Origin of the sequence: Aerococcus sp. UMB7834 (assembly GCF_030215145.1) — a bacterium.
GTDB lineage: Bacteria > Bacillota > Bacilli > Lactobacillales > Aerococcaceae > Aerococcus.
On record NZ_JASOLI010000003.1, the window covers coordinates 1 to 57,671 of the forward strand.

Sequence of the window (57,671 nt, forward strand, 5' to 3'; positions counted from 1 at the left end):
ATCGGCTAAAGCCACTCTTATCCCTTTTGCCTCCAGTCATTCCTTTCTGAACGCCTCTGCTCACACCCTGCCTAGTCAGGTTCGCAGAGGCAGAAAGGAAGTGACTTCAGCAAATGGGAACGATCGGCTAAAGCCACTCTTATCCCTTTTGCCTCCAGTCATTCCTTTCTGAACGCCTCTGCTCACACCCTGCCTAGTCGGGTTCGCAAGAGCAGACTTGAAGTGATTTCAGCTCATCAAAACGTCTGACTGGTGTCAGCCTTTTTGATGAGCCTCCAATCATTCAAGTCTACCCGCTCTTGTTCACACCCTGTAGTCGGGTTCGGTCGCGCAGAAGTGGCTCCTCTTCACAAAGCGCCGCCGAAGACTTGCCGTCTTCTCTGGCTCTTTGCTCCAGAGATCCACTTCTACCCGCGCTCCCTCACAGCCTGATTAAAGTTAAGAATATAATGAGAATAATGGCTTCGGGTTTACCTTCATCTGGAAATAGCGTAAAATAGGTCTATTGAATATTTGGAGGTTATTATGTATAAAGGTGTAATTGTTGAGGCCCTGGTGCTGGTCGTTTTTGCCGTGGTTGGGCACTTTATTGGTGAGCGCCTGCCGGAGCGAGTGCGGAAGGCTTGCATGCAGATGATCGGTGTTGTCGTGCTCTATCTGGGGATTTCCGGGGCCAGTGATTCTAAGAATTTAATTGTCTTATTAATGAGTCTCTTATTAGGGACCATTATCGGTGAGTTTATTAATATTGAAGGAGCCCTAGACCGGGGGAGTAAAGCAATCCAAAACAAGGTGGCTAGTGGGGAAGAAGCATCGCTCTTTGCGGAGGGCTTCGTGACGGCTAGCCTGGTCATCTGTGTGGGGGCGATGACCGTGCTTGGAGCCCTCCAATCTGGTCTGAACGGCGACCACAGCCTGCTCTATACCAAGTCGGTAATTGTTGCGGTGAGTTCGCTTATCTTCGGCTCAACTTACGGGATTGGGGCTGCTTTTGCGGCGCTCTCTGTCTTGGTCTACGAAGGTGGCCTGGTGACCCTAGCTGCCTGGATTGCGCCTTACCTGACGCCAGCTGTGGTGGCAGAGATGTCCGGGGCTGGTTCCATTATCCTGGTTGGCCTGGGTTTGAATATGCTGGAAATTACCGACATCCGGGTAACCAATCAGATCCCAGCAATTTTTATGCCCATCCTCCTGCTGCCTCTTTACAATCTCTTCTAAATTTAGCTGAAAAATCTCAAAATAATCCTTGCTTTTTTAATTTAGGCATGCTATTATGCAATAGTTGAAAATAATTCAATACTTACCGAAGACAGTTAGTGGCCTAAGCCTTAATTTCTAACCGAGGGAGATCGAGATTCACCGCATCAGGTGTTAGATAGTTCTCTATGTCTTCAGTGACATGGAGTTTTTTTATTGCCTGGCAATAGAAACTCTGATTAATCTTATGGAGGTGAAATAATTGAGCGAACAAGCAATTGCTAAGAAACAAGAAGAAGTTAATGTATTGGTTGACCGTATTAAAAATGCAAAATCAATCATCGTTGTTGACTACTTAGGTTTAACTGTTCAAGAAGCAACTGAATTGCGTAGCCAATTACGTGCAGAAAATGTATCATTCAAAGTTATCAAAAATACGATGATGCGTCGTGCCTTAGACACTTTAGGTGTTGAATACCACGAAGAAGTCTTCCAAGGCCCTACTGCCGTAGCATTTGGTGAAGAAGACGCAGTTGCACCTGCACGTATCTTGAAGAACTTCTCTAAAGAAGCAGAAGCTTTAGAATTAAAAGGCGGCGTCATCGAAGGCAAGACCTTAACTAAAGAAGAAATCAGCAAGATTGCTTCCCTACCAGGTCGCGAAGGTTTACTTTCAATGCTCTTATCTGTATTGCAAGCACCTGTCCGCAACGTGGCATATGCAGTCAAAGCTGTACAAGACCAAAAAGCAGAAGAAGAAGGCGCAGCTTAATTATTTGGCTGCCTAGATCCAAACAAATCATTTAAAAAACGGAGGAATAAAAAATGGCTTTAAACATTGAACAAATCATTGCTGATTTAAAAGAATCATCAATCTTAGAATTAGCAGACTTAGTATCTGCTATTGAAGAAGAATTCGGCGTTTCTGCTGCTGCTCCTGTAGCTGCTGCAGGTGCTGGTGCTGACGCAGGCGCTGCTGAAGAAAAAACTGACTTCGACGTTGAATTAACAGACGCAGGCGCTGCTAAGATCAAAGTTATCAAAGCAGTTCGTGAAGCAACTGGTCTTGGCTTGAAAGAAGCTAAAGAATTAGTTGACGGCGCTCCAGCTGTTGTTAAAGAAGCTCTTCCTAAAGAAGAAGCAGAAGCCCTTAAAGCAGCTATCGAAGAAGCTGGCGGTTCAGCAGAACTTAAATAATCTACTTCGGATCAATGAAGGAGGCTGGGACAAAAGTTCCAGCCTCTTTTTTTTAATTACGAAGATTTTTCAAAAATAGCTTCCAGTGGTTCAGGCCTGATCGACTTTTGTCACACTCTCAAAGATGTCCTACACACAAATAGAGACTCTGAGTGTGTGTTGGTAAAGGGCAGCCCACAATTGAGCCCGCCAAGTGTGTGTTGGCAAAGGGGAGCCCACAATTGAGCCCGCCAAGTGTGTGTTAGCAAAGGGGAGCCCACACTTGAGCCCGCCGAGTGTGTGTTGGCAAAAGTTAGCCCACAATTGAAGCCTCCAAGTGTGTATAGCTAGCACTTCATAAATCTTGTACGACAAGTCAAAAACAAAAAACACTGCTCCTGCTGCTTAGGAACCTTCTAGAGGGTCAGCGGCAGGAGCAGTGTTTTTGTGTTATTTTGATTTAGGCTTGAATGGCTTGGACGATTTCTTTGGCGTAGGCTTCGACGACTGGGGCACTCTCTGTGCCGTGCTTGGCGATGAGTTTGACAATGGCAGAGCCGATGATGGCGCCGTCTGATGCCTGGGACATGTCGCGGGCCTGGTCAGGCGTTGCAATCCCAAAACCGACTGCCACAGGAATATCTGTCGTTTGGCGAATGCTCTTGACGATGCTTGGGATATCAGTTTGGATGTTTTGGCGGACACCAGTTACTCCTAGGCTAGAGACGAGGTAGAGGAAGCCTTCTGCTTCGCCAGCGATGGTTTGGATCCGTTCCTTACTGGAAGGGGCAACCATGGAGATCAGGGTGATGCCGTGCTGATCACAGGCAGCCTGGAAAAGCCCTTTTTCTTCATAGGGAGCGTCAGGGATAATGATGCCGTCGATGCCTGCGTCAGCTGCTTTCTCCATGAAGCGGTCGGTGCCGTAAGCGTAGATAGGATTAGCATAGGTCATGAAGACGAGTGGGGTGTCGTGCTTTTGGCGGATGCGGCGCACGAGGTCGAAGATTTGGTCGAGTTTGACTTCCTTAGATAGGGCGCGTTCGTCGGCGGCTTGGATGGTTTCTCCTTCAGCGACAGGATCAGAGAAGGGGATTCCTAATTCAACGAGACTAGCGCCAGCAGCGATGAGGCTATCAACTACAGCTTCGCTAGTAGCCAGATCAGGGTCGCCGCAGGTAATGAAGGGGATAAAGGCCCTGGTTTCAAAGGCGGCTTGGATGCGTTGGGTACTTGGCTTAGTCGTCATAAATTTCTACTCCTTTATAGCGGGCGATGGCGGCCACATCTTTGTCACCGCGACCGGATAGGGTGATCATTACACTCTGGTTCTTATCTAGTGTGGGGATAACTTTGAGGGCGTAGGCGATGGCATGGGCGCTCTCGATGGCAGGGATAATCCCTTCAAGCCGGGAGAGGTATTCGAAGGCAGCAACTGCTTCGTCATCGGTAGCAGGGACATAGTTCACCCGGCCGGTATCGTGGAAGTGGGCATGTTCAGGGCCAATGCCTGGGTAGTCGAGGCCGGCAGAGATGGAATAGACGGGGGCAATTTGCCCGTCTTCATCCTGGCAGAAGTAGGACTTCATGCCATGGAAGATACCTTCCTTGCCGGTGGCGATCGTCGCTGCAGTTCGTTCGGTGTGGATGCCCTTACCAGCTGCTTCAACACCGTAGAGTTGGACCTCTTCGTCATTAAGAAATTCGTAGAAGGAACCGATGGCATTGGACCCACCGCCGACACAGGCGAAGACCATGTCGGGTAACTTACCAGTTTGGTCGAGGAATTGTTGGCGGGCTTCCCGGCTGATCACGCGTTGGAACTCGCGGACGATGGTTGGGAAGGGGTGGGGGCCCATGGTTGAACCGATACAGTAGTGGGAATTTTCGAAGTTGGCGCTCCAGTCCTTGAGCGCCTCGTTAACGGCATCCTTCAGGGTCTGGGTCCCGCTTTCAACGGCAATGACCTTACTGCCCAGAAGTTCCATCCGGTAGACGTTGAGGGCCTGGCGCTCGGTATCTTCTTTACCCATATAGACCACGCATTCCATGTCAAGCAGGGCAGCGGCTGTTGCGGTGGCCACCCCGTGCTGGCCGGCTCCTGTTTCAGCAATCAAGCGGGTCTTCCCCATGGCTTTAGCGAGCAGGGCTTGGCCGAGGGCGTTGTTGATCTTGTGGGCGCCGGTGTGGTTGAGGTCTTCGCGTTTCAAGTAAACCTTGGCCCCGCCTAGGTCTTTAGTCAAGCGGTCGGCATAGTAGAGGAGGGAAGGGCGGCCGGCATATTCTTTGAGCAGGCGCTGGTAGTTGTCGAGGAAGTCCTGGTCGTGGATGAAGTGGTCGAAGGCTTCTTCAAGCTCTAGGCAGGCGTTCATGAGGGTTTCTGGGACAAAATAGCCCCCGTGTTTACCAAAATAACTCTCTTTTGTCATCGTATAATTCCTTTCATTCATGGCTGAGTCTTATGAGATAGAGCGGACAATCTGACAAATCGCTTTGGCCTTGTCGTAGTCCTTGTGATCGTCTGCACCTTCAATGCCTGAGGAGATATCGACGACCTCAGGCTGGGTCGTTCGGATGGCTTCTGCTAGATTGCTAGCATTGAGCCCACCCGCGAGGAAGAAGGCTTTGGCCCGGTGCTTGTCTGGGCGGGCACTGATCAGGTCCCAGTTGAAGGCCTGGCCGCTGCCGCCACGGACATGCTTGTTATAGGCATCATAGAGGTAGGCATCGCAAGCTAGGTCGACTTGGAAGGAATCCTTATTCTTAATGGCCAGAGCTTTGATAATGGGCGCCTGGCATAGCTGGCGCAGCTTGTCAATATAGGCCCGGTCTTCGTCGCCGTGGAGCTGGACAACTTGGATAATGCCGGCGTCGACATAAGCTTGGATGGTCTCTGGTTCTTCATTGACGAAGACGCCGACACAGGGAATATTTGGGTCCAGGGCTTGGCGGAGCTCTTGGGCGGTCGCTTGGTCAATCCGGCGCTTGCTTTCGGCTAGGATGAAGCCAACATAGTCCGGCTTGAGCTCATTGCAGATGGCGACATCGTCTAAAGTTTTGAGGCCGCAGAATTTGAGTTTAGTCATGGAAATCACCTCGCAGTTGGGAGAGGACCTGGCCCTTATTTTCAGCCCGCATCAAAGTTTCGCCAATAAGTAGGGCATTCACCTTGCCGGCTTCTAAGCGGGCAACTTGGTCACGCTGGGAAACGCCGCTCTCAGCAACAAAAACAATCTCTTCAGGGACGTGCTGGCGGAGGCGCTGGGTATTGTCTAGGTCCACGGTGAAGGTTTTTAAGTCGCGGTTATTGACCCCGATGATCCGTGCCCCGATGGCCTTGGCCCGCTCGATTTCTTCTAGGTCGTGGCATTCGACCAGGGCGTCTAGGTTTAAGTCATGGGCCAGTTTTTGGAAGTGGGCCAGGTCCTCGTCATTCAGGATGGAGACGATCAGAAGGACGGCATTGGCGCCCAAGAGCTTGGCCTCATAGATTTGATAGGCAGAGAAGATAAAGTCCTTGCGCAGGAGGGGTAGGCTAGTGGCTTGGCGGACAGCTTGGAAATCTTGGTCGGATCCTTGGAAGAAGTCGGGTTCGGTTAAGATGGAGATGGCTGAGGCCCCAGCCGCTTGGTAGGTCTGGGCAATGTCAGCAGGCTGGTAGTCTGCCTGGATCAGGCCTTTTGAAGGGCTAGCCTTCTTGCATTCACAGATAAAGTGAAAGCGGTCCTTTTGGCTGAGGCTATTATAGAAGGGAAAGGGCGCTTCTTGGTTGAGGTCGATAGCCTGGCAGGCGGCTTCTAATTCAGCTAGGGGCTTTTGGGCCATTCGCTCCTGGTAGCGGATTTTGCGCTTTTGGACAATGTCGTCGAGTATCATAGGAACCTCCTTAAACGGTTTGGCTGGCTTGGATAACTTCTTCTAATTTCTTAGCAGCAGCTCCAGATTGGATGAGCAGGCGGGCTTCTTCAATACCGTCCCCTAGGCTATAGCCGTCTTTAACGAGGGCGATGGCCAGTCCGGCATTGAGAAGCACGGTATCGGACTTGGCATCTTGGCGCGTGCCTTGGAGGATTTCGCGGGTAATTTGCGCATTCTCGGCGGGTTCGCCACCGACCAAGTCTTCTAGCTGGCAGTAGTCAAAGCCGTAGTCCTTGGGGTCGAAGACGAAGTAGTTGATCTCGCCATCGCGCAGGGTGGCGACGTGACTGGTGGTGAGGGTGATTTCATCCAAGCCGTCGTCACCGGAGAAGACCATGGCCCGTTTAAGGCCGAGTTTCTTCAGGACTTGGATCAAGGGTTCGATCAGAGCGGAGTCGTAGACGCCCAGCATTTGATAGTTGCAGTTGGCCGGATTAGCCAGTGGGCCGAGGATGTTGAAGACGGTGCGGATCCCCATTTGCCGGCGAGGGCCTGCCACATAGCGCATGGCGGGGTGGTATTTCTGGCTAAAGAGGAAGGTCATGCCTGTCTTTTCTAGGACCTCCTCAGCTTCGTCAGCGGAAAGGTCCAGCTGGATGCCTAATTGTTCCATACAGTCGGCGCTCCCTGACTTACTGGAGGCGCTGCGATTGCCGTGCTTGGTCACGGGGATGCCTGCTGCGGCAATGACGAAGGATGAGGTGGTTGAGATATTGAAGGTATTGGCGCCGTCCCCCCCAGTGCCCACAATGTCTAGGGAATCTGTTGGGTGTTCGACTTGGGTTGCGAAAGCCCGCATGACATCAGCGAAGGCAGAAATTTCATCGATCGATTCGCCCTTGAGCCGGAGCGCGGTCAGTAAGGTTGCGATTTCCACGTCACTTACCTCACCACCCATGATGGCTTTCATGATATCTTCGGATAATTGATAATCGAGGTTATTGCCGGCAACAACTTCTTTAATGGCTGTTTTCACTTTTGTTGCTGTTGTCATGGTTGTTTCCTCCTATTTTTAAAAAGTATAAATAAATTAAATTAGGCTAAATAAAAAGACTCCTGTCCCTTACAAGGGACAAGAGTCTGAAGAATCAGTTTCCTGCGGTACCACCCAAATTGGTATTTGCCTACGCAAAAATACCCACTTTGCTCACGTACTAACATACGTGCTTGGAGCTAACGGTTCAAGCTTCCGTAACTTACTAATAGCCGAGGCGTTGTAAGTTCCTTTAATGAGTCCATTCCTTCTTTTAATGCCGCGTTCTCAATCAATAACGACTCCCTGTCCGTTAAAAAGAAGTACTACTCTCATAGAATTTTAATCTTTATTAGGATTTGTTAATATAATAACGGGTCATTTGACCAAAGTCAAGGGGGAAAGTGAAAAAATCACCCTTGATCGGAAAAGGAGATGGCCCGGACTAGCGGTAGACCAGGACAGGGATAGGGGCGTGCTTGACCAAATAAGTCGCATGGCTGCCAAAGTAATCGCTGAGTTGGGCATCGCCATGGCTGCCGATGATGAACAGGTCGGCTTGGCTGGTTGGGAGGAGGTCTTTGATAATAACCTTAGCGGGGTCGCCGCCCTCAGCAACTAAGCACTGGATCTCTGGGAGGCCTGCTGCTTCTGCCTGGGCCCGGTAGCCAGCCACCTGGTCCAAAAAGGCTTGACGTTTGCCCTGGACTTCCTTGGGGTCGAGGGCTTCATATACATTGAGTTGGCCGGCTTCGAAGACTGAAGCAATACTGAGTGGACAGCCTTTGTCCCGGGCCAGGTTGATGGCATAGTGGAAGGCTTTTTGGGCTTCCTTGGACCCGTCCACTGCGACGAGGATACGGTCAAAGGTCATCTTATTCATGATTGGTCATCCTTTCATGACTAGCAGGCAATAAACTTTGGTGTTTGGCTTGGAGGCGTTTTTCTCCTTGGTAGATGCCGATAATGGTCCAGGTAAGCAAGGAGAGGACAAGGACAATGACGAGGTAAGCGACTTGGTGGGACCAGGAGATGGCTGTGGCGCTGGCTTGGTCACCTAGGAAGGCTTCGAATTGTTGGGGCAGGCCGATTAAGTTGAGATAGGTCAAGCTCACAACGGACAGCCAGCCTAGCCCGCTGATAATTAGGGAATTTTTAAAGCGTCCCTTCATCTCCAGCTTATTGTTAGTCATCATGAGCAAGGGGACGATGGAGAAGGGGAGGGCGAAGGCTAAAAAGACTTGGGAATTATTCATGAGATTATTCAAGGCAGTGTGCTCTTCAACCGTGGACTGGCCCTGGGTCACCCAGACACAGATAATCACCGGAATCACAGAGAGCAAGCGGGTGATTAAACGACGGGCCCAGATTGGCATCCGCATATGGATAAAGCCTTCCATGATAACTTGGCCAGTGAGAGTCCCAGTGATGGTTGAATTCTGTCCAGAGGCTAAGAGGGCCAGGGCAAAGAGGGTCGAGAGGAGGCCCGTCCGCGCAACAGCCGCCAGGGGTCCCGTTGCCATAGCGTCCGGTTGGGAGAGGGCCTGGTAAAGGCCGAAGAAGGAGGGGTCAGTGACCGTGCCAGTCTTAAAGACTGCAACCCCCATGATGAGGAGTAAGGCATTGACAAAGAAAGCCAGGGTTAATTGGATATTGGAGTCCCAAGTGGTGAAACGGATCGCCGATTGGATGGCTTGGGGTTTTTGGTGGTCAATCTGCCGGGTTTGGGAGACAGCAGAGTGGAGGTAGAGGTTATGGGGCATCACGGTAGCCCCGATGATTCCAAGGGCGCCGGTTAAGGGCGTCTGGCCGCCAATTTCAGGTTCTCTGGCGAAACTTTTACCAGTTGGGATGAAGCCTTCCAAGAGCGCCGCCCAGTCAGGTTTAGAGAGGGCGACTTGGTAGACGAAGATAAATAAGATCACAAAGATTAAGCAGACGACCAAGGCTTCGATCTTACGGAAGCCGACCTTGCTGAGGAGTAAGAGCAGGAGGACGTCGAAGACCGTGATCAGGACAGCTAGGAACATGGGGATATGAAAGAGGAGGTAGAGGGCGATGGCTGCCCCGATGACTTCTGCCACATCGGTTGCCATAATCGCAAGTTCCGTGATGATCCAGAGAATGAAGCCTAAAGGGCGGGAGGTTCGGGCGCGGATGGCTTGGGCCAAGTCCATCTGGGTGACGATGCCGAGCTTGGCTGCCATGTACTGGAGGAGCATGGCGATCAGACTGGACATGAGGATAACCGACATGAGCAAGTAGCTGAAGTTTTGCCCGCCGGTAATGGAAGTCGACCAGTTGCCTGGGTCCATATAACCCACAGCGACTAAGGCACCGGGGCCGGAATAGGCGAGTAGGGTGCGCCAGAAGCCCTTGCCTTGGGGAACGCTGATACTGCCGTTGATCTCTTCTAGGGAAGGGCCATTGGCATGCTCGAATAAATGATGGTTGGGACTTTCTTTTGACAAAGCGAACACCACTTTCTATACTAAATGATTTTGCATTCATATATATCATACGCTTATCTTTAAGCGATGCAAGAAGTTATTTTTAGGGATACCGAATTAAATGCGAAAAAATTAGGGACTATGCAAATGTGGTCATCGGAATAAAGTTTCATTCATCAATTGAACAGAAAATGTTCACTCATTCACAAGATTTGCTTATAATTGGCTTAAGCAATTAAAGGAGGAAGAAAGTATGAAAGCAATTGTTGCAACCGAAGACCATAAAGCTAAAGTTGTTGATAAAGAGCTCAGACCTCTAGAATATGGGGAAGCCCTGCTCGATATGGAGTGTTGCGGGGTTTGCCATACCGACTTACATGTGAAGAATGCTGATTTCGGCGATGTTTCGGGTGTCGTCCTAGGCCATGAAGGAATTGGCGTCGTGAAGGAAGTTGGCCCAGGAGTCACTTCCTTAAAGGTAGGCGACCGGGCGAGTGTGGCTTGGTTCTTCGAAGGCTGCGGGCACTGTGAATACTGCATCTCCGGTCGAGAAACCCTTTGCCGCCAGGTGAAGAATGCTGGCTATACGGCTGATGGGGGCATGGCCCAAGAATGTATCGTCACAGCTGACTATGCGGTTAAAGTACCAGAAGGCTTAGGTTCAGCGGAGGCCTCTTCGATTACCTGTGCTGGGGTGACAACCTATAAGGCCCTCAAAGAATCTCAAGTTCGTGCGGGGCAATGGCTGGTCCTCTTTGGTTTGGGCGGTCTCGGCAACCTAGCCCTCCAATACGCCAAGAATGTCTTCAATATGAAGGTCGCGGCGGTTGACATTAACCCAGGCCAATTAGATTTTGCCAAGCAATTTGGAGCTGATATCTGCTTGAACCCAGAGACAGATGACGTGGCTAAGATCGTCCAAGAAAAAACCGGTGGCGCTCACGGCGCAGTGGTGACAGCCGTTAACAAAGCAGCCTTCGACTCAGCTGTTAATGCGGTCCGGGCTGGGGGAACGGTTGTGGCAGTTGGTTTACCTGTCGACACCATGGACCTCTCCATTCCTCGTTTGGTCTTGGATGGTATCCGGGTCGTTGGTTCCCTAGTCGGTACTCGAGAAGACCTGGCTGAAGCCTTCCAATTCGGCGCAGAAGGCAAGGTTGTTCCCCAAGTTCACATGCGCCCTATGGAAGACATCAACGACATCTTTGACGAAATGGAAAAAGGCCAAATTCGCGGCCGGATGGTCATTGACCTGAAAGATTAAAAGGGGCGACCCTTTAAGAAAATTCCTTTGACTTCTTTAAGAGTGGCTGGAGCTTTGTTTCTAGCCACTTTTTGTGTAAAGAAACTTTCCGAACAATTATTGAAAGCGCTCCTAAAATCTTTTTTCATAAAATATGACTTTATACTCGATTTTTGATCGTTTTTCCTATATACTAATTGTAGTGAAAAAATTCACAAAAATTGAAAAGGTGGTATAGATATGAGAAAGGCAGAAGTATTTAAGTTTCATTTCCGTAACGGTGGCGAGTGGGAAGTTTCAGCTGAACACATCGGAGACTTATGGATCAAACGTGTTTCGAATAGTTTAGGCCGGATCAACGGTGGCGAAATCCTTGAAATTAATCCAGCAGAAAGTCTTAAAGTGGAAATTTTACCAGATGCTGATACTTTCCAATCCGATTCCATTGACCAAGGTGGCCTTGAAACTGGGATGTTTGAAACCATTACTCGTAACCGAGGGATTGAATGGGTAACCTTATCTTGGTCAGACGGTCAAGAGAGCGAAATTTATTTCCCCTTTGAACCTGTTGATGAAGACGGTTTGGAAAATAAATATATGTCTTCTAAAGTTGGAGAAAATGGCCACCTTTACATTGTGATTGACCAAGAGAGAAAAGTTTCAGACATCTATTAATAGAAAATAAAAGCTTGCGATCTGTTAGTCGTCTAAGCTTTTACAAAAGTTTTTACCATAAAGAGCCCGGCTTACTGGGCTCTTTTCTTATGGACAAGTTTTGCTGACGGAGAAGTCAGCCAGAACAGTTTTTTCTTGCTATTTAAACTTATAATTAGTAAGATAAAATTGAAAAAAGTGAAGGAGTTGGCTTATGGCACACCAATATTTTGACGACAATCGTGACTTGGCTCATGATCTCAAGACCTATGAGACGGAGCTTTTTGGGGAGAGCTTTCGTTTTACCACGGATAGTGGAGTCTTTTCGCGAGACCGCTTAGATTTTGGTTCACGCTTGCTATTAGAGACTACCGCTCATTTAGACTTTCCAGAGGGTCCCTTCCTCGACCTAGGTTGTGGCTATGGCCCAGTAGGAACGGTGCTCGGGCGTCTATACCCTGAACGCACCATTCGTATGGTGGATGTGAGTGAACGGGCCCTGGACTTAGCTCAGGAGAATACGGCCCTGAATGGGGTCTCCAATGTTGCCATCAGCCGGTCGTCAGCTTATGACCAGATTACAGACGAGCGCTTTGCGGCGATCTTCACGAATCCCCCTATCCGAGCCGGCAAGCAAGTGGTCCATCAGTTCCTAGAAGGGGCCTATGACCAGCTCTTGCCTGGCGGGCTCTTGCTGGTAGTGATCCAGAAGAAGCAAGGAGCTCCTAGCGCCCGGAAGAAGATGGAAGAAGTCTTTGGTCAAGTGGAAGAAATTGAACGCAAGAAAGGATATTGGATTCTTTCGAGTCAGAAGTAAGGAGTGACGGTAATGTGTGCAGCAAATGAATGGCTAGATAAGCAGTTGGACCACCGGACGATTCGCGAGTTCAAGGATCAAGCGGTGCCTGAAGAGATTGTTGACCAATTGGCGGAAGTGGCTATGCGGACAGCAACGAGTGAGGGGATGCAGATGGCTTCAATTATTCGGGTGAAGGATCCGGACAAGCGCCATGCCATCGCTGAAGTGGGCAAGCAAGAATATATTGCCCGGGCTCCTGAACTCTGGATCTTTCTCGTAGACACCTACCGCAACCAACAGATTGCGGAGCAGGAAGGCCGTGAGAACCTAGCTGCCCATCAGTTGGAACGTTTCCTCCAAGGCTATAGTGATGCGGTATTGATGGCCCAAAATGTGAATAATGCGGTGGAATCCTTGGGCATGGGAGCTGTTTTCCTCGGTAGCATCCAGAATAATATGGGACAAATGATTGATATTTTAGATCTGCCACCGCTAACCGCTCCAGTCCTAGGCCTGGCCTTCGGGGAACCTAACCAGAGCCCTCAATTGAAGCCTAGGATGCCTAAGACTCTGCGCTTCTTTGAGGATACTTACCACTTGCCTGAGGACGCGGAAAGCCTCTTGGAAGATTACGACCAAGAGATGACGACTTATTATGACCTGCGCGATGCCAATCGACGGGTCGACAGTTTCTTTAAACAAGTGGGCGACAAGATGGAAAACCGCCGGCCCCGGCGTGAAGCCTTGATCGATGACCTGCGCAAGCAAGGTTTTAACCTGACCCGCGACCGGGAAGAATAAGCTTCCGGTATCATGCGAATAAAAAACGTCCAGCTTATCTCATGGAGGCCGTGCAAGAAGGGGCCTCCGTGAGGGCTGGACGTTTTTTATTGGGGACGTGACTTAGGGAAGAAGTCCTGGGCGATGGTTCGGGCACATTGGTCGGTATCGCGATTGCAATAGTGCTTGGACATATTCTTGGCCTTGTAACGGTAACGGGGATCGTAGTAGGACTGACAGAGGGCTTCGATTAGCTGGTCGATCTTCCCTTGCTTGAAGGCCGCGATATAGGCGTCGACTCGTTGGTCAGACAAGCGTCCGCGTAGACGGTTGAGCCGGTCTAGGATCGCTTGAGGGGGGACTTGATCTTTGAGATAGTCAGCTTTTAAGATCTCAACCCGACGTGTCATGGGGGCTTCGATGAGGATTTTTTTGCCTGCTTTCATTCCTTCTTGGAGCTTTTTGGGCAGGACACAGTGTCCAATATGGGCCGATTCCCCCTCGATAAAGACGGGAAAATCACCGGGCGCTTCTTGGCAAGCTTGGGCGGCTTGTAGTTGTAGGAGAAGCTGGCTTTCGAAGGCCTTTTGACTGTGCGACCGGTTCTTTAGGTCGCCAAAGAGAGAGCCCTTGTGCTGGGCGCAAGCTTCCAGGTCGACTACAGGATAGCCCATCTGATGGAGGATGTTAAGAAGGGCTGTTTTCCCGGTTCCGGTGTAGCCGTAGAGGGTAATGGGCTGGACGAGATTGAGAATTTGATCGAGTTGGTCAATCACTGCATGGCGGTAAGATTTATAGCCACCGTCTAATTTATAAATATGAAGGCCAAGACTATAGCACAAGGCCGCTAAGGAAGAGCTCCGGAAGCCGCCGCGTGAACAATAGAGAATAGTTTTGGCGAAATCCTGGTGGCAGGACTGCAAAAAGGCAAAGTATTGGGGCAATTTTTGGCTCATGGCCTCAATACCGACTTGCTTGGCTTGGGCGATTTCGCCTGATTTATATAGGGTGCCAACCTGGGCCCGGGTTTCATTGTCGAGAACAGGCAAGGAGATAGCGCCAGGAATGTGATCCTTGTCATACTCAGCTTCTGAGCGAACGTCGATAAAGACTCGATCAGGGGTATTAAGGCTTTCTTGATAAGTAATGCTTTCGTACATGACCATCCCGCTTTCTATATATTGGGCTAGTGTAGGCCTGATTCGCAAACTTGTCAATCTTTTTTGGAAAAAGATTTGACCTGGGACGATAAATCTGCTATCATACATATGATATAGTTATTGGAATCTGCAGGAGTCGAAATATTGTCCGATTTCCCGCATATTTGGTCTAAAACAAAAGATAAGGCAAAAAAAGTGTCGATTCTTTTGTTATTTTTTTGTCTAAAAAACGGGTAAACCGGGCCAATTTTTATGATTCTTAATAAAATCTTAAAACTTTTACTGGCTTATTTTATAGAGAGGTGGCAATACATGTCGGGACATGATGTCAAGTTTGGGAAGCACAGCGTTCGCCGGAGTTATTCGCGCATCAACGAAGTGCTCGAACTACCAGATTTAATTGAAATTCAAACAGATTCTTATAAATGGTTCTTAGAAGATGGGATTGTATCCATGTTCAAGGATATCTCACCGATAGAAGACCATGCAGGGAAGCTGGCCCTAGAATTCGTGGACTACAAATTCCAAGAGCCTAAGTATGATGTCTCAGAATCACGCGCTCAAGATGCCAACTATGCGGCGCCAATGTATGCAAAACTACGTCTGATCAACAAGGAATCAGGTGAAATCAAGGACCAAGAAGTCTTCTTTGGGGACTTCCCATTGATGACCGAAGCCGGAACCTTCATTGTTAACGGGTCTGAGCGGGTGATTGTTTCGCAGTTGGTTCGTTCACCAGGGGTTTACTTCAATGAAAAGGTAGATAAGAACGGCCGCCACTCTTTCGGGACAACGGTTATTCCTAACCGTGGGGCCTGGTTAGAAACGGAAACAGACGCTAAAGGCATTTCTTACGTACGGATTGACCGGACGCGGAAGATTCAACTATCTGTCCTCGTTCGCGCGTTAGGTTTCTCCCAAGATGATCAGATCCGTGAAATCTTCGGCTCTAGCAAGACCCTCGAAGATACCATTGAAAAAGACCTCCACAAGAATGAATCCGATACCCGGACAGAAGAGGCCTTAAAGGATATTTACGAACGCCTGCGTCCAGGTGAACCAAAGACGGCAGAATCCTCAAGAAACTTGCTGGTTTCACGCTTCTTTGACCCACACCGCTATGACTTGGCACCAGTTGGTCGCTACAAGATCAATAAGAAGCTGGACTTGAAACACCGCTTAGCTGGCCAAGTGCTTGCTGAAAATATCGTGGACCCTGAAACCGGGGAAATTCTACTCGCTAAGGATACAGAACTCAGCCGCGACCTGATGGAAGACCTAGGCAAGGCCCTAGACCAAGGGGCGAATACGGTTGAGATCTATCCGAATGACCAAGCTGTTGTGCCAGAGCCTGTCCGCCTACAAGTGGTGAAGGTTTATGCGCCAAATGATCCAGACCGCGTGATCAATGTGATTGGCAATGCTAATCCAGCTGACGATGTGAAGGCCTTAACCGTTGCTGATATCATGGCTTCAATCAGCTACTTCTTGAACCTTTATGAAGGTTTGGGTAAGACCGATGATATCGACCACTTGGGTAACCGCCGGATCCGCTCAGTGGGTGAACTCTTACAGAACCAATTCCGGATTGGTCTTTCACGGATGGAGAGAGTGGTTCGGGAACGGATGTCTACCCAAGATGTCGATACGGTGACCCCACAACAATTAGTTAATATCCGTCCCGTGGTCGCTGCAATTAAGGAATTCTTCGGTTCCTCCCAGCTGTCACAGTTCATGGACCAAAACAACCCCCTATCTGAGTTGACCCACAAGCGTCGTCTCTCTGCCTTGGGGCCAGGTGGTTTGACCCGGGACCGGGCAGGCTATGAAGTTCGGGACGTGCACTATTCCCACTACGGCCGGATGTGTCCAATCGAAACGCCTGAAGGTCCGAATATCGGGCTGATCAACTCGCTGGCGACTTATGCCAAGATCAACGAGTACGGCTTTATCGAAACCCCTTACCGTCGGGTGAGCTGGGATACCCACAAGGTAACTGACAAGATCGATTACCTGACCGCCGATGAAGAAGATAATTACATCATTGCCCAAGGGAACTCGGAATTAAACGAAGATGGGTCCTTTGCCTCAGACAAGGTGATGGCTCGTTATGTGGAAGAGAATATCGAAGTAAGCCCTGAACAAGTGGACTACATGGACGTGTCGCCTAAGCAGGTAGTCGCTGTCGCAACCGCATGTATCCCCTTCTTGGAAAACGACGACTCCAACCGTGCCTTAATGGGGGCTAACATGCAGCGTCAAGCGGTGCCGCTTCTCCAACCAAATTCCCCACTTATCGGGACGGGTATGGAATACAAGGCAGCCCACGACTCAGGGACAGCTGTTATTGCTAAAGAGTCTGGGACAGTTGAATTTGTTGACGCCCGCGAAGTTCGTGTCCGTCGTGAAAATGGCGCCCTCGATAAGTACGGCTTAATCAAGTACCATCGGTCAAATGGGTCCACCTGCTACAACCAAAAACCACTGGTTCGGACTGGTGAAGAAGTTGAAGCTGGGGACATCCTAGCTGATGGGCCATCCATGCAGAATGGGGAATTGGCATTGGGCCAAAACCCACTAATCGCCTTCATGACTTGGGATGGTTACAACTACGAAGATGCGGTTATCCTTTCTGAACGTTTGGTTAAGGATGATGTGTATACTTCTATCCATATCGATGAATTAGAGTCTGAAGCTCGCGATACCAAACTCGGACCAGAAGAAATCACGCGTGAAATCCCTAATGTTGGGGAAGATGCCCTGAAGAATCTTGATGACCGCGGCATTGTTTATGTCGGTGCGGAAGTTAAGGATGGAGATATCCTAGTAGGTAAGGTAACGCCTAAGGGAGTAACCGAACTTTCTCCAGAAGAGCACCTACTCCACGCCATCTTCGGTGAAAAAGCGCGTGAAGTACGTGACACCTCACTCCGTGTCCCTCACGGTGGTGGCGGTATCGTTAATGACGTGAAGATCTTCCTGCGTGAAAACGGGGATGAACTCAAACCAGGCGTCAGCATGCTCGTTCGTGTGTATATCGTCCAAAAACGTAAAATCCAAGTCGGCGATAAGATGGCTGGGCGTCACGGGAACAAAGGGGTTGTTTCCCTCGTTCTCCCAATGGAAGACATGCCATATATGCCAGATGGGACCCCTGTTGACATCATGCTGAACCCACTCGGGGTACCTTCACGGATGAATATCGGACAGGTATTGGAACTCCACCTCGGAATGGCTGCCCGCAACATGGGCATTAAGATCGCTACCCCAGTATTTGATGGGGCAGTGGACGAAGACATTTGGTCAGCAGTTGAAGAAGCCGGCATGGCCTCAGACGCTAAGACTGTCCTTTACGATGGGCGGACCGGTGAACCATTCGATAACCGGGTTTCTGTCGGTGTGATGTACTACCTGAAACTTTCCCACATGGTCGACGACAAACTCCACGCTCGGTCAATTGGGCCATACTCCTTAGTTACCCAACAACCACTGGGTGGTAAGGCACAATTCGGGGGACAACGTTTCGGTGAAATGGAAGTTTGGGCACTGGAAGCCTACGGGGCAGCCTACACCCTCCAAGAAATCTTGACCTACAAGTCAGATGACGTCACTGGCCGGGTACAAACCTACGAAGCCATCGTCAAGGGTGAACCTATCCCACGTCCAGGCGTTCCCGAATCCTTCCGCGTACTGGTCAAAGAATTACAGTCACTCGGCCTAGACATCCAAGTCCTCGACGCCGACGACAAAGAAATCGACCTACGCGACATGGACGAAGACACCAACAATTTCAACCATAAAGAAGACAAAAAAGAAAACACAGAAACAAACGAAGACAAGACTGACGACAAAGAAGATAAATCAGACAACAAAGAAATCACAGCCAAAGAAGCAGAGTAAAGAAGGGTGTGAGCAGAGGCGTTTAGAAGCTTAACACTGGAGCACGAACGAAAAAGAGCAAGCCATGCTTGCACGTTTCGATCGTGTGAAGTGGAGGAGCTTCTGCCTCTGCGAACCCAACTGTGATTCTCGTTTTTAATGACAAGGTAGGCTTGCTGGCGAGCAACCCAGCAGGCGAGAGGCAATTATAAAGGGAGGTTGGCCCCTTGGTCGATGTTAATAAATTTGAAAGTATGAAGATCGGTTTAGCATCCCCTGATAAAATTCGTTCCTGGTCTTACGGTGAAGTGAAGAAACCAGAAACAATCAACTATCGGACGCTAAAACCTGAAAAAGACGGTCTTTTCTGTGAACGTATCTTTGGTCCCTCCAAGGACTGGGAATGTTCATGTGGGAAGTACAAACGGATCCGCTATGCGGGTGTCGTTTGTGACCGTTGTGGGGTAGAAGTTACCCGTTCTAAAGTTCGTCGGGAACGGATGGGCCATATTGAATTGGCAACACCCGTTACTCACATTTGGTATTTCAAAGGCATCCCTAGCCGGATGGGTCTCTTATTAGACATGAGCCCACGTGCTCTCGAAGAAGTGATTTACTTTGCTTCTTATGTGGTGACAGATGCCGGGGATACTCCTCTTGAATACAAGCAACTCTTATCAGAGAAAGAATTCCGTGAATACAAGATGGAATACGGCAACCGTTTCCAAGCTGGCATGGGAGCAGAGTCTATTAAGACCCTCTTAGGTCAAGTTAACTTGGAGAAGGAATGCGCGGAATTGAAGGAAGTCCTAACCAGTGCACGCGGTCAAAAACGAACCCGGGCAATCCGTCGTTTGGATATCCTAGAAGCCTTCCGTAAGTCCGGTAATAATCCAGAGTGGATGGTTATGGATGTTATTCCAGTTATTCCACCAGAACTCCGCCCAATGGTTCAACTCGATGGGGGTCGTTTTGCGACATCTGACTTGAACGATCTTTACCGTCGGGTGATCAACCGGAATAATCGTTTGAAACGCTTGTTAGACTTAAATGCGCCAAACATCATTGTTCAAAATGAAAAGCGGATGCTCCAAGAAGCTGTGGATGCCTTGGTTGATAATGGCCGCCGTGGCCGCCCTGTTACTGGGGCTGGGAACCGTCCATTGAAGTCCCTATCTCATATGTTAAAAGGGAAGCAAGGCCGCTTCCGTCAAAACTTGCTCGGTAAGCGTGTCGACTATTCTGGCCGTTCTGTTATCGCCATCGGTCCATCGCTCAAGATGTACCAATGTGGCCTGCCTAAGGAAATGGCCTTGGAACTCTTCAAGCCTTTCTTAATGCGCGAATTAGTGGGCCGTGAAATTGCCGCCAACGTGAAGCATGCCAAGCGGATGATTGAGCACCAAGACGAAAAGGTTTGGGATGTTCTTGAAGAAATTATCAAGGAACACCCTGTTCTCCTTAACCGGGCACCTACCCTTCACCGTTTGGGGATCCAGGCCTTTGAACCTGTTCTCGTTGAAGGGAAAGCCATCCGTCTCCACCCGCTAGCTTGTGAAGCTTATAATGCCGACTTTGATGGGGACCAAATGGCGGTCCACCTACCACTCGGCGAAGAAGCCCAAGCGGAAGCACGGATCTTGATGTTAGCTGCTACCCACATCTTGAACCCTAAAGATGGCCAGCCAGTGGTTACCCCATCTCAGGATATGGTTCTAGGAAACTATTACCTGACTATGGAAAGCGCTGGGGCTATCGGTGAAGGAATAGCTGTTTCTTCAGTTGATGAAGCGATGACAGCTTATAAGAGCGGCAATGTGGAATTGCACACCCGGGTGGTCATTGATACCGATTCCTTACCAGGCAAGAACTGGACGGAAGACCAAAAAGGTAAGCTTATCCGGACAACGATCGGGAAACTTTTCTTCAACCAAATTATTCCAGATGGCTTCAACTACTTGAACGAACCAACCCAAGAAAACTTGAATGACAGCTTGCCAGACAAGTACTTCTTGGAAGCTGGTGCGGATGTTGAGGAAGAAATCAAACGTGCAGAATTAGTCCCTCCATTCAAGAAGGGTTACTTAGAAAGCATCATCGCTCGCGTCTTCAAGCAATTCAAGGTAACGGAAACCCAAATGATGCTTGACCGCTTGAAGGATCTCGGTTTCGAATTCTCAACCAAGTCAGGGATTACGGTAGGTATCTCAGACATTACCGTCTTGGATACGAAGAATGAACTGGTAGATGAAGGCCACAAACGTGTGGATAACATCACCAAGCAATACCGTCGCGGTTTAATTACTGATGATGAACGCTATGAACAAGTCATTAGCACTTGGAACAAGGTCAAAGATGAAATTGAAAACCGCCTGAAGAACTCTCTATCGGCAGAAAACCCATTCTTCATCATGATGGACTCTGGGGCCCGGGGTAACATCTCCAACTTTACTCAGTTGGCCGGGATGCGGGGTCTGATGGCTGGTCCTAACGGTAAGATTATCGAATTGCCTGTAACCTCCAACTTCCGGGAAGGCTTATCGGTTCAAGAGATGTTTATCTCCACGCACGGTGCTCGTAAAGGAATGACCGATACGGCGCTGAAGACAGCCGACTCTGGTTACTTGACCCGTCGTCTGGTTGACGTGGCCCAAGATGTGATCATCAAGGAAAGCAATTGCCACACTGACCGTGGTTTGCGGGTTTCAGCTATCCGTGAAGGTAATGAAATGATTGAAAGCTTGGAAGAACGTCTGACAGGCCGCTACCTTCAAAAAGAGGTTCGCCATCCTGAAACAGGCGAAGTCCTTGCCCACCATGACCAATTGATTTCAGAAGAAGTAGCTAAGAAGATTGTAGAAGCTGGCGTTGAAGAAGTGACCATCCGCTCCGTCTTTACCTGCAACACTCCATACGGTGTCTGCAAGCACTGCTACGGCTCTGACTTGGCAACGAATGGTGAAGTTGAAGTCGGTGAAGCGGTCGGAACCATCGCTGCCCAATCTATCGGGGAGCCTGGTACCCAGTTGACCATGCGGACCTTCCACACGGGCGGGGTTGCCGGTGACGATATCACCCAAGGTCTCCCTCGTGTACAAGAAATTGTGGAAGCACGCCATCCGAAAGGGCGCGCTGTGATTACAGAAGTTACAGGTGTGGTTACCGACATTAACCAAAACGAAGCAACCCGTGAAAAGACCGTTAACGTCAAAGGGCTTACGGATGAACGAGAATATGTTGTTCCTTATACAGCCCGTATGCTCGTTGAAGTAGGCGACACCATCAAACGTGGGGACCGCTTGACTGAAGGGTCAATCGATCCGAAAGAATTGCTCCACATCACGGACGCACTCACTGTTCAAACTTACATGTTAAGTGAAATTCAGCGAGTTTACCGGATGCAAGGGGTAGACATCAACGACAAGCACGTGGAAGTGATGCTCCGTCAAATGCTCCGTAAAGTACGTGTCCTCGATCCAGGGACAACTGACCTCTTACCAGGTAAGTTGATGGATCTCGAAGACTTCAGCAAGGAAAATGCGGAAGCTATTAAGACGGGATCTATTCCAGCGACTGCCCAACCTGTCCTTCTTGGGATTACCAAGGCGGCTCTGGAAACCAACAGCTTCTTATCAGCTGCTTCCTTCCAGGAAACCACCAAGGTCCTTACCGATGCGTCGATTCGTGGCAAGCGGGATAACCTGCTCGGCCTGAAAGAGAATGTTATTATCGGTAAGATCATCCCAGCAGGTACAGGGATGGCCCGCTACCGTTACATGGAACCTAAGAAATTAGGCGAAGTGCCAACAACGGAAGAATATGTGACCAATGAAGATGGGGAACAAGTGATTGTTGAGCACCCTGTTGAACCTGAAAACTATGTGGGACACCCATAGAACATTTCGTTTAAAAAATTGAAAATTAATCAAATTTTAGAGGCTGGAACTTTTCTTCCAGCCTTTTTTCTATGGGAAAAGTAGAAGGATAATCACAGCCAGGCTAATGAAGGGAACGAAGGGGAGGGGATGGTGTTTGGCTTGGCGGCTGAGGAAGAAATAGGCCAGGGCTAGGCCTGAGCTGAGAAAGATGATTTCCAGACTGGCGGCTAGGCCATATGCTAGGCAGAGGCTGGTGAAGAGCTTGATATCCGCTCCGCCAAGGCCTTCTTTGATGACTTGGTTGAGGGCGTAGAGGGCCAGGCAAAGGGCCAGGGCCTGGAGCCAGCGCTCTAATTGCCAGGTCTCTTCGCGTGCTAGGCAGGCGAAGAAGAGAAGGACCTGGAAGCGGTCAGGGACGACCAGGGCAGTGAGGTCTGTGGCTGTCATAAGGGTTAAGATAGCGAGAATGACCAGGTCGCTGTAAGCCTCTTGAGAGATCAGGTAGAAGGCTGTACAAGCGAATAGGGCCTCAATTAGAGGGTAGTAGAGGGGGACAGGGGTTCGGCAAACTTGGCACCTGCCCCGGCAGAGCAGATAGCCTAGGATGGGGCAGAGGGCCCAATAAGGGAGTCTGGCCTGGCAATGGTCGCACTGGGACCGTCCCCAAATAATGGCACCGGAGTGGATGGTGCGGTAGGCCCAGAGCATGAGAAAGGATGCTAGGCAGGCTAGGGCAAAGAATAAATAGATTTGACTGAGCATTAACATGATGTATAACCTCCTTACTCATATATAAACGAAAAATGGCAAAATTCACGTCGGATTTATTATTTTTATTTGGCCGAATCTTTCGTTATAATGGAGAAAATACCCAGAAAGGTTGATGGCTATGCTAACATTGACGGATATCTCTTATGCTAGGGATGGCCGGCAGATCCTAGACAAGATTAATCTCCAAGTCCAAGCGGGAGAGTCTCTGTCTATTAATGGCCCCTCAGGCAGTGGCAAATCGACCATCCTGAAGATTATCGCCCAATTGCTTAGACAAGATAGCGGCCAAATCACTTACCAGGGCAAAGCAGCCCAAAACTATGACTACCAAAGCTACCGCCAAGACGTTTCTTATTGCGTTCAAAATCCCGTCCTCTTTGGTAAAAGCGTCCAGGATAACTTTGATTTCGTCGCCGAGGCCCATCAGAAGGCCCTGGACCAGGACCGTTTAGCGATGCTTAAAGCGGCTCTGGGCTTAGCTGACCTGACCGATGACCAAGGGGTGGAGACCCTGTCAGGGGGCGAGCGTCAGCGTCTGGCCTTGATCCGCCACCTGGTTTTCCCGCCCAAGATCCTCTTATTGGATGAGGTTGTCTCTTCTTTGGATGAAGCTTCTGCCCAGGCGGTCTGGCAGCTTATTTTGGCTGAGGCAGATCGCTGGGGCATGGCCCTGCTCTGGATTTCCCACCGGCCAGAAGACCAAGACATGGCCGACCGGTCTCTCTACTTAGTGGATGGTCACTTGCAGGAAGGAGGAAGTAAGTCATGACCCATGAACTCGTCATTAGTCCCACTTCTCTAGCCCTATCCTTCGTCCTCGTCTTGGTAGCGCTGGCGATTTCTTATAAGGAGAAGCTGGGCCTCAATAAAGATATGTTGGTTGCAGTTGTGCGTATGATTGTCCAATTAGTTGTGGTTGGTTACATCCTGACCTATGTCTTCCAGATCGATAGCTTCTGGGTGACCCTGGTAGCGATGGGGATCATGATCTTTAATTCAGCCTGGAACGCCAAGAAGCGTGCCCAGGGTCTAAGCAATGCCTTTAAGATTTCCCTAATAGCGATCTTTTCGGGGATTGGACTATCGGTGCTAATTTTGGTCTTATCTGGCACCCTGCAATTTGTACCCCAGCAGATGATTCCGATTACCGGCATGCTGGCTGGTAACGGAATGAAGATTGTTGGGCTATGCTTTAACAATATGCACACTCTCTTCGATGCCCGCCGTCAAGAAGTCTTTGAGAAGCTGGCTCTCGGCGCCTCTACCAAGCAGGCCTCCTGGTCGATCATCCATGATACCATCAAAGGGGCCCTCCAACCGACCATCGATGGAATGCGGACCCTGGGCCTGGTGACCTTACCTGGCATGATGACCGGGATGATGATGGCTGGCTCCATGCCTCTCCAGGCAATTATGTATCAGATTATGGTTTACTTCATGATCTTGTCCTGCGGGGCAGTGGCTAGTATCCTCTGTACCTATTTGGCCTATCCCCACTACTTCACTGAATTCGGGCAATTGAAGGAAAAATTCTAGAAAAAATCAAAAAAGCTCTTGCCTAAAACCAAAGAACTGTGCTATACTTATCAAGTGGTCACGAGAGAACAGTTCTTTGGGATGAGAGCTTAAAAATGTCAAAAAAACTATTGACTAAAATCAAATCTCGTGATATTATATAATAGTTGTTAGAAAACAACTTACCGACATGGAGGATTAGCTCAGCTGGGAGAGCGTCTGCCTTACAAGCAGGATGTCGGGGGTTCGAACCCCTCATCCTCCATAACTTTGATTCGTTAGCTCAGTCGGTAGAGCATCTGACTTTTAATCAGAGGGTCGGGAGTTCGAGCCTCCCACGGATCATAACAAATTCGAATATGAATTTGATGCCGGCTTAGCTCAGTTGGTAGAGCATCTGATTTGTAATCAGAGGGTCGAGGGTTCAAGACCTTTAGCCGGCATGTATATCACGCGGAATTAGTTCAGTGGTAGAACATCACCTTGCCAAGGTGGGGGTCGCGAGTTCGAATCTCGTATTCCGCTTATTTGTTTTTTATGGATCTGCTTGTTAATAGGCCGGGGTGGCGGAACTGGCAGACGCACAGGACTTAAAATCCTGCGGTGGTTACACACCGTACCGGTTCGATTCCGGTCCTCGGCATTATAATTTTATACGCACCCATGGCTCAACTGGATAGAGTACCTGACTACGAATCAGGCGGTTGCAGGTTCGAATCCTGCTGGGTGCATACCGGGAAATAGCTCAGCTTGGTAGAGCACTTGGTTTGGGACCAAGGGGTCGCAGGTTCGAATCCTGTTTTCCCGACTCGATTAAGACCTTACCTTCTGTAAGGTCTTTTTTGTATGTGGAATGGGATAAAAATGAGAGTGTGACAAAAGTCGTTCAGCCCTGAGCCAGCTAACGCATACTATATCTGTAACTCGCTGCGCTTCGAACAGCTATAGCAACTGTCCGCAAAGGCTGGTAGAGCCTTGTGAGTGGCTCTACCAGCCTTTGTGAAGTGGAGTCAGAGCTGACTTTTGGAGCAGGTTTGGGCCTGTACGGTTGACGCCTACTAGCCGTAATTCACATCGCTTGCATGTTGATGGCTAACAATTAAAATAGCGATCGCTCCACTGCCCAATCTATGGGCAGTGGAGCGATCGCTTTTACTGTGCTTTATTTTACTTTTAGAAGAAGAGACCGACTACGCTGGCTACGAGTAGGGAAGAGAGAATTGAACCCAAGAGGACCTTAACTAAAGATTGGGAAAGGACCTTGGATTGCTTCTCACTAATGCCCTTGATGGCGCCGAGGGTAATCCCCATGGTACCGAAGTTGGAGAAGGATACCAGGTAGGTGGCAACCATAGCTTGGGTCTTAGCGCTAGCCCCACCTAGGAGACTTTGGAATTCACCCATAGCAACGAATTCGTTGGTCAATAGCTTGGTCGCCATGAGACTCCCCGCTTTAACAATGTCTTCGCTTGGAATCCCGATAATGAAAGCCAAGGGTGAGAAGACATAGCCCATGGTTTCGGTGAAGGTGATGCCGAAGATTCCTTCAACAATGGAGTTCAGGAAGGTGATCAAGGATACGAAACCAATCACCATGGCAGCGATAATAATAGCAAGGTTGAAGCCATCAGTGATGTATGAACCGAGCATGTCAAAGAAGTTGCCTTTGTCTTCTGCACTTTCTTCTAGTAGTTCAAATTCTTCGCCAGTTTCGACTTCTTCCGCTTCGTAAGGGTTCATGATGCTGGTGATAACTAGAGCAGCGAAGATGTTTAAGAAGACTGCTACAACGACATATTCGCCAGGAATCATTTGCATATAAGCAGCTAGGGTTGAAGCTCCGACTGCAGACATCCCAGACAAGCAGATGGTGAAGAGGGAGCGAGGGTCCATGCCTTGGATAATTTCTTTAATCGAAATAAAAGCTGAGGTGTTCCCGAGTACAGCTGTTGAAATAGCGAATTGGCTTTCGACTTCTCCCATACCGGTAATGAAGTTGATCCCTTTTCCAACCCATTTCATGATGAAGGGGAGAACTTTGATATAGTTCAAGATCCCAATCAGTGCTGAAATGAAGACCAGGGGCAAAAGAACGTTGAAGAAGAAGACTGAAGCGCCTTCTTCGATGACGATGCCGCCGAAGACGAAGCTAATCCCACCTTGGGCTTGGGCAATCAGCCAGCTGAAGAAGTTGGAAATGCCTTCCAGAGCAGTGATCCCTGCTGAGGTCCTGAGGCAGATGAAGGTGAGGACCAACATAGCGACAAACATCATGGCGATATTTTTAATTTTACTTGTGATCTTTGAACGATCATAGGATAAGAGGGCAGCCAGTGCTAAAATGACCAGGATCCCAATTAAATTCCGAATAATTCCCACAGTATATTCCTCCTATTGTTTATAATCTTGGGCACGTTTAACAACAGCTGATATTGACAGGTCTTCGTAGACCGAGTGCATGGTGCTGGTTGCTAAATTCGCTGCAGCTTGGGCGAGTTGGGTCACTTCCTTAATGTCCAGTTCATGGCCGTAGTGGTAGTTGGCCCAGACAATGGTTGCCATAGCACAGTCACCTGCGCCGTTCGCGCTAATCACGTCGGATTCTAGCACTGGGACATAGTGGGTTTCTTCTGAGTTGGCACAGACCATTCCCTTGGCACCTAGGGAGATGAAGGCATTGTTGACGCCAAGCTCTATCAGTTTTTCGGCAGCTTGACGGGCTGTTTTCTCGTCAAGGATCTTGATACCCGTATAGAGTTCTGCTTCATATTGGTTGGGCTTGATGGTGTCGATCCGATCTAAGACCGCTTCGAAACGTGCCGCCTTGGCTACTGATACAGGCTCTACATAGAGGGGCGCCTCGACATGATCAACAATCCACTCAATCGTTTCCCGGGAGATATTGGCGTCGATGACACAAATCTTGGCTTGGTTTAAGAAGTCCAGGCGGTCGGCCAAGAAGTCTGGTGTGATACATTTAACGATATCCATATCGTTGACACCGGTAATCATATCCCCGTCGCTATCTGTAACATAGAGATAGGTTGAGGTGTGTTCGTCCTCTAATTTCTCTGCATAATCGAGGGAAATATTTAATTCTCGACATGATTTTTCAACTAGTAAACCAAAATCATCATCACCATATGCGGTCACGAGATAGGTCGGTACCTCTAATTGCACTAAATTGTGCGCGATATTACGGCCGACACCCCCTGGGCTCAGGTAGATGTGGCCAATGTTGGAATCACGCTCCCGGTACATGGGACCAGAAATCCCTGCAATATCCATGTTTAAGCCGCCGATAATTGCGACATATGACTCATTCGTCATCCCACTGCCTCCTTTAAAATTTGCATAAGATTGCACGCTTTCTATTATACACAATTCTTCTTAAGAATGGCATGATTTCATGAAATTGTAAAGAGAAAGCGCTTTAAAAATTAGCTGGTCTAAAGCCGATCAGACCGGGGCAAAAGCTTGGTTTGGTCAAGTTTTGAAAGACAAAAATATTGACGCTTGGCTGAAAATTCGGTATGATAAAGTTGAATGTCAAACTTAGTCAGACTAGAGGTGATTAAAAATGCGTAATAAAAACATGTCTGATATAATAGAAGCCTACCTGAAACAAGTCTTACAGGAGTCGTCGAATGTTGAAATTCGGCGGAGTGAAATCGCTGAACGCTTCGAGTGTGTTCCCTCACAAATTAACTATGTCATTAATACCCGCTTTACTCCTCAGAATGGTTATCATGTGGAGAGTAAACGTGGGGGCGGTGGTTATATTCGTATCGTTAAGATGACGGTAGTTGATGAGGCGGACTATATTGATTCGATGATTCAGCTGATTGGCGACGAATTATCAGATAAGGACGCCCAAGCAATTATTAGTAATTTACACAAGAATGACTTGCTTACGAAGTTGGAAGCGCGCTTGATCTATGCGAGCTTAGACAAGGACGTCATGGCCCATGTGAACCAAGCCGATTCCTTACGCGCCTTGATCTTAACGAATGTGCTTCGTAAGTTGAAATACGATCATTAAACTGCGCGAAGATTGGAGTTTAGACCATGAAAGAAATCTATACGGAAAAAGCCCAGAAAGCCTTAGCCTATGCCTTAGATGCGGCGAAGGATTTCCGCCACCATGCCATTGGGACAGAGCACCTCTTGATGGGTCTTCTAGCCGAACCTGATGGCATCGCCCATGCGGTCCTGAGCCCTCATATTGATGACTATGAAACCCTTAAGGAAGAGGTCGAGTTCGTAGTGGGCTATGGTTCAGGCCAAGATCCTTATAATGAATTAGGCGAGCCTGTCTATTCCCCCCGTGCCAACAAAGTGCTCTACCTCAGTACGGAAGAAGCTAAGAAGAATCGGGCTTCCTTAGTAGGGACCGAACATATCCTCTTGGCTCTCATGCAAGAAGAAGTCCTAGCTACCCGTATTTTACGGAATTTAGGGGCGGATCCAGATATTATCCGCCGCGACATCTACCAGATGCTCGGCCTGCCTTTAGATAGGGGGGGACGCAAGAAACAAGGGAAAGTTGATCCTCACAAGAGTAAGACCCCAACCTTGGATGCAGTCAGCAAGGATTTAACCAAACGGGCCCACAATGGCCAACTTGACCCCATCATCGGTCGGGAAAAAGAAGCTCGACGCATCCTCCAGATTCTCAGCCGCCGGACTAAGAATAACCCTGTCCTCGTGGGCGAACCTGGTGTAGGTAAGACCGCTATTGCGGAAGGCCTAGCCCAGGCCATTGTCAGTGGACAAGTCCCCGAAAGCTTAGAGAACAAGCGCTTGATGATGCTCGACATGGGCTCTTTGATTGCGGGAACTAAGTACCGGGGTGAATTCGAAGACCGGATGAAACATCTGATTGAGGAAGTCATCCAAGATGGACAGGTCATTCTTTTCATCGACGAATTGCATACCCTTATCGGAGCTGGCGGGGCAGAAGGGACAATGGATGCTTCCAATATCCTTAAACCCGCCCTAGCCCGCGGTGAAGTTCAAGTGATTGGGGCAACCACCCTTAATGAATATCAGAAGTATATTGAAAAAGATGCTGCTCTAGAACGGCGCTTTGCCAAAGTCCAAGTTGATGAACCGACAATTGAAGAAACCCGGTCCATCCTGGCCGGCATCCGCCAAGCCTATGCGGACTTCCACCAAGTGACGATTACCGATGAAGCTATTGACGCAGCAGCCAATTTAAGTGCGCGTTATATTTCCGACCGCTTCCTACCAGACAAAGCCATCGACGTGATGGATGAAGCCGCAGCAACCAAACGCCTGGATGCCCAAGGGAAAACGGACCAAGCTGGCAAGAGTCAGGACTTGGTTCGCGACTACCGGCAACTCGAAGAAGCCAAGCTAAGGTGTGTGGCTGAGCAGAACTTCCAAGAGGCTGCCAAGCTCCATGCCAAGCAAAAAGAGCTGGAAGAAGCCCTCAATAAGTTAGAGACCAAGCGTAAGAAGAAAAAGCAAAACTATAACTTATCGATCGGCGAAGAGGAGATTGCCGCAATCATTGCTCAATGGACCGGCATCCCTATTAGCCAGCTCACCGAAACGGAAAATCAGAAGATCTTAGCCTTGGAGGAACGCCTCCACCGTCGGGTCAAAGGCCAGGATGAGGCGACCAATGCGGTGGCTCGTGCTGTACGCCGGGCCCATTCCGGGATCAAAGACCCCAACCGGCCTATCGGTTCCTTTATGTTCCTAGGCCCAACCGGGGTCGGGAAGACCGAATTAGCCAAGAGCCTGAGCGAAGAGCTCTTCGGTTCCGAACGCCACTTGATCCGGGTCGATATGTCCGAATTTATGGAAAAATACTCAACCAGCCGGATGATTGGTTCTGCCCCAGGCTATGTGGGCTATGACGAAGGGGGTCAATTGACCGAAAAAGTACGCCAACACCCTTATTCAGTCGTGCTCTTTGATGAAGTGGAGAAGGCCCATCCCGATATTTTTGACCTACTCTTGCAAATCCTCGATGATGGCTACATCACAGATAGCAAAGGCCGGATGGTGGATTTCCGCAATACCATCATTATCATGACCTCAAACCTCGGAGCAACCGCCCTGCGTGATGAGAAGACAGTCGGTTTTGGTCAGGAGTCCGTCAGCCATGACTATGACCGGATGAGCCAACGTATCCGGGAAGAATTGAAGCAACAATTCCGTCCCGAATTCCTCAACCGGGTGGATGAAATTATCGTCTTCCACTCCCTGAACCAAGAACAAGTGGGCGAAATCGTCAGCAAATTTACAGATGCCATGGCCGAACAATTGGCCCAACAAGGTATTGACCTCCGTCTCACCCACGGCGCCATCAAAGTCCTCGCTGAAAAAGGCTTTAGTCCAGAATACGGAGCCCGTCCCGTGCGTCGGGAAATCCAAAGCCAAATCGAAGACCCACTCAGCGACCTCATCCTATCCCAAGCCGTCGGAGAAGGCGACCGCCTAACCATCGGCTCACGCCAAGGCAAACTCTACATTCGCATCCAACACGAAGACGGCAGCGAAGAAAAAGAAAGCCTATCGAAAGTCCAGGGTGTGAGCAAAGGCGTTTAGAAAAGGATGACTGGAGGCAAAAGGGATAAGAACGGCTTTAGCCGGTCGTTCCCTTTTGCTAAAGTCACTCCTTTTCTGCCTTTGCGAACCCGACTAGTCCAGGGTGTGAGGGCGCACGGGTAGAAGTGGACCTCTGGAGCAAAGCAACAGAGAAGACTAAAAGTCTTCGACGGCGCTTTGTGAAGAGGAACCACTTCTGTGCGACCGAACCCGACTACACAGGGTGAGAGAGGATGCGGGAGAAAGGGAGCTCTGGAGTAAAAGGACAGAGAAGGCTACAAGCCTTCGACGTCCTTTTGCGAAGAGGAGCCCTTTCTGCATTCTCGAACCCGACTATCAGGGTGAGAGGGCAGGCGGTTAGCTGAACACTCAAACAAGCCCGTTGACTGTGGACTGATAGAAATGAACCCACAATCAGGCTAACGGAGTGTGTGTTAGCAGCTTTCAATCCCCACACGAGACTATAAAGTGTGGGTTGACCAGCCAGGAGGCACTACCCCATAAGCTAAATGATATGTGAAGAGAGTTGGCCCGGCGCCAGCTCTTTTTATTCGTCTTTCCAGGGGCAAACTTTTCAGCTGCCAAGCCTGTATGGTATAATGCTAGAAACAGAAGAAGTGAGGTGGATGGTATGGATAAGAAAACAAAGGCGGGACTTTTTGTATTAGGTTCTCTCGCTGCAGTGACAGCGGTAGCTGCTGTTGCATTTTTTGAAGAAGATAATGAATCGACCTTTAGTAACTTGCTAGATACGGTGGGCAAGAAGGGCAAGGCCCATGGACAAGACTTGGTCGATAAGTTGCCCTTCTTTTCGGATGATTCTTCAGCCGGTAAGTGGAAAGATCGGGCATCAGACCTTTACCAATTGGTTGACTCTTTCCGGTCAGATGATTAGATCCAACCGTCTTGGTGAGTGTCTGAACGATGACTCAATGGTCAAGACTGGAAAAAGAACTGTTTAAGGTTATAAGAGAGTGTGACAAAAGTCGATCAGGCCTGAACCACTGGAGCGAACTATGAGAAATCGTTTACTAACGATTTCTCATAGTTCGTGAAGTGGATGTCAGGCCTGACTTTTGGAGCAGGTTTTTGAAAAAATGTTCACTATTTAAAAAGAGGCTGGAACTTTTGTCCCAGCCTCTTTTTATTTAAGGTAAGAGCAAAGACGTTTAGAAGCTTACCATTGGGACACGAACGAAAAAGAGCAAGCTGTGCTTGCGCCTTTCGATCGTGTGAAGTGAAGAAGCTTCTGTCTTTGCGAAATCATTCCGACTTTGCCAAGTCGAACCTATGCTTAAAAATTAAAACTTTCTCATCATCCCCTTAATCTGTGCTATAATTGACCTATTAATAACATAAAGGAGTGACTGCAAATGGCAATTTATGGCCAGAAATTAGGCATTGTCGGGGTAGGTTTTGTCGGGTCCAAAATTTTATCCAATGTGTTGGCCGCCAATCTCTTCTCTGAAATTGTTTTGATTGATGAGAAAAAAGAGAAGGCGGCAGGGGAAGCCCTCGATGAGCGCCATGCTATGGGACTCGGTTCGACCCAGCATGTGAAGGTCTATGCCGGTGAATACAGTGATTTAGCAGATGCGGATGTGATTGTAGTTGCTGCAACCCATATCTACGAAGATGAAATTCCGGCTGAACGTCAGGATCTTTTATTAGATAATATTCCGGTCCTGGATGATGTGATGTCAGGAATCAGCCAACACACCCGGGAAGCCATCCTGGTTTTTATCTCCAATCCTGTTGATACCCTGGCCCATCTAGCAGTGACAGAATATCATTACCCCAAGGAACGGGTCCTATCGACGGGGACTATGCTGGATTCAGCCCGCTTGCGCTATGCGGTGGCTGAGCACTACGGTATCGATCCCAAGTCAGTGACAGGCTATATGCTAGGGGAGCACGGCATGTCTTCTTTTGCAGCCTGCAGTCATCTCAATGTTCAGGGGATCCCTTTTGACCAGCTGAGCGATTATTTTGAAGGGATTAGCCCCCTCGATGTTGACCAATTGACAGAGGAAGTTGTCCAATCGGCTTATGATGTCTTTATGGATAAGGCGGGTGTGACGGATGCCGCCATTGCCCGGGTAGCGGTGGAACTCTTGACGACTATTGTCCTGGACCAAGAGACGATCCTGCCTGTCGGGACCTTCTGTGGCCAAGGCATTTATGACCTCGACCAAGCGGTAACCTTCAGCCTGCCTGCTCAGATTGGCCGCCAAGGGGTTGTTCGGACCTTCCAGATTCCACTCAACGAATGGGAAAAAGAAAAATTAGTCCAAAGCGTGGCGGTCATTGACCAGTCCATCCGCTTTGGTCGGGAGAAGCTGCAAGACTACCGCAAGCAGTAAGTCCCTTATCAGTCAAGACAGAGCCGCAGCAGAGTTTGTGGGAGCGGAAGCTAGCGGCTTTTTTCTTTGCTTAAACAAGCTTTAAAGGAGAAAGTGATGAAAACTATCCAGCATCAATTTATTCGCAGCGCCTTAACGCTTGCCCTATTGGCTTTAGCGGGTTGCCAGACGGCTTCGAGTCCTCTGACTAAGCCGCAAGCAGAGACCGTCCATGAAGCGCGCATCATGGCCCATGGCGACTTGCTCTACCATGACCCGATCTTTGCTAGCGCTGCCCAGGTCGACGGCTCTTTCGACTTCTATCCCAATTTTACTTATGTTAAACCCTGGATTCAGCAGGCTGATCTCAGCTTGGCGGACTTTGAACGGACGATTGATCCTAGCAAGCCCCTGGTCGGCTACCCGCTTTTCAATGCGCCTGAAGCGGTGGCTGATGCCATGGCGGATACGGGCTATGATGTGGTGGACCTGGCCCATAACCATATCTTAGATTCGGGACTCGAGGGCCTCCGTTCAACGGCAGCTAGCTTCAGCCAACGCGGGATGACGCCCCTGGGAGTCTATCCAGAGACGTCCCGCCAGGATGCTGATATCTTGGTCAAGGAAGTCAATGGGATCAAGATTGCTCTTCTTGCCTATGCTTACGGCTTCAATGGGCTGGAGGCGGGTCTGAGCCCTAGTGACTATGCCTCTTGCCTCTCTGACCTCGACGAAGAGAAGATGTGTCAAGAAATCGAGCGTGCTGAGAAAGTAGCAGATGTGACCGTCGTCATGCCTCAGATGGGAGTGGAGTATGCCTTGGAACCGACCCAGGAACAAATTGATTGCTACCATAAGATGGTAGCCTGGGGGGCGGATGTGGTCTTGGGTGGCCACCCCCATGTCATTGAACCTGCTGAAGTGATCGACCGTGGAGGGGATAAGAAGCTGATTATTTATTCCATGGGTAACTTCCTCTCCAACCAGCGCGCGGAAACCATGGAGGGTAATATTTGGACCGAGCGCGGGGTCTTGATGGATCTGACTTTTGAAAAGAAGGGGGACAAGACCCGGATCAAGGAGGCCCAAGCTCGGCCGAGTTGGGTCGCTCGGGAAGACCTGGGGACCTATTCCCAGACCTTTAATCGCAAGCAATACCTCTATCAAACTTATATCCTCGATGATTTCGTAGCTGGCGGGCCTTACCGCGACCAAGTTGATCCAGCTGTCCGAGACCGGATCGACCAGGCCTATGCTGCAGTTAAGGACCATGTGGGATTGAACTGGCCCCAAGCCAAGCACAGCTACCAAGCCAGTCCCGGGATTGATGATTGAAGTGGTTAATCAATGGGTGAGACAAAAGTCCAGGCCTAAGCGATGTTTGTCACAGTCTCGGTTAATAAATACAAAAATTAGTTTTTTAGAAATGAAAAGTAAAGAATCTTTAAGTTCTTTGCAAGACGTGTCGGCTTAAATAAATCATCTGAGGAAGCAGAAGAAGTCGAAACTTTCCTATTATATGACGGCCTCTGAACTTTGGGTCAGGGGCTGCTTTTATTTTCTGGAAGGGCTTTAAAGACGATAAAATATCGTTTTTTGAGAAAGAAATAATTTGACCAATGGCTTAGATTATCGTAAAGTAATAATTGTGGGAACATATCTTTTGAAATCTATGGAAGGCGAATAGCCCCTTCCAAATTGAGAGCCAAGCAGAAACTTTTCATGCTGGCTCTGCTTGATTATTCCGAATTTGAGGTGGTTGTTTGCAGCATGAAGACTTTATGCGTTTGGCCATAGCGGAAGCCAAGAAGGCGGAAGCTTTAGGCGAGGTGCCGATTGGTGCGATTGTCGTTAAAGATGGCCAAGTGATTGGACGCGGCTATAACTTGCGCGAGCAGTCCAATGATGCTACGAGCCATGCGGAGATGCAGGCCATTCGTGAAGCTAACGCTTATTTGGATAATTGGCGACTGATGGATTGTGATATGTATGTCACTTTAGAACCTTGTCCAATGTGTAGCGGGGCAATTATTCTATCGCGGATTCGACATCTTTATTTCGGGGCTTATGATCCCAAGGGCGGCACAGTAGGTTCTTTGATGAACCTTGTCACTGATGAGCGCTTTAACCATCAAGTTGAAGTGACCAGCGGCCTCTTAGGAAGAGCCTGCAGCGAGATGTTGACGTCTTTTTTTAGAGAATTGCGTAAGCAGCGTAAGCGGGCGTCACGGAAGCCTCGAAAGGAAGAAAACAACTTGCACTAATTATTCTTAAAAGAGCGGCTAGTTGTTGTCAGGCTATGCTTAGTAGTAGAAGATAAGGTATAATGATTCTTATAAGGGGGGTGGAGCGATTGGCGAACCAAACGATTCAACAGGTTGTTGATGCAGAAGCAAAAGCTAAGGGCATTAAGGCAGATTTTGAAGCCAAGTTAGAGCAATTACGTCACGAATATCGAGCAAAATTAAAAGCGCTAACAGAAGAAAAAGATGCTGAAGTGGCTGATTTCAAGGCCAACAAGAAGGCCGAACTTGATCAAGCCTATGCCGAATACCAAGCACAAGCAGATGAAGAAAATCAGGGCCAAATTCAAGGCCTCGGTCAAAAATTTGACGAGAACAAAGAGGATTTGGTCGCATATGTTGTTGAGGAGGTGAGAAAATCATATGGCAATAGCTAAAATGAAGAAGTTGTCGATTGTATCGAAACCTGCACTAAAGGAAGACCTGGTGAGAAACTTACAGGCCTTGCAGAGTGTCGAAGTGTCGGCCCTGCCTAGGGAAGATGCTGAAGATGCGGTTGATGCGGCACAAGTGAAATCTGAAGACTATGTCCAATATGATGATCTCTACCAAAGAGCAGAGCGGGCTTTAGTGATCCTATCCCGTTATGCTAAAGATCGGTCCATGATGGAGAAGCTCACCCATAAGCGTCCTGTCTTTAGTCTAGAAGGTCTCCACCAAGAAGTGGACCTGGACCAAGGCCAGACTTTAATTGAAGAGGTCGAAAAACTCTACAATCAACGGGAAAACATTATCTCCACCCGGGAAACAGTGGAAGATGAACAGTCTGCTGTTTCTAACTGGCGGAGCTTGGATGTGAACCCAGCCGAGCTTTATCAACTGGACCACTTTGCCGTTTCCTTGGGGACTGTCCCTAACGATAGCTCAAGCAGCCAGTGGCATGCCCTTAAGGAAGATACAAAAGATGAGGATATTTCCTTATTAGAAGCCTTCTCCAATGAGGACGAAATTGGGGTGGTAGCTGTGACCCGCAAGTCTCAAGCTGAAGACTTCCAGGGGAGACTGGCTCAATACCACTTCCAGCCTTTCGATTATCCTTATGAAGAAGGTCCAGAAACAGCCTTCCAGAACTTGGAAGACAAGCGTAAGTCACTTATCAAGGAAGAGGAAGAAGTGGTGCAGGCGCTCCAGACTCTAGAAGCTAAGATTCCTTTAGTGGAACAAGTCGCTGAAGAGACCTATAACCGCTCACAACATGCCTTGGCTGTCCAATTGACTTATGATAATGATTATTTAATCTTACTGAGTGGTTGGACTGACGAAGAGGACTATGACGCGCTCATCCAGAAACTGGAAGCCAGTATTGGGGCAGATAACTTTGTTGTCGTGGAAGAAGAGATTACAGAAGAAGCGATCGACAATAACGAAGTCCCCACAAAACTTAAGAATAATGCCCTGAACGCGCCCTTTGAAATGATTACCGAAATGTACGGGGTACCCAACTACCGGGAGATTGACCCGACACCATTTATTACCCCCTTCTACTTACTCTTCTTCGGGATGATGATGGGGGACCTCGGTTACGGCTTGGTACTTTGGTTAGGTACCCTAGTCGCCATGAAGGTGATGGACCTGCATGGGAGTGCAGGAAACATGGTCAAATTCGGCCATTACCTATCCTACCCCACCATGCTCGTGGGTCTGCTCTACGGTTCCTTCTTTGGGGAGTCGATTCCAACAGGGATTGTCGATCCAACAGGCGATGCGATCTTGATCATGGCAGCCTCTGTTGTGATCGGTTTGATTCATATCTTAGTTGCCCTCTGCATTAAGATCTATCTTGAAGTGCGCCGGGGCAATATGGAATCAGCTTACAGCGATGGCTTAGGTTGGATCCTGATCCTACTTGGCCTAGGTGCCTGGGGGATTGGTGCTATGGCTGGGATGCCAGAAGTTGGAACCATTGGGAAATGGGTATCCATTATCGGCTTTGCCGGAATGATTATTGTCCCTGTTATCTTCCAAGATAAGAAGCTCCTGGCAGCTGGGCTAGGTCTCTACAATATCTATGGGATTTCAGGCTATGTTGGGGACCTAGTTTCCTATACCCGTCTGATGGCGCTGGGGATCTCTGGGGGATCCATCGCCATGGCCTTCAACATGCTTGTTGGCTTCTTCCCAGCCCCAATTCGTTTCACGATTGGGATCGTATTGATTATCGCCTTGCAATCCTTTAACTTGTTCCTCTCAGTTCTGAGTGGTTACGTTCACGGTTTGCGTTTGATCTTCGTAGAATTCTTCGGTAAGTTCTATGAAGGGGACGGCCGGGCCTTCAGCCCAATCAATACCCTAGAGAAATATGTACGTTTGAATAACTCTGACAAATAGACACAATATATAATACGGAGGTATAGTAATGGAAAACTGGATAAGCTTTTTTGTTGAAAATGGTGGCGCAATCTTCGCTATGCTAGGCGTAGCAGTTGCCGTAATGTTCTCAGGTATGGGGTCTGCCCGCGGTGTTGGTGAAGCCGGTCAATCCGCTGCCGCCCTAGTGAAAGACCAACCTGAAAAATTCGCCCAATCCTTGATCTTGCAGCTCCTACCTGGTACCCAAGGTTTATACGGCTTCGTGGTTGGTTTCATGATCTACTTACAATTAGGGAATGAATTAAGCTTACAACAAGGCTTTCTCTATTTAATGGCCGCTCTTCCTATCGGGATTGTTGGTTGGATCTCAGCTAAATACCAAGGTCAAACTGCTGCTGCAGGTATGCAAATCTTAGCGAAACGCCCAGAAAACGTTTCTAACGCAATTGTTTACGCCGTTATGGTGGAAACCTACGCAATCTTAGCTTTCGTTATGTCTCTACTCCTAGTTCTACAAATCCAAGGCTAATCAGAGAGTGTGACCAAAGTCAGAGCTGGCCTAGGCCAGCTCTCGCAGCCTAGTGCCTGGCTGGAGCATACTCCAGCGGCATGATCAACCAATAGATAATATATAGAGGAAAGGAGGCACTGTATGGCAACCATTCAAAATTTAACTCAGGATGTCCTCGCTAAGATTAGCCAGGAGGAAGATGCCAAGTTCAAATCGGGCAAAGAAAAGCTTGAGCAAGACACAGCCGCTCGTGAGAAGCGCATCCAAAAAGATGCTGAAGATAAGAAGGCGTCCCTAAATGACCAGGCGGCGCGCGAACTGGACCGCAAGAAGCAAGGTTACAACAACCAAATGCGCAACCAAGTCTTAGCCAAGAAGCAAGACTTGATCCAAACGGTTTATACCGAAGCTGTGACAAGATTGACGGAACTTCCAGAAAATGAGTTTATCGAATTTGTCAAAGGTGCTCTATCACAATTAAATACAGACCAAGCGACTGTCTTACAGCTTGGCTCGAAATCAGAAAAACAATTGACCGACCAAGGTTTAGCCCAACTTCAAGGAGACTATCCGAACTTGAAGCGCGCTGACCAAAACTTACGCGGTCAAGGCGGCTTCATTCTCTCCCAAGAGGGGATGGACTATAACTTTACTTTTGACCAACTGATCGAGGAACAAGAGGAAGCTCTTTCTGCCGAAATTTCCAAACGCGCATTTAATTAGAAAGGAGTTGTCGAAATGGAAAATACAGCATATGCTGGGTTGAATGTTTCCGTCCGCGTCCAAGAGACCAGTCTTTTGCAAGCGTCGGATTACAACGCCATGTTACAGGCAACTTCTTTAAGCGAGGCGCTCAATGTCTTGCGTAAGACGGACTACAACTTACCAGAGGACATTGAAGAAACAAGAGACTTCGATGCTTTCTTAATGGCGGACTTGCGTCGGGCCTATAATGACCTCTACGCAAGCACACCAGATCCACGTGTGGTTGACTTCTACGCCTTGCGCTACGAATACCATAATTTGAAGGTTCTCTTCAAGGAGTGGTATGCAGAGCGTGACTTCTCGGATATCTACCTCCCCATTGGCCGGCACAGCATTGAAAGCTTGCGCCGGGCAGTGCGTACCGGAGATGGCGAGGGTTTCGACCAATCCATGATCCAAGGCATCCGCGATGTGCGCGAGAATTTTGAGAATTACCATTCTTACGATGCCATCTCGATCATCTTAGATTCTGCCTATCTCGATAATATGCGGGAATTAGCGGATGAAATCGATGATCCAGGTGTGGACCGACTGGCCGATATGACGATTGACTTTGCCAACCTGTCTATGCTCGTTCGGGCCATCCAGCAAGGGCGGTCTAAGGGCTTTATGCGGGCAGTCTTAAGTGACAAGGGGACCCTGGATAGCGATGAAATTATCAACTATGCGGTCTCCCACAATCACGCGGCCATTGCCCAGGCCTACAAGTCCCTCATCTACGGGGGGAACTTAGCTAATGCCTTGCATGAAGATGGCAGCACCAGTGTCGTGGAATTAGAAGGTCGGATTGAAGAAACTGAAGCAGAAGAAATGAAGCTGGCCCAATTGGAGGCATTCGGTCCCCTACCAGCCCTAGCTTACTTGTATTTCAAAGAGAATGAAATTACTAATATCCGTTTGATCTTAGTCGGCAAGGCCAATGACTTAGACGAACAAGCAATTAAGGAAAGGATGCGACCTATCTATGGCTCATAAAATTGCAGTCGTCGGTGAAAAAGATGTCGTGATTCCTTTTCAATTGATCGGCTTCGATGCTTTCCCCGTTAACGACGGCCAGGAAGCCCGTAAGCAAGTCGATGAATTAGCAAAGAGCGAATACGGTATCATCTATCTTACCGAAACGATCGCTGAACAGATACCAGACACCATTTCCCATTACGACACCCAAGTCGTACCTGCTGTGATTTTAATTCCTTCACACAAGGGAAGTCTCGGCATTGGGAAGAAACGTGTCCAAGATAATGTTGAGAAGGCTGTCGGACAGAATATCCTCTAAGTCCAGCCATCTCAGTGAAACAACCATTAGAGGGAGGAAAAGATTTGAAATCAGGGAAAATAGTAGAAGTTTCTGGTCCACTGATTAAAGCTTCCGGCATGGAAGACGCTGCCGTTCAGGAAATCTGCTACGTTGGCGACTTGAACCTCATGGGCGAAATCATCGAAATGCACGGTGATGTTGCGTCTATCCAGGTTTATGAAGAAACTTCTGGTTTAACCCCAGGAGAAGAAGTGCGCCCAACCGGGGAGCTCTTATCAGTAGAACTCGGTCCAGGACTTTTAACACGTATGTTCGATGGGATCCAACGCTCACTCGAAGACTTTATGGAAGAAACAGGCTCCAATTACTTGGTACGTGGGGCCCATGTTGACCCACTTGACCGTGAGAACAAATGGCATTTCGAAGCCACTGTCCAAGAAGGTGACAGCGTTGAAGCTGGTGACATCGTCGGGACCGTCCAAGAAGGTGAAGTGATTGAACACCGGATCATGGTTCAAAATGGGGTCAAAGGAACAATTGCTAAGATTGCTTCTGGCGAATACGATTTAGATGATACGGTCTATGTCATCCGTGATGAGCACGGTGAAGAGAAGAGCTATGGCCTCTCTCAAAGATGGCCAGTTCGTATCGGCCGTCCATTCAAGAAGAAATTATTACCAGATAGCATTATGACCACCGGCCAGCGGGTAGTCGATACCTTCTTCCCTATTACTAAGGGGGGCGCCGCTGCCATCCCAGGGCCTTTCGGTGCTGGTAAGACAGTTCTCCAACACCAAATCGCAAAATTCGCAGATGCGGATGTCGTAGTGTATGTTGGTTGTGGGGAACGTGGGAATGAGATGACGGACGTTGTTAACGAATTCCCAGAATTGATCGACCCCAATACCGGCAAGTCTATCATGGAACGAACCGTATTGATTGCCAATACCTCCAATATGCCGGTTGCGGCGCGTGAAGCCTCAATCTATACCGGGATTACCATTGCGGAATACTTCCGTGACATGGGCTATTCTGTCGCTATCATGGCCGACTCAACCTCACGTTGGGCCGAAGCGCTCCGTGAAATGTCTGGTCGTCTGGAAGAAATGCCAGGGGACGAAGGTTATCCAGCTTACCTAGGTTCACGGATTGCTGAATACTATGAACGTGCCGGGATTGTTGAAGTTCAAGGGAGTCAAGGCCGGACAGGTGCTGTTACAGCTATCGGTGCGGTGTCACCTCCAGGCGGGGATACTTCTGAACCAGTTACTCAGAATACCCTCCGTGTGGTGAAGGTATACTGGGGTCTGGATTCCAGCCTATCCCAACAACGTCACTTCCCAGCCATTAACTGGTTAGACTCCTACTCACTCTATCTTGATGATGTGACTCAAGGAATTTCCGAAGCCACAGACACGAATTGGCAAGAAATGGTCGGTAGCGCGATGTCGACCCTTCAGGAAGAAGATGGCTTACAAGAAATTGTTCGTTTAGTCGGGATTGACTCCTTGTCTGAGCGTGACCGTTTGACCTTGGCTGTAGCGGCTATGGTTCGTGAAGCCTACCTGCAACAAAACTCATTCGATGATGTTGATGCGACCACATCTTTCGATAAGCAATTCAAGATGCTAGACATTATCTTAACCTTCGAGCATGAAGCGCGTGAAGCGATGGAAGTCGGCGCTTACTATGACGAAATCATGAAGGGGACGCAAAACATTCGCGAGCGCATCTCACGGATGAAATACACCCATGAAGATGACCTCGACCAATTAGACCAATTGAAGGACGAGATTAATCCTGCCATGCGTGATCTTGTACAAAAGGGAGGGGCTGAATAATGTTAAAAGAATATAAATCCGTAACAGATGTCTACGGCCCTCTGATGATTGTCGATGACGTTGAGGGAGTCGGCTACGATGAATTGGTTGAAATCCAAATGCAAACCGGTGAAAGCCGGGTGGGCCAGGTCCTAGAAATTCAGGAAGACCGTGCCGTTGTCCAAATTTATGGGGGCGGGGCAGGTGTCAACCTACGTGATACCAAGGTTCGCTTCAAAGGGCGCCCGCTTGAATTCGGTGTATCCGAAGACATGATTGGTCGGGCCTTTGACGGACTGGGCAACATCAATGATGATGGCCCTGCGATTATCCCAGATGAAATGCGTGATATCAACGGGACAGCGATTAACCCTATGGCCCGTGACTACCCCGATGAATTTATCCAAACGGGTATCTCTACCATTGACCATATGAATACCTTGGTCCGTGGGCAAAAGTTACCAATCTTCTCGGGTTCTGGTCTTCCCCACCAAGAGTTAGCTGCTCAGATTGCCCGTCAGGCGAGCGTGCTCAATGACGATGAACAGTTTGCGGTAGTTTTCGCCGCTATGGGGGTAACTTTCGAGGAAGCTCAATTCTTCGAAAATTCCTTCCGTGAAACAGGGGCGATTGATCGTTCTGTCATGTTCATCAACCTAGCCAATGACCCAGCCATTGAACGTTTGGCAACCCCTAAGATTGCCTTAACAGCTGCGGAATACCTGGCTTATGAGAAAGATATGCACGTCCTCGTTATCATGACCGATATGACCAACTACTGCGAGGCCTTGCGTGAAGTATCCGCTGCCCGCCGTGAAGTGCCTGGTCGTCGGGGTTATCCAGGTTACCTCTATACCAACCTGTCAACCCTTTATGAACGTGCTGGACGGATCCGCGGGGCTAATGGTTCGGTAACTCAGATTCCGATCTTAACCATGCCGGAAGACGATATTACCCACCCAATCCCTGACTTGACCGGTTATATTACAGAAGGTCAGATTATCTTAGACCATGAGCTCTACAACAATGGGGTTCGGCCACCAATCAACGTGTTGCCATCCCTATCTCGTCTGAAAGACAAGGGGACTGGGGAAGGTAAGACACGTGAAGACCACGCCAACACCATGAACCAGTTGTTCTCAGCTTATGCCAAGGGTAAGGAAGCTAAGGAATTGGCGGTCGTACTCGGGGACTCTGCCCTTTCTGATACCGACAAGCTCTACCTCAAGTTCACTGAGCGCTTTGAAGAAGAATATGTCAACCAAGGCTTCAACACCAACCGTGACATCTTTGAAACCTTAGATTTAGCTTGGGAACTCCTCGCCATCTTGCCTAAGTCCGAATTAACCCGGATTAATGACAAACTGATCGAGAAATACTATCCAAAAGACGCTGAAACTGAATCTGAAGGAGCGTGATGCTAAATGGCCAACGCGTTAAATGTCAAACCGACGCGGATGGAATTGCGCAACCTGAAGAAAAGTTTAGACGTAGCGACACGCGGACATAAATTACTTAAAGATAAGCAGGACGAACTGATGCGTCAGTTTATCGATTTGATCCGCCAAAATAACGAATTGCGCGAGGAAGTTGAAGCCCAACTCTCCGGCGCCCTTCAAAATTTTGTCCTTGCGTCGTCATTGATGAACCAGTCCTTCATTGATGAACTCGTCGCAATTCCAACCAAAGAAGTCTCTTTGGAAATGCACAAGGAAAACATCATGAGCGTTGATGTCCCTAAGATGCAGTTCCATTACTCCGAAGAGCAAGAAAGTGAAAATGAAAAATTTGCCTATGGTTACTTGAACACCTCAAGCGAATTGGACGAAGCGATTGAAACCATGACTCAAGTGATGCCGCGCCTACTCGAACTCAGTGAAATCGAAAAAACCTGCCAGCTCATGGCAGACGAAATCGAAAGTACCCGTCGTCGGGTAAACGCCCTCGAGTATCGAATGATTCCTGACACCCAGGAAACCATCGACTACATCGAAGCCAAGCTCGAAGAAGACGAACGGTCAACCAAGACCCGGATGATCAAAGTTAAGGATATGGGCGAAAAGGCTTAGACTTGATAGAGAGAGTGCGCCAAAAGTCGTTCGGCTCTGAACCACTGGAACAAAGGGTGGAAGAGCCTTGTTAGAGGCTCGACCAGCCTTTGCGAAGTGGAGTCAGAGCTGACTTTTGGAGCAGGTTTTGAAAAAAATTTTGTAAAGGGGTTGGAACTTTTGTCCCAGCCTCTTTTTTAATTTGGGGATGATGCTAGTGAGCAGACGTTTCGCTATTGAATTTAAGCGGTGATTAGTGAACTTGCAGAGGAAGCCTTCGTTAGCAAGTAGCTTCGAGTTAACTTGCGAATGGAGGCCTTCTTTGCGACTTGGTCATGCCTAACTTGCGAATTCCCGGTTCCTTTGCGAGTTGGCGTTGAGCAACTTGCAAAGCACCCTCTCCATCCGCAAGTTGCTGCCGTCCGCCAATCTCCAATACACATGAATCTAGGCTTCCTCGATCAATTCCAACAAAAAAGCACAGCTGGTCCAAAGTTCAGCTGTGCTTTCTTTGTTATTCAGAAGTTTTTAAACCATAAATGAGCGTGTATCCATCACGCTTGGGCTGGAGGCTGGCGTAATGGCTGCGGTAGAGGGCCTGGGTAACTTGTTGGTAGAGCAGGGGCTGGCTTTTTAAGAGCCCCCAACCTGCCGCTAACGCTTCTTCCTCAGTCGTTACGTCCTCCGTCTCCACGTGAACCTTGATTTCCGTCACCAAGTCCTGGTTAGCGTCTTGGTAGCTATAGAGAACAGCTTGGTCGTTCAAGGCGCGGATAAAGCCGCCTTGGTCGCTGGCCTCTTTCAAGGCATGGAGCCCTAGGCGTTGACGCTCCTGATTAATTGCATCAAATAAGTTATATGTCATACTTGTCTTCTCCTCATCTTTGCCAGGTGCAATTCCCCGGGCCGGCTCGGGACTCAAGCGGACGCTGGGTTGTTCACTCGCTAAGCTTAGTTCGGGACCGAGGAGGGGATCTTTTTCAGTAGTGTCCTCATCAGTTTCCTGACTTTCTTCCTCCGCCACCTTGTCGTTTAAGTCATCCAGGACGCCCTCGATCAGACTCCCCGTATCTATCCGGTCTTGATAGTCGAGCTGGTTATCGTGGACAAGGTCGACAACATCCCGACCTGAAGCCAGGGCGAGCTGGGAGAGGGTATCCCCCATTGGCTGACATAAACCTTCAAACCATAATGGACCTGGCGCCGCATCTCAACTTGAATCTCTTCGGCTGACTTCTGGCGAAAAGGCTGGCGCATTCCTTCAAGAGCACGCTTCTTAACCTTTTCGATCTTGGCAGCTTGGTTTTTTTTCTTCTTCTGGTTCACTGTGACTGGCCTCCCTTAACTGCTTTTCTTAACCCTATTATAAAAGAAAGTACAGAAGAAAGCAGGGACTAAGGGTTATTGGCCAAGAATTTGTGCCGAATAGATGAGGGTATGGTCACCATTATCGATGAATTCTAGACCGAGCGACTGGCCCTTATAATTGGCATCGATCATATTGGCATAGTGGCCAGGGCTATTCTTCCAATTGTTAAAAAGCTCTTGGGCAATAGCTTCGGCTGAAGTGCCTGGGCTTGCATAAGTCTGCTGGATATTCTCACCCACATAAGAACCGGTTGTTTCAAAACCATTAGCCGTATTGAAAGCTTGACCATTAGGACGGGTATGGGAGAAGCTATCGATAATTTCCTGGGTCCGGTTGTCGGCTGCGGCTTGATAGCTATCTTGATAGGCTAAAGGCGCTAAGCCTTGTTGGGTCCGCTCCTGGTTAACCAAGTCGTGGAAATGTTTACTGATAGCCTGGCTGAGCGAAGTCGTGGTCTGGTTAGCTAGGGTCACTGCATCAGCATTTGGCGTAGTTACTGCAGCTGGATCTTGGTTCGCGTCAGTGCTTGCTGACTCTTGGGTGCTGGCTTCAGCCGTTGGAATGAAATTAAATTCCGGCTTAGCCTTGCTTAAATCAACGGTTTCTTCACTAGCAAGGGGCGTAACTTCTGCAACAGGGATAGGGCGGCTTTCCTTAGCCTTATCCTGCTTGTTGTCAAAATCGTCATGAATATCGTCATAACTGTCATTGTCTAGGTCATCATCGTGGTCATCTTTGTCATAACTGTCATGAATATCGTCGTAATCGTCATCGTCTAAGTCGTCATCCTGATCATCATCGTCATAACCGTCGCATATATCGTCGTAATCGTCATCCTGATCATCATTGTTATAATCGTCGTAAATATCGTCGTAATCGTCATCATCTAAGTCGTCATCCTGATCATCATCGTCAAAACCGTCGTAGATGTCGTCGTAATCGTCATCGTCTAAGTCGTCATCCTGATCATCATCGTCATAACTGTCGTAGATATCGTCGTAATCGTCATCATCATCATCTAGGTCGTCATCATAGACATCGTCGTCATAACCGTCGTAAATATCGTCGTAAGCGTCATCGTCAAAACCGTCATCATAAGTGTCGTAATCGTCCCAGTCGTCATCAACTTCATAATCTTCATAGTCATCGTAATCGTCATCGAAGTCATCGGCTTGGACGGTTTCCCCGACTCCCAAGCTACCTGCACCAATTAGTCCTAGGGCGATGAGTAATTTTTTATCTAATTTCATGTGATCATTTCCTTTCTCTTTTCCATATGAGTGCTCGGAGGGCGTGTCCTGACCCTCTCGCTATACAATACAAGCAGGGGCAAAAATTTAGGGCCTTTTTTTAAAAGATTTTTCATCAAGTAAATTTAAGGACTAGTTTTGCCCTCCTGCTATACAATACAAGGCTGCTTAAAAATTTAGGGGCCTTTTTCAAAAAAAGATTTTATTTTGGTCGCCTTTATAGAAAAAATACTCTTTTCAGTCGCTTCTGCCTGTCTTTTTTGCTATAGTAGGGCAAAATAGGCCCTAAAATTTGTCGGGGCCTTGTATCTTGTCTTAAGGGCTGGAGGCTCTGATTATGGAGGAATGAGGGGATAAGTGATGGAGACGCGAGAGGAGCGAAACGCGCTCATTCAAGAACATTTTGGTTTTATTATTAAGACCGTATCTGAAATAACGGGACGCTATGTGGAAGTCGGTAATGATGATGCCTTGAATGTGGCTTTGATGGCTTTCGATGAGGCAATTTCACGTTATGATGAAGACCGGGGGCACTTTTTAGCCTTCTGTAAACTGGTGATTAAGAGCCGGGTCCTGACTCATCTTAAGGGAGAGGGCAAGGACCAGCAGGATGTTTCCTTGGACGACTTGCAGGAATTAGGATTTGACCCAGTGGACGAGCGGCCGGCAGCGCAGACGGATATGAAGGTCGAGATTGAGGCCTGGAAGGAAGACCTAGCAGATTTTGAGATTACATTGGAACAGTTAGCAGATGAATCGCCCAAGCACCGGGATACCCGAGAGCGGGCCATTGATATTTCTGAAGCTTCCAGTAAGAAGCGGGTCATTACCGACCACCTCTTCACTAAGAAGCGCTTGCCCATCCGCAAGATGAGTCGGACCTTTGATGTGACAGAGAAGGTGATCAAGGGGTCCAAGACCTTTATTATTTCGGTAATTGTGATCTTCGTGAAGGAATACCGGGCCTTATTAGATTGGATTAGGGGGTGAGCCGGATGTATGATAAAGTCGTAATTTTAGAAATAGCGAGTGACTATGCCTTGGCCATGTCGCGGTCGGGGGAAGTCCTCCGCATTTGTTTAAAGGATGGTCTTGAAGTGGGCCAGCAGGTCTATATTACAGAAGAAGACCGCTACCAGAAATCAGCTGCTAAGGCCCCAGTCCCTCTGAAGGCCCGTTCTAAGCCTAAGAAGATGCCTTGGCTGACGGGCGTTCTAGTGGCAGCCATGGCCCTCCTAGTGGTGGGTGTGGCGACAGTAGCCAGCAATTGGAACCAGGAAAATGAGATCCTCGGCCTAGGACGGAACCCGAGCATCCAGCTAGAGATCAACAACAAGGGCAGCATCCAAGCCCTGACGGATGCTAGTGGTAAGGAACAAGCAGGCGCCAAGTATATCGGTGAGGAGCTCAAGGATGAGATCGACCAGTTGCTCGGCCAAGTGAAAGTGGCGGATGACCAGAACATGGTGGTTGCGAGCACAGGCCTTCCTAAAGACCAGGCCGACCAAGTCCGCCAGCAGATCCGCGACTATTATGAAGCGAACGGCTATGATGGGGACCTGATCTTCCTCCAAGCTGAAAACAGCGAATACCAAGCAGCCAAAGACAAGGGTCAGTCCCTGGCCGACTACCTGATCGACCACTATGGCCTTAATATATGGACGCGCGAGGAAAGTCGTGACTTGTCCGACCAAGAGAAGAAAGACCGGCTGAAGGGCCATGGCGACTACATCCATGTGGTCAACGAAGACCAGCGCAAGAAAGAGGAAGAAGAAGCCAAGCGTAAAGAAGAGAAGAAGAAGGAGGAAGAGGAGAAGAAAAAAGAAGAAGCTAAGAAAGAGGAAAATTCTGGAGACAAGGATGACCAAGGCGCAAATCCAAGGCCATCTTCCCAGCCCGAAGCGAGACCAAACCAACCTGCTCAGCGGCCCCAGCAACCAGCAGCGCCGAGCGCGCCAGCTCCAGCACCCCAACCAGCCCCATACCGGGCACCCGCCCCAGCACCCCAGCCCTCCTATGATGATGATTGGGACGATGACGATTGGGATGACGACGACTGGGACGATGATGACGATTAAGAGTGTGAGGGCTAGCGGGAGAAATAGACCTTTGGAGTAAAATGCTAGAGAAGGCTGCAAGCCTTCGATGGCATTTTGCGAAGAGGAGCCCTTTCTGCATCCTCGAACCCGACTAGATAAGGGTGTGAGCCTTGCGTTTAGGCCTTAATGATTTAATCTTGGTTAAATCCCCAACACTCAATCAAAGCTTCCGATTGTGGGTTGACACAGCGAATTCAACTATAGGGTAAGTAAAAAAAGTATTTAAGCCTGGCAGTCTTGGAATAAAAGCTATTCCAAGGCTGCCAGGCTTTTTTGAAGTACATTTTTGATACAGATTGTTTTTGTAAAGAATGACCTGTTTTATCTATCCCTCTCATAACCATTGGCCCTAAATAAATCACTTGATTTTCCCCAAAAATTTAAACAATCTTTGTGTCTTTTCTGCCTTCCAGAAAAAAAGAAAAGTGATAGGAATAAACTTCTATTATTTGAACTTCTGTGAGTGATTGAAGGAGTCGATTACAGATGTTATAATAGCGCTAACAAAACTTGTAAAGGAGGGATTTGACTTCTAGATAGCAGGATAAAGTTGGAAGGATGGTAGTTTACATGCAATTACATGGCGGACAATTGAAGCGCTGAGTGCACTGGCTATTGCTTGGTTCAGGCAAGGCTTATTTAACTTTCCTGGGTTTTAACCAGTGGCTAGGCACGAGCGCACTAGGTCGGAAGGGCCCCATTGATTAAAGCTCAGGAGAATCAAATAAGTAGCAATAGGCACTCAAGCGCATCACAAAGATGGGCTTTTTTGACGTGCCTAGACAAGCAAATTCACAAACTCAGTCTTCTATTCTGACAGGTAAGCAGTGTAAAGAGTCGATGATTAGAAAGAAGGCAAAAATAATGACAGATTATTACAAGAAAGCACTCGCATTTGCGAAAGAACACATTGCACCTTATGCGGATGAGATTGAAGATAAAAAAGAGTTTCCAAGCCAGGTTTATGATCATTTAATCGAGGCCGGCTACTTGAAATTGATTATTCCAGAAGAACTTGGTGGCTGGGGTGGCGATATCTATGACCACGCCGAAGTAATCCGGGCCTTTGCGACCGAATCAGCCACTATCGGACTGACCTACATGATGCATAATGTGGCCTTGAACGTGGTCTTGAATGCAGCTAAAGATGAAATGAAGGAAAAAATTGTCAAAGAGGTCTTAGAAGAAGGTAAAGTGCTGGCCCTCGCTTATTCCGAATCAGGGTCAGGAGTTAACTTCTACTATCCTGACAAGACCCGGGCTCAAAAAGAGGGCGACGACTGGGTGATCAACGGGGGCAAGAGTATGGTTACTTCAGCGACCTATGCTTCCTACTATATGGTGATTGCGAAAACCGGCGAAGGCAAGGCAGATACCGATAACTTTATTGTGCCTCTAGACGCTGATGGAGTTTCTTTCAAAATGGACTATTGGAATGGGATCGGTTTGAAAGCCAATGTTTCTTGTCCTATGTACTTTGAAGACTTGCACTTAAGTGATGATTACCGGACTGGGGAAGCAGGGTCTGGGATGGAACAGATTCTGACCTTGGTAGCTCCATTATTCGTTGAAGGTTTGGCGGCCGTTTATTCCGGCTTAAATGTGGCCATCTCTAATGAAGCCATCATGCATGCGACCGACCGGACTTATCCTGATGGTTCAACTCTAGCCGAAGTGGATACCATTAAACGGCATATTTCTCGCATCTATAACTATGCCAATGCTGGCGTTAGTGCCTGCCAAGCAGCCGGACTTGCTGCCCGTAACGGCGATGAAGATGCCCTAGCCAAGATCCTATCAGCCCGCGTGATTGCCATTGAGAATGTGATTGAGTCTGGACGTTTAGGCATGTTGATTGGTGGGGGCCGAGCTTACAGCCAATATCGCAACTTCTCACGCTACCTAGCCGACGCCCTGGCTGGCCAAGTCATGGCACCAAGTGTGGATATCCTGCACCAATGGATCGGTAGCGTCCTAACTGGCCAAGATATTCCTTAAAGCTAAGAAGAATGCAGCCCACGTAAACAAAGACCTATGGAGGTAGATAAAATGACAAAAACATTAAAAGTTGGCGCCGTAATTTACGACCCTAAGATTACAGTAATTTGGGATATGATCCGTCAGTTCATCGAAGACAAGAACCAAGGCATCTTGATTGAGCCAGTTTTTTACGATGACTACCGTCACCAAATTGATGACCTCGTGAAAAAAGAAATTGATGTGGCTTGGAATTCACCTCTCGCTAATCGTGAAGCGGAATTACGGACAGATGGCAAAGTCAAATATGGCTTAATGCGGGATACCGATCGCGATTTACATACCGTATTGGTTACCAAGAAGGGATCCGGCATTGAGTCTGTAGCTGATCTAAAGGGCAAAAAAGTTGCCTTTGGTGCTATCGATTCACCCCAAGCTCGCTTAATTCCTATCCAATACCTACGAGAAAACGGTTTGGAATTTGGCCAGGACTATGAAGAAGTTCGCTATGATATTGGTGTTGGACTGGACGGCGACCACACAGGCGGCGAATTAGATGCCATTAAATCCGTTGAAGCAGGAGAAAATATTGCAGGTTTCGCGATTGCGCCTAACTTTGAAGCCTGGGTTAAGGATGGGACCGTGGATGGCAGCCAATTAGAAGTTGTTGGTCAAACGCCTTCCTTCGACCACTGCATCTTTACCGCCCACGAAGAGGTTGCGGATGAAGACTTACAAGCCTTCTCTGACGTTCTAGCCACTATGGACTATAGCAAGGAAAGAGATAAAGAAATCCTTGACTTAGAAGGGCTCAAGGAATGGTTACCAGGCCGTACCAGCAACTTTGAAGAAATTCGTCAGGCTGTCGATTATATGAACTTCTTTGATAAGTAAAGGATAAGCGGAATGAAAAGAGGCTTAGGCAGCAGGGCCTGAGCCTTTTTTATTAGAAAGGAAGGGTGTGTAGATGTACGAGATTTCTTTAATGGGGTCAATGCCTCGTAGCAAGGAAATTCTAAAAGCTTGGCGGGATCTGGCTAAGGAAAGGGTCTCTCAGGCAGACTATCAGCAATTAATCCAGCAGGAGACGGCAAAAGTCGTCGCCTTACAAGAACAATATGATGTGGACTATATCACTAGCGGAGAACTTGGACGGGATAACTATGTCTCCTTCATTGCTGAGGCCCTAGAAGGGGTGGAGATGCTCTCCATGAGTGACATGCTTCCCTACATTGAGGATAAGAAGGCTTACGAAGATATGCTAGAAGTCTTGGATGTTCCAAGTAATAGTATTAAGAACGCCATTTGTGTTGGGAAGGTTAAACGTAAGCACAGCATGGTCGGAGAAGAGTTGGAGGCGCTCCATCGCTTAACAGATTGTAAGAAGAAAATTACCCTCCCAGGCCCTTATCTGGTCACCCGGTCCATGTGGCTGAAAGGCCTATCTGACCGCTATTATGCCAGTAAGGAAGATTTGGCAGAGGATGTGATCCAGGTTTTCGCTGAAGAGATTGCTGACCTGCAAGCCGTGGGGGTAGACGTGATTCAATTTGATGAACCTGTCTTGACAGAAGTCGTTTTCTCTCCTGGTCATACCCGAACATTTATGTGTGCCTCGTTATCGGAGAAGAAGGACCCTACTGAGGAGTTGGAGTTCGCTAAGATGCTGCTTACGCGCGTCTTTGAGACGGTTGACCGGAGCCAGTCCCGGCTGGGTCTCCATGTCTGCCGGGGTAATTGGAGCCGGGACGAAAGCATTCTCTTGTCTGGCTCCTATACCCCGCTTCTGGACCTCTTTAAGACGGTTCAGGCCGATATCTACTATCTGGAATATTCAACGGACCGGGCAGGAGAGATTGACTCCTTGTTTGCAGATCCTGAACTCTTTAAGCAAGCGACTCTGGGCTTGGGGGTCATGAACCCCCGCCAGGATGAAGTAGAAGATAAAGCGACTATTAAAGACCGGGTGGCGGAAGTTCGTCAGTATTTACCTGCCCAGCAGATTGCACTCAATCCAGATTGTGGCTTTGCGACTTTTGCCAAGAAGCCTGTCAATGATTTCAGTCACATTGAAGCTAAATTGGCTAGACTAAAAGAAGTAAAAGGTGAATTGCGAGCTGAATATGATGAATAGAAGAGTAGATGAAGCGAGCGTTTTTGAACTAAGTATGCGTGGGACCTGTCCGGACTTGAAAGAAGTCAAGTTATACACCGATCGTAAGGCTCTAGAAGCCGAGCAAGTGGTTTCTTTTGATAATGAATTTGAAGGCTTCTCAAGCGTGTCTTATTTCTTATCGAGTTTATTGTCATCCGTTATCCTAACAACAATTCGTGAATTGAAAGAAGAGGGTATTGAATTAGATGAGATTGAGGGCTTGGTTCATGCGCAATTGACCAACCCTCTAAGATTAATTCCTGTACGAGGCTATCAAGAGCCGAGCGATCTAACTGCTATTACCATCAAGCTTTTCTACTATGCAGATGGTGATCCTGCAATCATCAATCAAAAGATTCGCCAGGCCCAAGCCTATAATCCCATCTATCGCTTAGTCGACAAAGCCAGCCCGATTCATTTAGAGGTGGAATGGGTTCTATAAGAAAGGGGAACACAATGAAACGAAGCTATGCCTTGGATCCAGCTTGGTTGGGTCCGGCTCTGATTAAGACCAGTATACCTTATCTCTTGAGTCTGCTGACTTTTATCACAATATTTTTTCGCGGGGCCGATGCTGTTTTAGATAATCTTTTTCTCTTTAATTGCCTGGCACTAGTGATGACGGCTTTTGTTTTGTGGACGGACTACCAGATCATGACCCACATGAACCATATCCAAGTCAGGGCAGCGGGTCTGCTGTATTTGATTATCTCTGGCTTGTATGTTTTAAGTTTCCAAGTTTTTTACGACATGATGCTGACAGTTACCATCTCTGTGGGACATTTTATCTTTTTTGATGCCATGTATAATCTGAGCTTTTGTGCCTTATTTATCGTGGCCTTTAAGATATCTGGACTTTACTTAATCGATCTATTTACACAGATTCGTGACCGCTACTAAGGAGGAGAGACTGATGAATTTTGAAGAATTTTTAGCACAAGAGGATGTTGTGATTTTGGATGGCGGGATGTCAACTGCCCTTGAAGAGGAAGGACTTACCATGTCCAACCCGATCTGGAATGCGATTGGCCTAGTCGCTGCGCCTAAGCTGGTCGGCGAGGCCCACCGTAAGTTCTTTGATGCTGGCGCCAATGTGGTGGTGACCAATACCTATTTCTGCTCATCATGGATCTTTAAGGACATGGGTTTTACTGTTGAGGAGAGCCAGGATTATTTGCGTTTGGCCTGCCAAATCGCTCGGAAAGCGCGTGAAGTATCGACAGGCAAGCAGGCAAAATTTATTGCTGGTGGGGTTTCCTGCTACGGGGTCCAATATTCGAACTTATCCGAATATACAGGGGCCTATGACCAGCCGGATGACGAGTATTATGCCCACCACAAAGAGCGCTTCGATATTTTTGAGGAAGAGGGGGTAGACCTGCTAGCTATTGAAACTATTCCGAACTATCGCGAGTCCTTGGTCCTCCTCGACTTGTTGCGAGAATATCCTGACCTTAAAGCCTATTTCTCAAGCACCTTATCGGATCCCTATCATTTAGGGGATGGACATCCCTATGCTGACTTGCAGAAGAAACTCGAGGCCCACCCTCAAATTATTGCTTATGGGACCAACTGCGTAAAACCTGACCTGGTTCGTCCTTACCTAGAAAAAGTCAGCCAAACAGCCAGCAAGCCCCTTCTAGCCTATCCCAATGGCTTTGGTGCCTATGATCCTGTGATCAAAGAATTTACCGGGGACATGGTTGACTTCAAAACGCTCTTTAAGGAAGAAGCGGAAAGCTGGCGTCAGTTAGGCTGCCGCTTGATTGGCGGATGCTGCGGGAGTGATGCCGCCGATATCCGTGTTCTAGCAGAAATCTTTCATGGGGAGGGAGACGCGTGAAAAAGAATGACCTCAACCGCGCCCTAGCCCTTACCCTAGCTCTCTTCTTACTGGCTGCCCTTTCTTGCGGTCTCAGCTACCTCCACCAGGTCCAAGCTTTAGAAGCGTCCTGGATTGGTTATGTCTTCCCCATCATGACCTCGGTTTTTATTGTAGTGACGGATGTTTATATGATGATTAAGAGCAATCAAATCATCCGCAAGAAAGCAGGTACCCTCTACCTGGGCCTGGGAAGTGTGGTGGTTATCGGCTTTCAAGTCATGTGTGACCTTCTCCTGCAGAATCCAACGGGCAACTGGCAACGTTTACTCTTTGATGCCATGTTCAATATCAGTTTCTGCATGCTTTTTATTATTACCTTCAATTTTGCGGATATTTATACCCTGAAATTAACCCGGACCATGGCGGAATAGGGGAGTTTCTTGGTTGAGCCATTTGCAGTCAAAGAGCTTAAAATTGCAGTGAATGATCATTGCCTGCAGTAAAAGCTCCTAAATATGCAGTGAATGATGATGGCCTGCAGTCAATAGCCTTAATTGCGCATTGAGTTAGGCTGGCTTGCACTTGCTCCCACTAAAGGTAAAGCTTATCAGCTTGCAGTCAACCCCTTAAAACATGCAGTGAATGATCTTGGCTAAGCTTTGAAGCTCCCAGCCAGCTTTTTCCATCGCTTTATGGTAAAGTGAGGGAAATCACAAGAAAGGGTGGCAGATTATGGGAGACTTGTTTGAAGCGGTGCCAAATTTTTCTGAGGGGCGTGACCAGGAAGTGGTGGAGGCCCTCGCTCAAGAGGCCAGGTCAGTAGCGGGGGTAGTCCTGCTCGATTATTCAGCTGACGTTGACCACCACCGGTCCGTCTTTACCTTAATGGGGACGGGCCCCCAATTGATCGAAGCACTGATCAAGATGACGACTGTCGCAGTGGAGAAGATTGATCTCACCCAGCACCAGGGTGAGCACCCGCGCATGGGAGCCTTGGATGTTTGTCCCTTCATTCCCCTGGGCCAGACCACTATGGACCAGGCGTGTCGGATGGCCGAAGCCCTGGCTGAGCGTCTAGCAGCTGACTTTGACTTGCCAGTGATGCTCTATGGAGAGGCAGCTAGCCAGCCTTCCCGCCACCGGGTGGCTGATATCCGCCGGGGCGGCTTCGAAGGCTTGGCTGATAAACTTGCTGATTCGGCTTGGCAGGTAGACTACGGACCCCAAGCCCCACATCCTAGCGCAGGGATGACTGCTGTGGGTGCGCGTCCAGCTATGGTCGCTTTCAACGTGAACCTAGCCACGGATCGTTTGGAAGTGGCTAAGGCTATTGCCAAAAAAGTCCGAGGTTCGAGTGGCGGCTTTCCTGCCTGTCAGGCTTTGGGTATGGCCCTAACTGACCGCGACTTGGTTCAAGTCTCCATGAATATCTTGGACTTGGACAGCCTGTCCCTCTATCGGATCCTAGAAACGGTCCGCATGGAAGCAGCCCGCTATGGGGTGGCTGTACTTGAAACAGAGCTTATCGGCCTAGCCCCAGCCCAGGCCCTTTATAGCAGTGCAGCCTATTATCTCCAATTAGCTGACTTCGATCCGAAAGCCCAGGTCCTCGAAGAAAAACTTCGCCAGGCTAAAGCAGACTAAAATAAAAAAACGTATCCTTCCAGTGCTTGGAGACCTAGGAACTAGCCCAAGCGGAAACTGGGGATACGTTTTTTATTTTTAATGTGACTGATCAAATTGTGGTGGGGTTATCTGCTAGCTGTGCTCAGAGTTTTTGAGCACAAATCGGCAGTTGCTATTTGCTTTCAGGGCTCTCGAAAGCTAAGTGCTCTTGCTCGCACCCTATAGTCGGGTTCGGTCGCGCAGAAGTGGCTCCTCTTCACAAAGATTCTTCGAAGGCTTGCAGCCTTCTATGGCTCTTTGCTCCAGAGGTCCACTCCTAGCCGTGCTCCCTCACACCCTAAGTGGTTATGAGGTAGGCTAGGATGGCAAGTAGAGTGGCGCTGGCTCCGATAGTAGCTTCGTAGCGGATGAGGGTCATTCGTTGGCGGAAGTTCAGATGGACACTACCGGCTGTCGCATGGAAGAAAGAACCGTGGGGGAGAGAGTCCAAGACGGTAGCCCCAGCATGGAGCATAGCACCGGCTGGCAGAGGAGAAACTTGAGCGGCAATCAGACTAGGAGCAAAGCTTTGGCTGGCGATGCTGGCCCCTGCCGTGGTTGAGGCTGTAGCAGCTCCCATGAAGAGACCAGATAAGGGGGCGAGGAGAAAGGCTGGCAATTGGAGGTATTGGAGGAGCTGACTGAGATCGCTTTGGAGCTGGGAAGCGGTGATAATGCCAGCGACAGTCCCAGTCCCAATCAAGAGCAAGCAAACGTCTTTGACTTGGTCCAGACCAAATTGACAGTAGCTAATAAGCTGTTGACCTTGTCGGCAGGCCAATAAAGTGACCAGTCCACCTAGGGGCAGGGCAAGGATCGGATCAATGCTGAAACCGGCCAAGGGGCGCAGGGCCAATAAAACCACCACTGTGAGGGGGCCGAGGAGGGCAGCCAGTAAGGTCGGACCTTGGTCGCTATTAGGGTTTTCAGAGGTCTGTCCTCCCTGTTTAGCGGTGGCTTCTGGCTCAGAAGCTTGCTCAGTGGGAAGACTTGACTTTT

Annotated in this window: 50 protein-coding genes, 7 tRNA genes and 1 other annotated feature (1 of these 58 running past the window's edge); of the genes, 43 read left to right on the forward strand and 14 right to left on the reverse strand. The window is 48.6% G+C overall.

The genetic code is table 11. From position 1 onward, the window contains the following. Positions 1-525: 525 nt before the first annotated feature. The 3 genes from QP339_RS02725 (at position 526) to rplL (ending at position 2,394) form a co-directional block, all read left to right on the forward strand. The gene (locus QP339_RS02725) at positions 526-1,218 is read left to right on the forward strand and encodes a DUF554 domain-containing protein (RefSeq protein ID WP_284910323.1); all 693 of its coding nucleotides are present in this window, start codon (positions 526-528) and stop codon (positions 1,216-1,218) included. Positions 1,219-1,285: 67 nt separating this feature from the next. Continuing rightward, positions 1,286-1,421: a sequence feature (ribosomal protein L10 leader region), on the forward strand. A gap of 38 nt (positions 1,422-1,459) precedes the next feature. Further along, complete coding sequence (gene rplJ, locus QP339_RS02730) at positions 1,460-1,969, forward strand: 50S ribosomal protein L10 (protein ID WP_067974057.1); 510 nt, start codon at positions 1,460-1,462, stop codon at positions 1,967-1,969. Positions 1,970-2,022: 53 nt separating this feature from the next. Beyond that, complete coding sequence (rplL, locus tag QP339_RS02735; RefSeq protein WP_284910324.1) at positions 2,023-2,394, forward strand: 50S ribosomal protein L7/L12; 372 nt, start codon at positions 2,023-2,025, stop codon at positions 2,392-2,394. Between the two features lie 439 nt (positions 2,395-2,833). Here rplL and trpA read toward each other — a convergent pair whose 3' ends face one another. The 7 genes from trpA to QP339_RS02770 all read right to left on the reverse strand — a co-directional run bounded on the left by trpA (position 2,834) and on the right by QP339_RS02770 (position 9,735). After that, positions 2,834-3,622: a tryptophan synthase subunit alpha gene (gene trpA / locus QP339_RS02740; RefSeq protein ID WP_284910325.1), complete on the reverse strand. Its 789-nt coding sequence runs from the start codon at positions 3,620-3,622 to the stop codon at positions 2,834-2,836. Beyond that, a complete protein-coding gene (trpB, locus tag QP339_RS02745) occupies positions 3,612-4,802 on the reverse strand; it encodes a tryptophan synthase subunit beta (RefSeq protein WP_284910326.1) in 1,191 nt (396 codons plus the stop codon). The genes trpA and trpB overlap by 11 nt, the downstream gene beginning before the upstream one ends. Before the next feature lie 30 nt (positions 4,803-4,832). Continuing rightward, positions 4,833-5,459, reverse strand: coding sequence for a phosphoribosylanthranilate isomerase (locus QP339_RS02750; protein WP_284910327.1), 627 nt, complete (start codon positions 5,457-5,459; stop codon positions 4,833-4,835). Next, positions 5,452-6,249, reverse strand: a complete 798-nt coding sequence (trpC, locus tag QP339_RS02755) for an indole-3-glycerol phosphate synthase TrpC (protein WP_284910328.1) — start codon at positions 6,247-6,249, stop codon at positions 5,452-5,454. The genes QP339_RS02750 and trpC overlap by 8 nt, the downstream gene beginning before the upstream one ends. A 10-nt stretch (positions 6,250-6,259) precedes the next feature. Next, positions 6,260-7,285: an anthranilate phosphoribosyltransferase gene (gene trpD, locus QP339_RS02760; protein WP_284910329.1), complete on the reverse strand. Its 1,026-nt coding sequence runs from the start codon at positions 7,283-7,285 to the stop codon at positions 6,260-6,262. 424 nt (positions 7,286-7,709) lie between these two features. After that, complete coding sequence (locus QP339_RS02765; protein WP_284910330.1) at positions 7,710-8,147, reverse strand: universal stress protein; 438 nt, start codon at positions 8,145-8,147, stop codon at positions 7,710-7,712. Continuing rightward, positions 8,140-9,735, reverse strand: coding sequence for an Nramp family divalent metal transporter (locus QP339_RS02770; RefSeq protein ID WP_284910331.1), 1,596 nt, complete (start codon positions 9,733-9,735; stop codon positions 8,140-8,142). Before QP339_RS02770 ends, QP339_RS02765 begins: the two co-directional genes overlap by 8 nt. A gap of 232 nt (positions 9,736-9,967) precedes the next feature. Here QP339_RS02770 and adhP point away from each other — a divergent pair, with 232 nt between their 5' ends. The 4 genes from adhP (at position 9,968) to QP339_RS02790 (ending at position 13,211) form a co-directional block, all read left to right on the forward strand. Next, positions 9,968-10,978, forward strand: a complete 1,011-nt coding sequence (gene adhP, locus QP339_RS02775) for an alcohol dehydrogenase AdhP (protein WP_070620166.1) — start codon at positions 9,968-9,970, stop codon at positions 10,976-10,978. Positions 10,979-11,197: 219 nt separating this feature from the next. Continuing rightward, on the forward strand, positions 11,198-11,632 hold the full coding sequence (locus QP339_RS02780; protein ID WP_070620163.1) for a hypothetical protein: 435 nt from the start codon (positions 11,198-11,200) through the stop codon (positions 11,630-11,632). Positions 11,633-11,825: 193 nt separating this feature from the next. Continuing rightward, complete coding sequence (locus QP339_RS02785) at positions 11,826-12,428, forward strand: class I SAM-dependent methyltransferase (RefSeq protein ID WP_284910332.1); 603 nt, start codon at positions 11,826-11,828, stop codon at positions 12,426-12,428. 12 nt (positions 12,429-12,440) lie between these two features. Beyond that, entirely contained in the window at positions 12,441-13,211 is a 771-nt protein-coding gene (locus QP339_RS02790) for a nitroreductase family protein (protein WP_284910333.1), read from the forward strand. 86 nt (positions 13,212-13,297) lie between these two features. On the opposite strand, the gene mnmH is transcribed toward QP339_RS02790, so the two are convergent. Further along, positions 13,298-14,350: a tRNA 2-selenouridine(34) synthase MnmH gene (gene mnmH / locus QP339_RS02795; protein ID WP_284910334.1), complete on the reverse strand. Its 1,053-nt coding sequence runs from the start codon at positions 14,348-14,350 to the stop codon at positions 13,298-13,300. A 312-nt stretch (positions 14,351-14,662) separates the two neighbouring features. Here mnmH and rpoB point away from each other — a divergent pair, with 312 nt between their 5' ends. Beyond that, complete coding sequence (gene rpoB / locus QP339_RS02800; protein WP_284910335.1) at positions 14,663-18,250, forward strand: DNA-directed RNA polymerase subunit beta; 3,588 nt, start codon at positions 14,663-14,665, stop codon at positions 18,248-18,250. A gap of 206 nt (positions 18,251-18,456) precedes the next feature. Continuing rightward, positions 18,457-22,125: a DNA-directed RNA polymerase subunit beta' gene (rpoC, locus tag QP339_RS02805; RefSeq protein WP_284910336.1), complete on the forward strand. Its 3,669-nt coding sequence runs from the start codon at positions 18,457-18,459 to the stop codon at positions 22,123-22,125. 69 nt (positions 22,126-22,194) lie between these two features. Here rpoC and QP339_RS02810 read toward each other — a convergent pair whose 3' ends face one another. Then, positions 22,195-22,875 (reverse strand): prepilin peptidase, encoded by a 681-nt coding sequence (locus QP339_RS02810; RefSeq protein ID WP_284910337.1) that lies wholly within the window; start codon positions 22,873-22,875, stop codon positions 22,195-22,197. Between the two features lie 121 nt (positions 22,876-22,996). On the opposite strand from QP339_RS02810, the gene QP339_RS02815 reads away from it, so the two are divergent. From QP339_RS02815 to QP339_RS02855, 9 genes are all read left to right on the forward strand, one after another. Continuing rightward, positions 22,997-23,647: an ABC transporter ATP-binding protein gene (locus tag QP339_RS02815; protein WP_284910338.1), complete on the forward strand. Its 651-nt coding sequence runs from the start codon at positions 22,997-22,999 to the stop codon at positions 23,645-23,647. Then, positions 23,644-24,414, forward strand: coding sequence for an ABC transporter permease (locus QP339_RS02820; RefSeq protein ID WP_284910339.1), 771 nt, complete (start codon positions 23,644-23,646; stop codon positions 24,412-24,414). Before QP339_RS02815 ends, QP339_RS02820 begins: the two co-directional genes overlap by 4 nt. Before the next feature lie 171 nt (positions 24,415-24,585). After that, positions 24,586-24,658 (forward strand) — tRNA-Val (locus QP339_RS02825). A 7-nt stretch (positions 24,659-24,665) separates the two neighbouring features. After that, positions 24,666-24,738 (forward strand) — tRNA-Lys (locus QP339_RS02830). A gap of 25 nt (positions 24,739-24,763) precedes the next feature. Beyond that, positions 24,764-24,836, forward strand: a tRNA-Thr gene (locus QP339_RS02835). A 10-nt stretch (positions 24,837-24,846) separates the two neighbouring features. After that, positions 24,847-24,918: transfer RNA gene (locus tag QP339_RS02840), tRNA-Gly, on the forward strand. 32 nt (positions 24,919-24,950) lie between these two features. After that, positions 24,951-25,036 (forward strand) — tRNA-Leu (locus tag QP339_RS02845). Between the two features lie 14 nt (positions 25,037-25,050). Next, positions 25,051-25,124, forward strand: a tRNA-Arg gene (locus tag QP339_RS02850). Positions 25,125-25,127: 3 nt separating this feature from the next. Further along, positions 25,128-25,201: transfer RNA gene (locus QP339_RS02855), tRNA-Pro, on the forward strand. A gap of 365 nt (positions 25,202-25,566) precedes the next feature. Here QP339_RS02855 and QP339_RS02860 read toward each other — a convergent pair. Next, complete coding sequence (locus QP339_RS02860; protein ID WP_070620131.1) at positions 25,567-26,772, reverse strand: NupC/NupG family nucleoside CNT transporter; 1,206 nt, start codon at positions 26,770-26,772, stop codon at positions 25,567-25,569. A gap of 12 nt (positions 26,773-26,784) precedes the next feature. After that, positions 26,785-27,723, reverse strand: coding sequence for a carbohydrate kinase family protein (locus QP339_RS02865; RefSeq protein WP_284910340.1), 939 nt, complete (start codon positions 27,721-27,723; stop codon positions 26,785-26,787). 250 nt (positions 27,724-27,973) lie between these two features. On the opposite strand from QP339_RS02865, the gene QP339_RS02870 reads away from it, so the two are divergent. The 15 genes from QP339_RS02870 to QP339_RS02940 all read left to right on the forward strand — a co-directional run bounded on the left by QP339_RS02870 (position 27,974) and on the right by QP339_RS02940 (position 44,353). Beyond that, complete coding sequence (locus QP339_RS02870; protein WP_067974128.1) at positions 27,974-28,435, forward strand: CtsR family transcriptional regulator; 462 nt, start codon at positions 27,974-27,976, stop codon at positions 28,433-28,435. 26 nt (positions 28,436-28,461) lie between these two features. Then, entirely contained in the window at positions 28,462-30,975 is a 2,514-nt protein-coding gene (locus QP339_RS02875; protein ID WP_284910341.1) for an ATP-dependent Clp protease ATP-binding subunit, read from the forward strand. A 631-nt stretch (positions 30,976-31,606) separates the two neighbouring features. Next, positions 31,607-31,870, forward strand: a complete 264-nt coding sequence (locus QP339_RS02880) for a hypothetical protein (protein ID WP_067974136.1) — start codon at positions 31,607-31,609, stop codon at positions 31,868-31,870. 478 nt (positions 31,871-32,348) lie between these two features. Beyond that, the gene (locus QP339_RS02885) at positions 32,349-33,338 is read left to right on the forward strand and encodes a lactate/malate family dehydrogenase (protein ID WP_284910342.1); all 990 of its coding nucleotides are present in this window, start codon (positions 32,349-32,351) and stop codon (positions 33,336-33,338) included. Between the two features lie 96 nt (positions 33,339-33,434). Continuing rightward, positions 33,435-34,652 (forward strand): CapA family protein, encoded by a 1,218-nt coding sequence (locus QP339_RS02890; RefSeq protein WP_284910343.1) that lies wholly within the window; start codon positions 33,435-33,437, stop codon positions 34,650-34,652. A 428-nt stretch (positions 34,653-35,080) separates the two neighbouring features. Then, positions 35,081-35,581: a tRNA adenosine(34) deaminase TadA gene (gene tadA / locus QP339_RS02895; RefSeq protein ID WP_256374741.1), complete on the forward strand. Its 501-nt coding sequence runs from the start codon at positions 35,081-35,083 to the stop codon at positions 35,579-35,581. 89 nt (positions 35,582-35,670) lie between these two features. After that, positions 35,671-35,997, forward strand: coding sequence for a hypothetical protein (locus QP339_RS02900; RefSeq protein ID WP_067974142.1), 327 nt, complete (start codon positions 35,671-35,673; stop codon positions 35,995-35,997). Continuing rightward, on the forward strand, positions 35,984-37,948 hold the full coding sequence (locus QP339_RS02905) for a V-type ATP synthase subunit I (protein WP_284910344.1): 1,965 nt from the start codon (positions 35,984-35,986) through the stop codon (positions 37,946-37,948). Before QP339_RS02900 ends, QP339_RS02905 begins: the two co-directional genes overlap by 14 nt. A gap of 28 nt (positions 37,949-37,976) precedes the next feature. Further along, on the forward strand, positions 37,977-38,459 hold the full coding sequence (locus QP339_RS02910) for a V-type ATP synthase subunit K (protein ID WP_070620109.1): 483 nt from the start codon (positions 37,977-37,979) through the stop codon (positions 38,457-38,459). A 123-nt stretch (positions 38,460-38,582) separates the two neighbouring features. Then, positions 38,583-39,164 carry a V-type ATP synthase subunit E gene (locus QP339_RS02915; protein WP_284910345.1) on the forward strand — a complete coding sequence of 194 codons (582 nt, stop codon included), beginning with the start codon at positions 38,583-38,585 and terminating at the stop codon, positions 39,162-39,164. Positions 39,165-39,179: 15 nt separating this feature from the next. Then, complete coding sequence (locus QP339_RS02920) at positions 39,180-40,181, forward strand: V-type ATPase subunit (protein ID WP_284910346.1); 1,002 nt, start codon at positions 39,180-39,182, stop codon at positions 40,179-40,181. Then, complete coding sequence (locus tag QP339_RS02925) at positions 40,171-40,482, forward strand: V-type ATP synthase subunit F (protein ID WP_070620100.1); 312 nt, start codon at positions 40,171-40,173, stop codon at positions 40,480-40,482. The genes QP339_RS02920 and QP339_RS02925 overlap by 11 nt, the downstream gene beginning before the upstream one ends. A 44-nt stretch (positions 40,483-40,526) precedes the next feature. After that, entirely contained in the window at positions 40,527-42,305 is a 1,779-nt protein-coding gene (locus QP339_RS02930) for a V-type ATP synthase subunit A (RefSeq protein ID WP_284910347.1), read from the forward strand. After that, on the forward strand, positions 42,305-43,702 hold the full coding sequence (locus QP339_RS02935; RefSeq protein WP_284910348.1) for a V-type ATP synthase subunit B: 1,398 nt from the start codon (positions 42,305-42,307) through the stop codon (positions 43,700-43,702). Before QP339_RS02930 ends, QP339_RS02935 begins: the two co-directional genes overlap by 1 nt. A gap of 6 nt (positions 43,703-43,708) precedes the next feature. After that, on the forward strand, positions 43,709-44,353 hold the full coding sequence (locus QP339_RS02940; RefSeq protein WP_070620091.1) for a V-type ATP synthase subunit D: 645 nt from the start codon (positions 43,709-43,711) through the stop codon (positions 44,351-44,353). A gap of 493 nt (positions 44,354-44,846) precedes the next feature. On the opposite strand, the gene QP339_RS02945 is transcribed toward QP339_RS02940, so the two are convergent. Together QP339_RS02945 and QP339_RS02950 are read right to left on the reverse strand one after the other, a co-directional pair. After that, positions 44,847-45,497 (reverse strand): hypothetical protein, encoded by a 651-nt coding sequence (locus QP339_RS02945; protein ID WP_284910349.1) that lies wholly within the window; start codon positions 45,495-45,497, stop codon positions 44,847-44,849. A gap of 236 nt (positions 45,498-45,733) precedes the next feature. After that, entirely contained in the window at positions 45,734-46,951 is a 1,218-nt protein-coding gene (locus QP339_RS02950; protein ID WP_284910350.1) for a CAP domain-containing protein, read from the reverse strand. 357 nt (positions 46,952-47,308) lie between these two features. Here QP339_RS02950 and QP339_RS02955 point away from each other — a divergent pair, with 357 nt between their 5' ends. The 10 genes from QP339_RS02955 (at position 47,309) to ftcD (ending at position 56,651) form a co-directional block, all read left to right on the forward strand. Then, positions 47,309-47,941 (forward strand): hypothetical protein, encoded by a 633-nt coding sequence (locus QP339_RS02955; RefSeq protein WP_284910351.1) that lies wholly within the window; start codon positions 47,309-47,311, stop codon positions 47,939-47,941. A gap of 5 nt (positions 47,942-47,946) precedes the next feature. Continuing rightward, positions 47,947-49,029 (forward strand): anti-sigma factor domain-containing protein, encoded by a 1,083-nt coding sequence (locus QP339_RS02960; protein WP_284910352.1) that lies wholly within the window; start codon positions 47,947-47,949, stop codon positions 49,027-49,029. 885 nt (positions 49,030-49,914) lie between these two features. Beyond that, entirely contained in the window at positions 49,915-51,048 is a 1,134-nt protein-coding gene (locus tag QP339_RS02965; RefSeq protein ID WP_284910353.1) for an acyl-CoA dehydrogenase family protein, read from the forward strand. Positions 51,049-51,099: 51 nt separating this feature from the next. Further along, positions 51,100-51,921, forward strand: coding sequence for a phosphate/phosphite/phosphonate ABC transporter substrate-binding protein (locus QP339_RS02970; RefSeq protein ID WP_284910354.1), 822 nt, complete (start codon positions 51,100-51,102; stop codon positions 51,919-51,921). A 73-nt stretch (positions 51,922-51,994) separates the two neighbouring features. Continuing rightward, a complete protein-coding gene (locus QP339_RS02975; protein WP_284910355.1) occupies positions 51,995-53,161 on the forward strand; it encodes a cobalamin-independent methionine synthase II family protein in 1,167 nt (388 codons plus the stop codon). Next, complete coding sequence (locus tag QP339_RS02980; RefSeq protein ID WP_284910356.1) at positions 53,151-53,624, forward strand: OsmC family protein; 474 nt, start codon at positions 53,151-53,153, stop codon at positions 53,622-53,624. Before QP339_RS02975 ends, QP339_RS02980 begins: the two co-directional genes overlap by 11 nt. 14 nt (positions 53,625-53,638) lie before the next feature. After that, positions 53,639-54,082 (forward strand): hypothetical protein, encoded by a 444-nt coding sequence (locus QP339_RS02985; protein WP_284910357.1) that lies wholly within the window; start codon positions 53,639-53,641, stop codon positions 54,080-54,082. Between the two features lie 13 nt (positions 54,083-54,095). Continuing rightward, the gene (gene mmuM / locus QP339_RS02990) at positions 54,096-55,025 is read left to right on the forward strand and encodes a homocysteine S-methyltransferase (RefSeq protein WP_284910358.1); all 930 of its coding nucleotides are present in this window, start codon (positions 54,096-54,098) and stop codon (positions 55,023-55,025) included. Further along, complete coding sequence (locus QP339_RS02995) at positions 55,022-55,438, forward strand: hypothetical protein (RefSeq protein WP_284910359.1); 417 nt, start codon at positions 55,022-55,024, stop codon at positions 55,436-55,438. Before mmuM ends, QP339_RS02995 begins: the two co-directional genes overlap by 4 nt. A 301-nt stretch (positions 55,439-55,739) precedes the next feature. After that, positions 55,740-56,651, forward strand: coding sequence for a glutamate formimidoyltransferase (gene ftcD, locus QP339_RS03000; RefSeq protein WP_284910360.1), 912 nt, complete (start codon positions 55,740-55,742; stop codon positions 56,649-56,651). 319 nt (positions 56,652-56,970) lie between these two features. Here ftcD and QP339_RS03005 read toward each other — a convergent pair whose 3' ends face one another. Next, positions 56,971-57,671: the 3' portion of a GntP family permease gene (locus tag QP339_RS03005; RefSeq protein ID WP_284910361.1), read on the reverse strand. Its footprint extends 601 nt past the window's final position; the window shows 701 of its 1,302 coding nt (coding positions 602-1,302); its start codon lies beyond the right edge, outside the window; it ends in the stop codon at positions 56,971-56,973.

What these genes read in the sequence shown, in the direction of transcription:
- QP339_RS02950 (WP_284910350.1), bottom strand. Translation starts at nt 46,951, where the DNA reads ATGAAATTAGATAAAAAATTACTCATCGCCCTAGGACTAATTGGTGCA.
- QP339_RS02865 (WP_284910340.1), bottom strand. Translation starts at nt 27,723, where the DNA reads ATGACGAATGAGTCATATGTCGCAATTATCGGCGGCTTAAACATGGAT.
- QP339_RS02945 (WP_284910349.1), bottom strand. Translation starts at nt 45,497, where the DNA reads ATGGGGGATACCCTCTCCCAGCTCGCCCTGGCTTCAGGTCGGGATGTT.
- trpD (WP_284910329.1), bottom strand. Translation starts at nt 7,285, where the DNA reads ATGACAACAGCAACAAAAGTGAAAACAGCCATTAAAGAAGTTGTTGCC.
- QP339_RS02935 (WP_284910348.1), top strand. Translation starts at nt 42,305, where the DNA reads ATGTTAAAAGAATATAAATCCGTAACAGATGTCTACGGCCCTCTGATG.
- trpA (WP_284910325.1), bottom strand. Translation starts at nt 3,622, where the DNA reads ATGACGACTAAGCCAAGTACCCAACGCATCCAAGCCGCCTTTGAAACC.
- rpoB (WP_284910335.1), top strand. Translation starts at nt 14,663, where the DNA reads ATGTCGGGACATGATGTCAAGTTTGGGAAGCACAGCGTTCGCCGGAGT.
- QP339_RS02785 (WP_284910332.1), top strand. Translation starts at nt 11,826, where the DNA reads ATGGCACACCAATATTTTGACGACAATCGTGACTTGGCTCATGATCTC.
- QP339_RS02780 (WP_070620163.1), top strand. Translation starts at nt 11,198, where the DNA reads ATGAGAAAGGCAGAAGTATTTAAGTTTCATTTCCGTAACGGTGGCGAG.
- QP339_RS02875 (WP_284910341.1), top strand. Translation starts at nt 28,462, where the DNA reads ATGAAAGAAATCTATACGGAAAAAGCCCAGAAAGCCTTAGCCTATGCC.
- QP339_RS02980 (WP_284910356.1), top strand. Translation starts at nt 53,151, where the DNA reads ATGATGAATAGAAGAGTAGATGAAGCGAGCGTTTTTGAACTAAGTATG.
- mnmH (WP_284910334.1), bottom strand. Translation starts at nt 14,350, where the DNA reads ATGTACGAAAGCATTACTTATCAAGAAAGCCTTAATACCCCTGATCGA.
- trpC (WP_284910328.1), bottom strand. Translation starts at nt 6,249, where the DNA reads ATGATACTCGACGACATTGTCCAAAAGCGCAAAATCCGCTACCAGGAG.
- QP339_RS02905 (WP_284910344.1), top strand. Translation starts at nt 35,984, where the DNA reads ATGGCAATAGCTAAAATGAAGAAGTTGTCGATTGTATCGAAACCTGCA.
- QP339_RS02870 (WP_067974128.1), top strand. Translation starts at nt 27,974, where the DNA reads ATGCGTAATAAAAACATGTCTGATATAATAGAAGCCTACCTGAAACAA.
- QP339_RS02925 (WP_070620100.1), top strand. Translation starts at nt 40,171, where the DNA reads ATGGCTCATAAAATTGCAGTCGTCGGTGAAAAAGATGTCGTGATTCCT.
- rplL (WP_284910324.1), top strand. Translation starts at nt 2,023, where the DNA reads ATGGCTTTAAACATTGAACAAATCATTGCTGATTTAAAAGAATCATCA.
- QP339_RS02965 (WP_284910353.1), top strand. Translation starts at nt 49,915, where the DNA reads ATGACAGATTATTACAAGAAAGCACTCGCATTTGCGAAAGAACACATT.
- QP339_RS02920 (WP_284910346.1), top strand. Translation starts at nt 39,180, where the DNA reads ATGGAAAATACAGCATATGCTGGGTTGAATGTTTCCGTCCGCGTCCAA.
- QP339_RS02765 (WP_284910330.1), bottom strand. Translation starts at nt 8,147, where the DNA reads ATGAATAAGATGACCTTTGACCGTATCCTCGTCGCAGTGGACGGGTCC.
- QP339_RS02820 (WP_284910339.1), top strand. Translation starts at nt 23,644, where the DNA reads ATGACCCATGAACTCGTCATTAGTCCCACTTCTCTAGCCCTATCCTTC.
- QP339_RS02750 (WP_284910327.1), bottom strand. Translation starts at nt 5,459, where the DNA reads ATGACTAAACTCAAATTCTGCGGCCTCAAAACTTTAGACGATGTCGCC.
- QP339_RS02975 (WP_284910355.1), top strand. Translation starts at nt 51,995, where the DNA reads ATGTACGAGATTTCTTTAATGGGGTCAATGCCTCGTAGCAAGGAAATT.
- QP339_RS02880 (WP_067974136.1), top strand. Translation starts at nt 31,607, where the DNA reads ATGGATAAGAAAACAAAGGCGGGACTTTTTGTATTAGGTTCTCTCGCT.
- QP339_RS02810 (WP_284910337.1), bottom strand. Translation starts at nt 22,875, where the DNA reads ATGTTAATGCTCAGTCAAATCTATTTATTCTTTGCCCTAGCCTGCCTA.
- QP339_RS02915 (WP_284910345.1), top strand. Translation starts at nt 38,583, where the DNA reads ATGGCAACCATTCAAAATTTAACTCAGGATGTCCTCGCTAAGATTAGC.
- trpB (WP_284910326.1), bottom strand. Translation starts at nt 4,802, where the DNA reads ATGACAAAAGAGAGTTATTTTGGTAAACACGGGGGCTATTTTGTCCCA.
- QP339_RS02910 (WP_070620109.1), top strand. Translation starts at nt 37,977, where the DNA reads ATGGAAAACTGGATAAGCTTTTTTGTTGAAAATGGTGGCGCAATCTTC.
- QP339_RS02790 (WP_284910333.1), top strand. Translation starts at nt 12,441, where the DNA reads ATGTGTGCAGCAAATGAATGGCTAGATAAGCAGTTGGACCACCGGACG.
- QP339_RS02970 (WP_284910354.1), top strand. Translation starts at nt 51,100, where the DNA reads ATGACAAAAACATTAAAAGTTGGCGCCGTAATTTACGACCCTAAGATT.
- QP339_RS02960 (WP_284910352.1), top strand. Translation starts at nt 47,947, where the DNA reads ATGTATGATAAAGTCGTAATTTTAGAAATAGCGAGTGACTATGCCTTG.
- mmuM (WP_284910358.1), top strand. Translation starts at nt 54,096, where the DNA reads ATGAATTTTGAAGAATTTTTAGCACAAGAGGATGTTGTGATTTTGGAT.
- ftcD (WP_284910360.1), top strand. Translation starts at nt 55,740, where the DNA reads ATGGGAGACTTGTTTGAAGCGGTGCCAAATTTTTCTGAGGGGCGTGAC.
- adhP (WP_070620166.1), top strand. Translation starts at nt 9,968, where the DNA reads ATGAAAGCAATTGTTGCAACCGAAGACCATAAAGCTAAAGTTGTTGAT.
- QP339_RS02890 (WP_284910343.1), top strand. Translation starts at nt 33,435, where the DNA reads ATGAAAACTATCCAGCATCAATTTATTCGCAGCGCCTTAACGCTTGCC.
- QP339_RS02940 (WP_070620091.1), top strand. Translation starts at nt 43,709, where the DNA reads ATGGCCAACGCGTTAAATGTCAAACCGACGCGGATGGAATTGCGCAAC.
- QP339_RS02815 (WP_284910338.1), top strand. Translation starts at nt 22,997, where the DNA reads ATGCTAACATTGACGGATATCTCTTATGCTAGGGATGGCCGGCAGATC.
- QP339_RS02725 (WP_284910323.1), top strand. Translation starts at nt 526, where the DNA reads ATGTATAAAGGTGTAATTGTTGAGGCCCTGGTGCTGGTCGTTTTTGCC.
- QP339_RS02985 (WP_284910357.1), top strand. Translation starts at nt 53,639, where the DNA reads ATGAAACGAAGCTATGCCTTGGATCCAGCTTGGTTGGGTCCGGCTCTG.
- QP339_RS02885 (WP_284910342.1), top strand. Translation starts at nt 32,349, where the DNA reads ATGGCAATTTATGGCCAGAAATTAGGCATTGTCGGGGTAGGTTTTGTC.